The following is a 55996-nucleotide window of genomic DNA, read 5'->3' on the forward strand; positions in this document are numbered from 1 at the left end:
TGTCGGCGGCGAACCGTGCTTCCTTGCGGCGGCGTTTCCTCAGCAGCCGTTTCGCGGACTTGGTGGCCTTGGCCTGCGGGCAGCGGCGCAACTCGCGGTGGCGGTGACGGACCGCGTTCAGGGTCTTGCCGCTGTGACGGACGCCGTCGCTGGTGGTGGCGATGTTGGCGATCCCCAGATCCACCCCGGTGAATCCGTCCGGAGCGCGCACCGGAACGTCCGGCAGGTCGCAGGTGGCGATGAGAAACCACCTGCCATCGCGGCAGACCAGGTCTGATTCGCCCTTACGGTGAGCGGCCAGCAGGGTGAGCTGATCGGCCGAGGCGGTGAACGCCACGCCCTTCATCCGCCCGCCCACGGTCCAGAAGTCGCCCTCTCGACACTGGCGAACAGCCTCAAGAGCGTCCGCCCGGCCACGCAAGGAGTAGCCGGCCCATATCCGCAAGTGTCTGCCGGGGCGCCATTTTGGTCGCCGTCGTACTTCGCCGCCTCCCGCGGCGGCGCACCCCAATCGATCATCAAGGTACATCGACAGGCACAAACGCCCAGGCTGAGCCGTTCGACGGCTTACCTGTCATCGCACCGCCCGGGCCTTGGCGGCCCTCCCGCGCTGTCGGTTCCTCCCGGGCGTGAACGCCCGGGGTTCCACGCCAGATAACGCCGCGAACCCGTTGCGATGGGCCTGCGCGCCGCGCACGCTGAACTGGCGCCCGCGCCGCCCGGCGACCGGGCCGGGCGGCGACCGGGCCGGGCGGCGACCGGGCCGGGCGGCGTTTCACTTCTTCCTGATCGCTCTCAGGCGGTGCGGCGCCAGGGCCGAGAGGACCAGCGACACCCCGATGACGGCGTACAGGCCGGTCGCGCCCGCCAGGGTGCCCGGCGGCTCGCCGGTGGACGCCGTCAGCCGCGGCAGCGCGCCCGCCAGGCCCGTCGCGGCGTCGAGGTCGAGCGCGAACAGACCGCCCGCGACGGCCAGCGGCAGCCCGCAGGTCAGCGCCGCCAGGGGCGACAGCCACGGCCAGGCGGCGAGCACGGAGACGATGGCCGCCACCACCATGAGGTGGCCGAGCCCCTGCGGTCCCGGGCTGAAGGCGGCGTGGGCGGCGCGCAGCCCACGGGCGCCGGCCTCGGTCAGGTAGTAGACGAGGGGCAGCGCGGCCAGGCCTGTCACGACGCCGATCAGATGGCGGATCTCACGGGACACGGCAGCATCGTCCCCCCTGCCGGGCCCTCGCGTGTCGCGATCCGGAGACCTGATGCGGGTGCCACCAGGACATGCGGATGATATGTGTCGCTATATGGGGATCACACCGAACAGTGGTACAGGTTCCGGCGCCATCACCCGTGATGGCTCCGCGGTGGAGTTCTACAGACTGATGCGGCCCGATGGCGAGCCCGAGGTCGTCGCCGGGGTGGTGCCGGCGGGGGGTTCGATCCTGGAGTTCGGCTCGGGGGTGGGCCGGGTGACGCATCCGCTGGTCGAGCTCGGCTACCGGCTGGTGGCGGTGGACGAGTCGGCCGAGATGCTGGCGCACGTGCGCGGGGCCGAGACCGTTCGGGCCCGGGTCCAGGAGGTGCGGCTGGATCGCCGCTTCGACGCCGTCATGCTGGCCTCGCAGCTCGTGCAGACGGCCGACGAGCGGGACCGGCGGGGGTTGCTGGACGCCTGCGCCCGCCACGTCGCGCCGGACGGTTCGGTGCTGATCCAGTGGATACCGCCGGAGCGGCACGACGCCTGGCAGGCCGGTCAGTCCCGGACCGACGGTGACCTGACCATCGAGATGGCGGCGGTGGAGGAGGTCTCGCCCGGCCTGGTCAACGCGACCATGCGCTGCGTGTACGGCGACCGGGTGTGGACCCAGTCGTTCGCGTCGCGGCGGCTGTCGGACGAGGAGCTCGCCGACGCCCTGGCCCTGTCGGGGCTGCGGTTGGAGCGCTTCCTCACTGAGGACCGTACCTGGGTGCTGGCCGTGCCGGCCGGGTAGCGCCCTTTACGTTGTAGATTAACCCCAGTGTTTTTGCCGAATTACTGGTAAAAACTGGAACTCCTGTTACGCTCGCGGCCATGAGTGACCGGCTGGACGAGCTCGAGCGGCGGATCGACGGGCTCCGAGCCGGCGTGCGCAAGGCGATGCGGGTCAGGGACACCGTCACGGCCAGGGCGCTGCGGGCCGAGCTGCGGGGGGCCGAGCGGGCGTGGGACTCGCTGGTGGGCGGCGTGCCGGAGTCCGGGCCGGATGATCAGGGCGGCCCGACCGGCCGGGACGCGGGCTCTTCGCGGGGAGAAGAGTCCCGGCTCGTCACCGTGCGCGAGCAGGTGCACCAGGCGCTGACCCTGCTCGGCGCCCCCGCCCAGCCGAGGCTGATCGTCGCCGTGGGCGAGGCGTTCTTCGGCGGCGCGCTCCGGAGCAACCAGCTGACCAGCCTGCGCCGCGACGAGGAACGCTCGTTCCGGGCCTCCCCGTACGGCAGGCCCTACTACCTGTGCGCGGCGCTGACCGACCGCCTCTCCCCCGCCCGGGGGCTGCTCGCGGTCAGCACGTGGCCGCTGGCCCGCCGGATGGTGGGCCCGCTCAGCCCCCGCGTCGACTTCCTGACCTGCGCCATCGCGGTGGCGCGGCAGCTGAACGACGATCCGCGGGCGGCCCGGCTGCTGACCAGGATGGCCCGCAACATCCCCGGCGGCGGCCAGGGCGACCTCGGCCCGCCCGATCCCGGCCGGGTGATCGAGGCGGCGGCCGGCGAGCTGGCCGTGCACGCCGAACGCGACACGCGGGACCGCGACACGCTGGCGAAACGCGCGACCTCGCAGCTCGGTGACACGGCCCGGCTGTTCGGCGCCGCTACGCTGAGCACCGTCGCCAGGGACACGATCACGAAGGGTGGCCGATGAACCGGCTCGACGTGTTGCGGGGCACCACGCCGCAGAAGCCGCACGACGCGCGGGCGATCGCCGCGCTCGCGGCCAACCCGGGCTGCACGCGCCGGGCGCTGATGGACGGCGCCGGCATCGACAAGGACGCCGCCGCCCGGCACCTGGGCTTTCCCGCGCCGTTCGGCCAGTCGCCGTTCGCGATCACGCGCGGCAACGTGTTCGAGGCGCTGGTGAAGGCCGACGGGTGCGCCGAGCTGCTGAGGATGCTGCGCGAGGTGCTCGGCCTGCCGATCGCCGAGGTGGCCTACCACGACGTGGAGAACGTCGGCGCGCACCTGCGCCACGCCCACACGCGGGCGCTGTTCGACCGGGCGGCCCGCGACGGGCTCGACGCGGGCACGGTCTACGACCATCCGCTGCTCAGCCTGGAGATCGCCGGGCACACCGCCTACCTGGAGCCCGACGTGGTCGCGTTCCAGATGGGCGGGAGGTTCCACATCGTGGAGATCAAGTCGTTCGCGGTGATCGACGGGCAGGCCGACCCGGCGGCGGTGGCGGCCGCGGCCCGGCAGGCGGCCGTCTACGTGCTGGCGCTGCGACGGCTGCTCGAGGAGCTGGGCCACGACCCGCTGCGGGTGGCGCACGACGTGGTGCTGGTCTGCCCGGAGAACTTCGCCAACCGCCCCGTCGCGACGCTGGTCGACGTGCGCAGGCAGCTGGCCGTGCTGCGGCGGCAGCTGTCCCGGATGACCGGGCTCGACGGGCTGGTGGCCGAGCTGCCCGACGACCTGTCGTTCGACCTGCTGCCGGGCGAGGACGGGCTGCCCACGCGCCCGGCCGCCGAGCTGGCCGACGCGCTGCGCCGGGTCACCGCCCGCTACGCGCCCGACTGCCTGTCCACCTGCGACCTGTGCTTCTTCTGCCGTGACGAGGCCCGGCAGGAGGGAGCCTCCGACCTGCTGGGCCGCCAGGTCCGCGACGAGCTGGGCGGCGTCGCCTCGGTCGCCGAGGCTCTCGGGCTGGCCGACGGCACCCGCGACCCGGCCGAGGGTCAGGAGGAGATCGCCCGCCTGCTCCGCAACGCCGAGCGGCTGCGCCGGGAGTGCCTGGCATGACGGTCGCGAGCGTCCGGGGGCGGCGCCCGTGAGCCTGCTCACCTCCCTGGCCCGGCTGCGGGCCCTCGACGAGGGCGTGGCGCAGCCGATCGCGACCGTCCGGCACTGCCACCTGTCGGCGCGGCCGATGGTGTTCATCCCGCTGAAGCTGTCCGGGGAGGCCGCCGCGCCGCTGGCCGCGATGCTCGGCACCGACCGCGCCGCGCCCCACCTGCTCGTCGTGACCCAGCCGCGCAACCGCGACCTGCGCTTCGCCTGGGCCGCCGAGCTGGCCGGGCTGCTGCTGCCGTACATCGAGGGGTTCCTGAGCGGCACCGAGACGGTGGAGCGCCGGGGCGCCGACCCCTACGAGCGGGTGCTGGACGCGCCGCAGCTGGTCGTGCCGAACCCGGCGGGTGTGGCGTTCACCCGGCTGCTCGGCCGGTCCACGCGTTTCCGCCGCCCCGACGGGCCCTATCCGGTGCCCGAGGGAGTGCCGGTGCTCGGCCGCTGGCTCACCTACTTCGCCGAGCGCGCCGCCTACCCGGGTTCGTCGCTCACGCTGGCGGCGACCGAGGAGCTGGGGCGGCACTGGGCGAGCGGGCAGAGCGGGCTGGAGGACGCCAACCTGGCCGCGCTGACCGGCTGGATCACCGACGGGCCGAGCGACGAGGCGGAGGACCCGCTGATCTGGCCGCCGGCCGGTCCGGCGACGGATCCGGGGTTCGACGCCGAGGTGCTGGCGCCGGCCATCGAGAGCGGGTCGGCCGAGCGGGTCGCCGAGGCGCTGCGCGGCCAGCTCGAACCCACCTGGCGGCTCATGTGGCGGGCGATCGACCTGCTCGGGGCCCTGCCCGCGGGCGCGGGTGTGGCGTCGCGGTGGGAGCAGGACCGCGGTTCGTTCAGCGGCATGGCCGCGCAGCTCGCCGAGGGCGCGCCGCCGCAGGCCCGGCGCGACGGCGCGATCGCCGCCGCCTCCCGGCTGGCCCGCATGGAACGCGCCCAGGCCGCCTACGACGTGCAGCGCGCCTACGACGACCCGTTGGTGATGGCCGAGCACCGGCTGACCGGCGAGGCGTTCGCCGGCGAGGTGGTCGAGACCGACGCCGATCGGGTCGAGGGCGAGGGCCGCTCGCGCAAGCTCCGCCCGCTGGTGGTGATCAAGACCGACGATCCCGTACGGCTCGCGCCGGGCACCGCCCTCGGCACCCCGCAGCGGCGCGAGCAGGGCGCCGAGCTGATGTCGGCCCGCGACGGCCTGGTCACCGTGAAGATCACCAAGGGCATGGGCCGGTCCAAGACGCCGGCCCCCGGCTCGGTGCCCGAGGTGGGCGAGCGGGTCTGCTACACGTCGCTGACCGACGACTTCAAGGGCTCCCCCGGGCTGCCCGAGGCGGAGGCGACGCCGTGGACGCACGGCGGGCCGCCACCGGAGTACGTGCCCGCCGACGAGGACGCCGTGGAGGAGTGGTCGTGACCGCCGGACCCGCCGAGGAGGCGCCCCGGAGCCCCGAGCAGGTGATCCGGGACGTGCTCGCCGACCTGCCCCGGCACCGCGGCGTGGTCGTCGACTCGCCGCCGGGGGCGGGCAAGTCCACGCTGGTGGTGCGGGCGGCGGCGCATCTGGCGGCGACCGGCGAGCCGCTGATGATCGTGGCGCAGACCAACGAGCAGGTCGACGACCTCATCTCGCGGATCTCGGCCGGGCACCCCAGGCTCACCGTGGGGCGCCTGTCGGCGAGCGGCTACGTCCCGCCGCTCCGGATGCTGGAGCTGCCCGGCGTCGCGGTCGGCACCCGGGTCCAGGACCTGGGCGATCCCGACATCGTCATCGCGACAGCCGACAAGTGGGCGTGGATCTCGGGCCGGACCTGGCCGTGGGCCATCGTGGACGAGGCCTACCAGATGCGCTCCGACAAGCTGCTGCGCATCGCGGGGCTGTTCGAGCGGGCGCTGTTCGTGGGCGACCCGGGGCAGCTCGACCCGTTCTCGATCGTCGACGGCGACCGCTGGTCGGGGCTGTCGTGGGATCCGCTGCAGAGTGCGGTGTCGGTGCTGCTGCGGCACAATCCCGATCTGCCGGTGCACCGGCTGCCGGTGTCGTGGCGGCTGCCGGCCTCGGCGGCTCCGGTGGTGTCGCGGGCGTTCTACCCGTTCACCGGGTTCCGTTCCGGCACCGGGCCGGGCGATCGGCGGCTGGAGCTGACCACGGGCGGCATGGGCACCGTGCACGACCGGGCGCTGGAGGAGGCGGCGCGTTCCGGGTGGGCGCTGCTGGAGCTGCCCGACCGGCACACCGTGCGGACCGACGGCGAGGCCGTACAGGCTGTGGCACTGCTGGCCGCGCGGCTGCTGCAGCGCGGCGCGGTGGCGGGCTCGGAGCAGGGCGAGCGGCCGGTGACGGCCGACCGGATCGCGGTCGGCGCGGCGCACCGCGACCAGGTGGCCGCGATCAGGGCCGCCGGGCTGCCGCCGGAGATCACCGTCGACACCGCCAACCGGCTGCAGGGGCGCGAGTACGACGTGACGATCGTGCTGCACCCGCTGTCGGGGCGGCGCGACGCGACGGCGTTCCATCTGGAGTCGGGGCGGCTCTGCGTGCTGGCCTCGCGGCACCGGCACGCCTGTGTGGTGGTGGCGCGGGCGGGCATCGCCGAGCTGCTCGACGCCCACCCGTCGGCCGAGACGGTGCAGCTGGGTGTGCCGGTGAAGTTCCCCGACGGCTGGGAGGCCAACCAGTCGGTGCTCGACCACCTGTCCGCCCACCGGGTCTAGCGGATCTCTGCCGGTCATCCGTCCATCTCACGCAATGAAGGGATGACTCCCGAACCGAACCCCGGTCGCCTCTTGAAGAGGCCGGCTAGACGCGGCGGCGCCAGATGTCGATGACCATGACCAGGCGCATGCCCGCCGACAGGTAGAGGCCGAGGGCGGGTGTGGTGTTGTTGGAGTCGACGTGCAGGATCGTGCCCTTGCGGCCGCGCGCGGCGTCGGCGGCGAAGGCGTGCAGCAGCAGGAACCGGCCGAGGCTGCGGCCCCGGAAGGCGGGCAGCACGGCCAGCGTGTCGACGTAGCCGCAGCCCTCGTCGGGGACGAACTGGTTGTTGCCGATCACGAGTGCCGCCGGCCGGCCGTCGATCCTGGCGACGGTGAGCTGGCTCCAGTCGGTGGCGCTCTGCGCCTGCTTGCGCTCGTGCCACTGGTCGTAGCCGATCGGGACGAAGCCGAAGTGCTCGGCGAACCCCTCCTGGTGGATCCGGTGGGCCTCGCGGCGCACGTCGTCGGTCTCGCCGGTGTGCAGGGTGAGGCCGGGCGGCGGGGCGGGCGGGTCGAGCGGGCCGTCGTGGTCGATGCGCAGCCGATGGTAGCTGGTGCCGGGCTCGAATCCGTGCTCCCTGGCCACCGCCCGCCTGACCTCATCGGCCCGGTAGAGGCCGATGTCGACGGTGGCGCCGGCGTGGCCGCGTTCGCGCGCCAGCTCCCCCGCCCGGTCGAGCACGGTGCGCCACAGCTCGCCGGTCAGGTCGCCGGAAGGGTCGGCGCCCGGCCGGACGAGCACGTCGACGTCGACCAGGTCGCTGTCGCCGTTGCGGCACGCCCAGGCCCACGCGATGAGCCGGCCGTCGTCGTCGTGGCTCAGCCAGGCGTCCCGGTCGAGGTCCAGCGCCGGGTCGGCGAGCTGGTCGGCGATGTCCTCGATGGGAGTGTCGACCGTACCGAGGACATCGAGGTCAGTGGCGGCCACGAGGTCGTGGATGGCGGGGGCGTCCTCGGTCCGGGGCCGTCTGATTGATTCCATGGTGGGAATTTTGCACAACACTCGACCGGAACGCCGCTGGTTTTCCCGTCGGTCGTTAGGCTGGGGGGCGTGCCTGACGAACGGCCACTGCACATCGAGATCGCGACACCGGATCCGACGACCGTCCGGGCCGCGTTGCGCGGCGATCTCGCCTATGACACGGTGGCGCAACTGGCGGCGCTGGCGCCGGCCGCCGGCTACCGCCTGCTCGAGCTCGACCTGTCGGAGCTGTCGTTCGTCGACTCCTCCGGCCTGGCGGCGCTGATCCGGCTGCACCAGCAGGCCGAGCTCGCCGACGCGGCCCTGCGCGTGGTGGCGCTGACGCCCCACCTGCGCGGCATGCTGCGCATCACCGCGCTCGACCAGTTGCTGGCGCTGCCGCCGCCCTGACCGGGCCGCCGCTCAGCCGGCCGCGGGGGTGACCCGCTCCTCCTCGCCGGGCGGCGCGACCGGCGCGCCGCGCAGCGGGATCTCCTTGACGAACACCGCCAGCAGCGGCACCGCCACGGCGAACAGGATGGCCCAGCCGAAGACGCCCGAGATCGACGAGGCCAGCGATTCCAGGATGCCGGTGCGTACCTGTGGCCGCATCTGCGCCAGCGCGGCCGGGTCCATCCGGCCGCCGCCCTTGACGGTCTCCTCCGCCGCCTGGGCGCCGAACCTGGTGGTCAGCTCCCGCTGGAAGCCGTGGTTGAAGATCGCGCCGAACAGGGAGACGCCGAACGAGCCGCCGATCGACCTGAAGAACGTGCTCGCGCTGCTGGCGACGCCGAGGTCCTTCTGCTCGACGCTGTTCTGCGCGATCAGCATCGTGGTCTGCATGAGGAAGCCCATGCCGAGGCCGAGCACGGCGATGTGGACGCCGGTCAGCCAGCTCGGCGTGCCGGCGTCCATGGTGGACAGCAGCCACATGCCGAGCGTCATGACGACGCCGCCGATGATCGGGTAGATCTTGTACGTGCCGGTGGCGGTGATGGCCCGGCCCACGAAGAGTGAGACGACCATGGACGCCGCCATCATCGGCAGCAGCAGGAGGCCGGAGTTGGTGGCGGTGGCGCCCTGCACGGTCTGCTGGAACAGCGGCAGGAAGTTGATCACGCCGAACATGGCGAAGCCGAGCAGGAAGCCGATGGCCGAGATCAGCGTGAAGTTGCGGTCGCGGAACAGGTTGAGCGGCATGATCGGCTCGATCGTCCGGCGCTCCACCTGGACGAACAGCGCCATCGTGACCACGGAGACCGCGACCAGGGTGAGGATCTGCCAGGAGCCCCACGGGTACTCGTTGCCGCCCCAGGTCGTGACCAGCACGATCGCGGTGATGCCGATCGACAGCAGGATCGCGCCCAGCCAGTCGATGCGCACCCGGTCGCGACGCCGGGGCAGCTTGAGCCGGACGGCCAGCAGGGCGATCGCGATGGCGCCGATCGGCAGGTTGACGTAGAAGGCCCATCGCCAGTCGAGGTAGTCGGTGATGAAGCCGCCGACCAGGGGGCCGGCGATCATGGCCAGCGACATGACCGCCGCCATGATGCCCTGGTACTGGCCGCGCTCGCGGGGCGGGACCAGGTCACCGATGATGGCCATGACGTTGACGATCAGGCCGCCGGCGCCGAGGCCCTGCAGGGCACGGAAGGCGATCAGCTCGGCCATGCCGCCGTCGGGGCCGCCCAGCAGGGCCGAGCCCGCCATGCCGCAGAACGCGGAGCCCACCATGAAGATGACGATGGAGACCATGAAGATGGTCTTGCGGCCGTAGAGGTCGCCGATCTTGCCCCAGATCGGCGTGGAGACGGTGGTGCCCAGCACGTAGGCGGTGACGACCCAGGACAGGTGCGACAGCCCGCCGAGCTCGCCGACGATGCGCGGCATGGCCGTGCCCACGACCATGTTGTCGAGCATCGCGAGGACCATCGCGAGCATCAGCGCGGGTAAGACGACCATGACTTCGCGGCGGCGTCCGACTGCCTCGTCCACGACTTCCCCCCTGTGAGATGGCTGTGAGATGGCGCTTACTTGCCGACCGGCAAGCTCCCGATAAACTAGATACTTACTTGCCGGCCGTCAAGTCGAAATAGGTGCACAGTGCGGGAAGACACGCGGACCCGAATCCAGGAGATCGCGCTCAGGCTCTTCACCGAGCAGGGCTACGAGGCGACCTCCTTGCGGGAGATCGCCGAGGAGCTCGGCGTGACCAAGGCCGCGCTCTACTACCACTTCAAGACCAAGGACGACATCGTGGCCGGCCTGGCCGACCAGCGGGTGGCCGAGATCGAGGAGTTGCTGGCCTGGTTCAAGGAGCAGCCCCGCACTCCGGAGGCGCGCCGCGAGCTGCTCCGGCGCTATGCGGCCCAGCTGAAGCGGACCCGCTTCGTGGAGGTCAACCGCTTCCTGGAGCGCAACCAGACCGCGATGCGCGACCATCCGAAGCTCCTGCGGATGCGCGAGGCCATGCTGGAGCTGACCGGGCAGCTCAGTGTGCCCGGTGATCCGCTCGCCACCCGGATCAGCCGGTCGATGGCGCTGTTCACGTTGCACGCCGGCAAATGGCTGACGCACGACGAGACCGTGTCCGAGGACGAGATCATCGAGGCCTCCATGGAGGTGGCGCTCCGGCTGCTGGAACCGTGACCGTGATTCGAATAGCCGATCGTGGGCAGGCTGTTTCACGCATCCGAACGGGAGGAGAGGCAGTGGAGGCGACGATAGCGCTCCGGCTACCCAGGGATGCGGCGAGCGTCCCGCTGATCAGGCAGATCTTCGAAGGCGCACTGCGCACTCTGGGCGTCGATCCGGCGGTCCGCGACGACATCGAGCTCATGCTCACCGAGGCGTGCGCCAACGTGATCAGGCACGCCGCCCCCAGCGACGAATACACCGTGAGCGCCGGAGTCTATGACGATCTGTGCGTGATCAGGGTCATCGACACCGGGGGCGGCTTCGACCCCGGCAAGATCGGCGAGGCGCTGGCCGGCGCCGAGCACGGCAGGGGGCTGCAGATCATGCGCGCGCTGGCCGACGACGTCCGTTTCACCAGCAGGCCCGAGCACGGGGCGATGGTCTGCCTGGAGAAACGGCTGACCTTCGTGCCCGGTGCCGCGGGGCCGCACCTCATGACGAGCGACCACTCCGCATGACGCCCTGCCGGGTCGTCCCCGCCACCACGGCGAGCGCGACCAGCACGACGACCGCGACGACGAAAAGGGCCACGAACATCAGGGAGAAGGCGATCGCCAGCGAAGCGATCATGCCGAGGATGGCCAACATCAGCCCATCACTTCCCCACGACCAGGACTTATACCTCTTTTGAGGATATGTCAGGGTTACCGGGGGGCGAGGTCGAGACGGCTCGGCAACAGGTCCAGGCGGCGCAGGATGACGCCCTCGCGCAGGGCCCACGGACACACCTCGAGCCGGTCGACCTCGAACAGGTCCATGGCCGCGTCGGCGACCACGGCCCCGGCCGCGAGCTGCGCGGCCCGCCCCTCGGACACCCCTGGCAGCGCGGCGCGCTCGGCCGCGGCCATCGTGGTGAGCTTGGCGGCCCAGTGGGCCATGTCCTGACGTGACAGCGAGCGCGAGACGTAGAAACCGTCGCCGGACGGGGCGGCCCCGGCGATCCTGGCGAGCTGCTTGAAGGTCTTGGACGTGGCCACGGCCCGGGTGGGCCGGCCGAAGCGCACCACGTCACCGACCTCGCGGGCGATCTCCGCCCGCACATGTCTGCGCAGGCCGCGCACCTCGTCGGGCGTGGGCGGGTCGCCGGCCAGCCAGTCGCGGGTCAGCCGCCCGGCGCCCAGGGGCAGCGACACGGCGACGTCCGGCTCCTCGTCGTAGCCCGCCGCGATCTCCAGCGAACCGCCGCCGATGTCGAAGGCGAGCAGCCGTCCCGCGGACCAGCCGAACCAGCGGCGTACGGCCAGGAACGTCAGCCTGGCCTCGTCACGGCCCGACAGGACCTCGATGTTCACCCCGCTGCGCTCGTCGATCCGGGCCAGCACCTGCTCACCGTTGGCCGACTCGCGCACGGCGGAGGTGGCGAAGGCCAGGAAGTCCTCGACGCCCTTGTCCTCGGCGATGCGCACGGCCTCCTCGACGAACGCGCCGAGCAGGTCGATGCCCTCGGCGGACAGCGCGCCCGCCGCGTCGAGGTGCTCGGTCAGCCGCATCTCCTCCTTGTGGGAGTAGGCGGGGATGGGGCGGGCGCCGCGGTGGGCGTCGACGACGAGGAGGTGGACAGTGTTAGAGCCGATGTCCAGCACGCCGAGTCGCATGGGACGACGCTACCGGTCAGCGGACGGCACGGCGAAACCGGGCATGACCGGCATCGAGGGGGACGACGTCATGGCCGAGCGACTACCCTTCCAGGTGGTCACCAGACATAAGGGGGCATGGTGGGCGCGTGCTGCGGTCCGAGCAGGAGCACCGCCGCTCCGCCGTACCCGGGCGGGGAGCAGTCGGATCCGCCGGTGCCCGGCCCGGAGCGGCGGGAGCCACCGCGCGGGATGGCCCGGGTGCCCGGCGGGACGTTCCTGATGGGCGGCGACGACCCCGACGGCTGGCCCGAGGACGGCGAGGGACCGGTACGCGAGGTTCGGCTGACGGCGTTCCTGATCGACCCGGTCTGCGTCACCAACGCGCGGTTCGCCACCTTCGTCAAGGAGACCGGCTACGTCACCGAGGCCGAGCGGATCGGCTGGTCGTTCGTGTTCCGGCGGTTCGCGGGGCGCGGCGTCATGGACGCGAGGGTGCCGGGGGCGCCCTGGTGGGTCGGCGTGGAGGGGGCGACCTGGCGCTCTCCCGAGGGGCCGGGCTCCTCCGTGGGTGACCGGCAGAACCATCCGGTGGTGCACGTGTCGTGGCACGACGCCCACGCCTACGCCTCCTGGGCGGGCAAGCGGCTGCCGACCGAGGCCGAGTGGGAGATGGCGGCGCGCGGCGGGCTGGAGCGCCGGAGATACCCGTGGGGCGACGAGCTGACGCCGAAGGGGCGGCAGCGGTGCAACATCTGGCAGGGTTCGTTCCCGTCGGCGCCGAGCAGGGGCACGATGCCGGCCAAGTCGTTCCAGCCCAACGGCTACGGCCTCTACAACGTCGCGGGCAACGTCTGGGAGTGGACCGCCGACTGGTGGGGCACCACGTGGGAGGCGTTCGCCGAGAACCCGGCCGGGCCGCCCGAGGGCGCCGCCAAGGTGCTCCGCGGCGGTTCCTACCTGTGCCACGACTCCTACTGCAACCGCTACCGGGTCGCCGCGCGCACCGCCAACACCCCCGACTCGTCGACCGGGCACACGGGTTTCCGCTGCGCGGCCATACCCTGATCGCATGTCACGAACTCTGCGACTGTTGATCACCGGAGGCGGCACCGGCGGTCACACCTATCCGGCCCTGACCACCCTGTCGGCCATCCAGCGACGTCAGGTGGCGCACGACGTGCTCTGGGTGGGCACGGCCGGCGGCCTGGAGGCCAGGATCACCGCCGAGCACGGCATCCCGTTCAAGGCGATCACCACCGGCAAGCTGCGCCGCCGGCCCAACCTGCGCGAGCTCGGCACCAACCTGGCCGACGTGTTCCGCATCCCCGTGGGCGTGATCCAGGCGGTGGTCCACGCCGCCCGCTACCTGCCCGACGTGGTGCTGTCGACCGGCGGGTACGTGGCGGTGCCGATCGGGGTGGCGGCCAAGCTGATCCGGCGGCCGCTGGTCATGCACGAGCAGACCACGGTGGTGGGCCTGGCCAACCGGATGCTGGCCAGGCTGGCGACCCGCATCGCGCTGTCGCACGAGTCGTCGCTGGAGCACCTGCCGGCCTCGGCCAGAGGCAAGGCCGTCGTGACCGGCAACCCGATCAGGCCCGAGCTGCTGCACGGCAGCCAGGCGGCGGCCTACGACCTGTTCGGGCTGACGTTCGAGGTGCCGCTCATCTACGTGACGGGCGGCGCCCAGGGCAGCAAGCAGATCAACACGCTGATCGCGGAGATCCTGCCCGGACTGCTGCCGCACGCCCAGGTGGTGCACCAGTGCGGGCCCGCCTGGATCGACCAGATGCGCGCCATCCAGCTGCCGCCCGAGCTGGCCGACCGCTACCACCCGGTGCCCTACGTCGGCGCCGAGCTGGCCGATCTGTACGCCGCCGCGGACGTGGTGATCGCGCGCAGCGGCGCCGGCACGGTGTCGGAGCTGACCGCCATCGGCCGGCCGTCGGTGCTGGTCCCGCTGATCCCGACGGGCGGCGACGAGCAGCGCAAGAACGCCGCCTACCTGGTCTCGGCGGGCGCGGCGCGGGCGTTGCTGGAGCCGCGTCCCACCGCGGACCTGCTGCTGGCGGAGCTGATGCCGCTGCTGGCCGATCCCGGGCTGCGCGGATCGATGGCCGACGCGGCGCGCAAGCTGGGCCGGATCGACGCGGCCGACGTCCTGTGCGACGTGCTGCTCGACGCGGCCGACTGGCCGCGCTAGCCGGAGGCTCGGAGGCGCGACGGCTCGGACCGCCTCGGGGGCGTAGCTCAGGGGGCGAGGTGGCGGAAGGCCTCGTGGGCGGAGCTGACGCTGTCGCGCAGCGCCCGCTCCAGCAGGTCGGCCTCCTCGCCCAGCCTGCCCAGCTCGGGGACGGCCGCGTCCCCGGCCCCCGACTCGGCCAGCAGCTCCTCGTAGCGCGGCAGCCTGACGTTGAGCTGCTCGATCTGGTGACGCGCCCGATAGGCCCGCTCGGCGTCGGCGACGTGCCCGGCGTAACGTTCCAGCGCCTCGACGCGCGCCAGCACCGCGCCCTCGCTGCTGTCGAGGGCCCTGGCCAAGGGATCGGCCACGGCGGCGACCTCGGGCGTCACCCCCTCGGCGACGACCTCCTCGTGCTCGGCCCGCAACGCCGACAGCTTGGCGAGCAACCGGGCGATCTCCCACTCCTGCTCCGGCAGCATCACCGCGTTGCGCGCCTGGTCCAGCAGCCCTTCGGCGTTGACCCGGGAGACCAGCACCGACTCGATCGCGGTCTGCGCGCGGTTCATGAGCGCGCGGGCCGCGTCGTCGAGCTCCTCGCGCAGCACGAACCGTCCCGCCAGCCGCCGCGCGTTGTCGTAGACCTTGAGCTCGGCCAGGCGCCGCCGTTCCCGTTCCGCGTCGGGGCGTGGCCTGAGCAGCACGGTGACGACGAGCAACGCGGCGCACATCATGATCAGCACGAACGGGGTGTACAGTCCGCCGCGGAAGAAGTCGAGCGCGGTGGCGGCCGCCGCGAGCGCCACCGCGACGGCGGTCAGCGGCGCGGCGGGGCCGAGGACGGGCACGTGCCGCCGGTGCGGGGGCGCCCACCCCGCGCGCATCCTCAGCAGGACCTTGCGATGGTCACGTAAGAGCTCGGCGATCTCGTCGGGCACCGCCGGGTCAACTACCACCTTCGCATGACGGCCGGGCACATTACGGATCCTATGTAGCGGTCTGTCCCGGTGTCAGCCCTCCAAGTAACGGAACGCCTCGTGCGCGGAGCTCACGCTGCGCCGCAGCACGCGTTCCAGCGCGTCTGCGTCCTCGGCGAGCCGTTCGATCTCGGGCACGGCCAGCGCGTCGGCGCCGGACTCGGCCAGCAGCTCCTCGTAGCGCGGCAGCCGGGAGCGCAGCTCCTCGATCTGGCTCCGGGCGTGAAAGGCGCGCTCGGCGTCGCCGACGTGGCCGGCGTAACGTTCCAGCGCCTCGACCCGGGCCACGACGGCCGCCTCGCTGTTGGCCAGGGCCCTCTCCAGGGGCTCGACCACGGCGGCGACCTCGGGGGCGACGCCCCGCGCCAGCAGCTCGCGGTGCTCGGCGCGCAGCGCGGACAGCTTGGCGAGTAACCGGGCGATCTCCCACTCCTGCTCCGGCAGCATCACCGCGTTGCGGGCGCCGTCGAGCAGGCCCTCGGCGTTGACATGGGAGCGCAGCACCGAGCCGATGGCCTGCTGCGCCCGCGAGAGCACGGCCGCGGCCTCCGCGTCGAAGTCCTCCGGCAGCAGGTAGCGGCCGTCGTACCAGCGGGCCTGCTCGTAGACGCCGCGCTCGCGGGGCCGGGCGGTCACGGGCAGCTCGTTGAGGGAGGCCATCTTGACCAGGACGACCAGGACGAACATGCCCAGCAGCACGAACCCGACCGGGGCCGCCGGCGACTCCAGCAGCACCGCCATCACGGCGAGCACCAGGGGCGTGGCCGCCAGCAGCATCACGCTGGAGGTGCCGCGCCGCCGGCGCTCGGCGGGCGGCGCGGCGGGCGGCACCCAGCCGGCGCGGAACCTGGACAGCAACGGGGCGTTGGCGCGCAGCACTCCGGAGACCTCCCGGGGCACTCCGGGATCCACCACCACACCCACGCTCTGCCCTGGCACCCTGGCGCCCCCAACGCTCGCGATGTCCGGATCCTACGGAACATTTCGCTCGGGCGTCAGCCTCCTGGAGGACACTCCGGGAAACCACCAGTTGCGCTCGCGAACGTTCTCAGACCGGCACACGGTAATCCGCTCGCCTCCCTGGCGCGATACCGCCGGCGCGGTACCCGTGTACGGCGAGCGCGGCAGCGACGCAGGCGAACGGGATGGCGGGCAGCACGTAGCGGTGGTCGAAGTCGAGCGCCGCCACCGGCGCGACGAGCAGGAACATGGAGAACGTCCACGGCAGCAGCGCCGCGCGGCGCCGGCCGATCGAGCCCGCGCCGCCGGCCAGCAGCAGCACGCCGAAGAGGGTCCCGTGCAGGAACCACGGATAGGGGTAGGCGGCCAGGATCGTGCCCCACGGCTCGACCGAGCTCATGCCGCGGATGCCGGTGTCGTACTCCCGGCGGACCTTCCCGATGAGCCCGTGCTGCTCCGGCAGCGTCCACGAGCCGTGCGGGAAGGTGGACATGGGGGTGACCCGGTCCGGGTGCGGCACCGGCTCCCAGGTGAAGGCGAGCGAGGTGTTCACGGCCACCTCGCGCAGGTAGTCCAGCGGCTGGGCGGCGATGGCCCGCAGGGCGAAGCTCCTGGCCAGGTCGTTGTAGGCGAACCGGTCGCCGGGCAGCCGGTTGAGGGAGGCGCCGGGCGCCCAGACGTACTCGGAGGCGGCGTCCACCACGGTGCCGTTCGGGCAGAGCACGGCCTCCTTCGCGGGCGGGCGGATGATCGAGCAGTCGGCGAAGGTCATGGTCCGCGCCCACAGCGCGACGCCGTCGGAGCCGCTGAGCGCGAACCTGCCGTGGTGCTGGGCGTACCAGCCGGCGTAGGCGAGCAGCGGCAGCGCCCCCGCGACCGCCGCGGCCACGATCCTGCGCCATCCCGCCCTCCGGAGGAGCAGGTAGAGCACGAGCAGCCCGAGCAGCGGCACCGCGGCCGTGCGGGTGAGACCGGCCAGCGCGAGCAGCAGCCCGGCCAGCGCGGCGGCCCGGGTGGAGACCCGCTCACGCCACATCACGACGAGCAGCGCCGCCACGACCAGGAAGATGACCTGCAGGTCGGACAGGATGGCGTGCTCCAGCCGCACGAACGACGGGTCGAACAGCACCGGCACCGTGGCCAGGCTCGCGCCCCAGCCGGGCAGCGACCGGCGGCGCAGCAGCACGTAGATCATCACGCCGATGCCCAGCCCCATCGCGTGCTGCACCCCGGCGACCACCTCCACGCTGTGGAAGGGCCGCAGCAGCCACAGGAACCAGGAGTAGCCCGCCGGGTGCAGGGCCCCCTGCGGTCGCATATGGACGGCGGTGTCGAGGTAGGTGAAGGAGTCGTACCAGTAGAGCTGCGCGGTGTCGTACCCGAGCATGACGAGCACGCGTAGCGCGGCGGCCAGTGCGAGCACGATCGCGAACAGCCGGTGCCCCTGGCGCTTGCGCGCGGTCACGCCGCGCGTGCGTGAACGGGCGAACGCCGTGAGGGTGGTGGCCATGGTGGTCCCCCGGTGACGGGGCCGGGCGGATCCCGGCCGTAGGGGACGAAGTCCAGCGAGTTCGCGATAACGTCGGCGTCACCGATTGTGGTTATGCCCGCGTTATGTCGGTGTGGGCACACTGGCGGACTCATGATCTTTGGGGGCAGGTTGTGTGTTCTGTTGGGGGGGCCAGGTGCGCGTTCTGATCGCCGAGGATGAGCGCATGCTCGCCGACTCGATCGCCGAGGGGCTGAGAGGTGAGGCGCTGGCCGTCGACGTCGCCTACGACGGCGAGGCGGCGATCGAGCGGCTCGGCGTCCACGACTACGACGTGCTGATCCTCGACCGCGACCTCCCGCTGGTGCACGGCGACGACGTGTGCGGCACGGTCGTCGAGCGGGGGTGGCCGGTCAGGGTGCTGATGCTGACCGCCGCGGGCGACGTGCGTTCCAGGGTGGCCGGGCTGTCGCTGGGGGCCGACGACTACCTGCCCAAGCCGTTCGCGTTCGAGGAACTGGTCGCGCGGGTGCACGCCCTCGGCCGCCGGGCCAGGCGGGCCGACCCGCCGATGCTGGAGCGGGCGGGGGTCCGGCTGGACTGGGCGCACCGGCAGGTGTTCCGCGAGGGCCGGTACGTGCCACTGGCCCGCAAGGAGTTCGGCGTGCTGGCCGAGCTGCTGCGCGCCCAGGGCGCGGTCGTCTCGGCCGAGGAACTACTGGAGAAGGTATGGGACGAGCACATCGATCCGTTCACCAACACGGTCCGGACCACGATGACCAAGCTGCGCAAGAAGCTGGGCGAGCCCCAGGTCATCGAGACCGTGCCCGGATCCGGTTACCGGATCCCATGAGCCTGCGCCTGCGGTTCGCGCTCGCCTGCGCCGTGGTCTTCCTGTTCGTCGGGACACTGCTGCTCGCGACCCTCTATCTCGTGGTGCGGCAGAGTCTCGAACCGCGCCGGGGGCTCGGCCAGCCGGAGTACATCACGCTGGACATCGGACAGTACTGGCGGGGCGATCTCGGCTACGCGGTGGCCCAGCAGCGGGTCAGCCAGGTCCGCGGCATCTACCAGAACGACACCCTGCACACCGTGCGCACCCTCGGCTCGTTCGCGGTCCTGGCGGGCGCGGCGGGCGCCTTCGGGCTCGGCTGGCGGACGGCGGCCTGGGTGACGCGGCCGATCAAGGACGTCACCGAGACCGCGCGCCGCGTGGCGCAGAGCCACGACCTGACCGAGCGCATCGGCTACGACGGGCGGCGAGATGAGGTGAAGGAGCTGACCGACATCTTCGACACCATGCTCGACCGGCTGGCCCGCTCGTTCGACGGGCAGCGGCGGTTCGTCGCCAACGCCTCCCACGAGCTGCGCACGCCGCTGACCATCAACAGGACGCTGGTGGACGTGGCGGTGCGCCGCCCCGACGCGACCGACGACGTCAAACGGCTCGGCGAGTCGCTGCTGCTGGTCAACACCCGGCACGAACGGCTCATCGACGGGCTGCTGGCGCTGGCGGAGGGCGAGCAGGCGGTGCTGGACCGGCGGCCGTTCGACCTGACCGACGTGGCCGAGCACGTGCTGGACCAGGTGGCCGCAGAGGCGGCCGAGCGAGAGGTGACGATTCACCGGCTGCTCGACTCGGCGCCCACCACCGGGGAGGCGGTGCTGGTGGAGCGGCTGGTGCAGAACCTCGTGGAGAACGCGATCCGGCACAACCACCCCAAGGGCGAGGTGTGGGTGACGACCCGGCAACGGGCCGAGCGGGTGGAGCTGGTGGTGGCCAACACCGGGCTGCAGGTGCCACCGTACGAGATCGAGGCGATCTTCCAGCCGTTCCGGCGGCTGCACGGCGACCGGCTGCGGTCCGACCGGGGCAGCGGGCTCGGGCTGTCGATCGTACGGGTCATCACCGAGGCGCACGGCGGCACGGTCACCGCCCGGCCCCGTGACGAGGGCGGGCTGACGATCACCGTGGAGCTCCCGGCCGCCTAGCGATCTTCGGCCCAGGCGCGCGCCGCCGTCAGAGCGCGTCGGCGATCTCCGTCAGCGCCGCCGGGTCCTCGATCGTGGACGGGGCGCGGTAGTCGCGCCCGTCGGCGATGTCGCGCATGGTGCCGCGCAGGATCTTGCCGGACCGGGTCTTGGGCAGCCGGCCGACCACCACGGCCCGGCGGAAGGCGGCGACCGGGCCGATCCGCTCGCGGACCAGCGCGGTCAGCTCCCGCTCCACCTCGGCCGGGTCGCGGTCGGCGCCCGCCTTGAGCACCACGAAGCCGACCGGGAGCTGCCCCCTGAGCTCGTCGGCGACGCCGATCACCGCGCACTCGGCCACGTCCGGGTGGGCCGCGATGACCTCCTCCATCTGGCCGGTCGACAGCCGGTGACCGGCTACGTTGATGACGTCGTCGATGCGGCCCATCACGTAGAGGTAGCCGTCGTCGTCGAGGTAGCCGCCGTCGCCCGTCAGGTAGTGGCCGGGGAAGCGCGACAGGTAGGACTCGGTGAAGCGGGCCTCGTCGCGGAACAGGGTGGGCAGGTTGCCGGGGGGCAGCGGCAGCCTGATGGCGACCGCGCCCTCCGTGCCGGGCGGGCACTCCTGGCCGGAGGAGTCGAGGATGCGCACGTCGTAGCCGGGGACGGGCCTGGTGGGCGAGCCGGGTTTGATCGGCAGCGCCTCGATGCCCACGCAGTTGGCGGCGATCGGCCAGCCGGACTCGGTCTGCCACCAGTGGTCGATGACCGGGATGCCGAGCAGGTCGCTCGCCCAGTGGTAGGTGTCGGGGTCGAGCCGCTCGCCGGCCAGGAAGAGGTAGCGCAGCATCGACAGATCCCACTTGCGCGCGAAATTTCCGGACGGATCCTCTTTTTTGATCGCCCTGATCGCGGTCGGCGCGGTGAACAGGGTCCGCACCCCGTGCATGGCCACCACCCGCCAGAACGACCCCGGATCCGGCGTGCCGACCGGCTTGCCCTCATACAGCACGGTCGTGCAGCCGGCCAGCAGCGGCCCGTAGACGATGTAGGAGTGGCCCACGACCCAGCCGACGTCGGAGGCGGCCCAGAAGACCTCGCCCGGGGCGGCGCCGTACACGTGGGACATGCTCCAGTGCAGCGCCACCGCGTGACCGCCGTTGTCGCGGACCACGCCCTTGGGCGCGCCGGTGGTGCCGGAGGTGTAGAGGATGTAGAGCGGGTCGGTGGCGGCCACGGCCACGCAACCGGCGGGCTCGGCGTCGCGCACGGCCGACGCCCAGTCGAGGTCGCGCCCCTCCACCAGCGCCGCCGGCGCCTGGGGCCGCTGCAGGATCACGCAGCGCCCGGGCCGGTGCGCGGCCTCCTCCAGGGCGGCGTCCAGCAGCGGTTTGTACGCGACCACCCGGGACGGCTCGATGCCGCACGACGCCGACAGCACCACCACGGGCCTGGCGTGGTCGATCCGCACGGCCAGCTCGCTGGCGGCGAACCCGCCGAACACCACCGAGTGCACGGCGCCCAGCCGCGCGCAGGCCAGCATGGCGATCACCGCCTCGGGCACCATCGGCATGTAGATCACCACGGTGTCGCCGGTGCCGACGCCCAGGTCGCGCAGCAGGCCGGCGGTCCGCGCCACCTCGTCGAGCAGCTCGGCGTAGGTGTAGGCGCGGACGGTGCCGGTGACGGGGCTGTCGTAGATCAGCGCCGTCCGGTCGCCGTGGCCCGCCTCGACATGCCGGTCGAGGGCGTTGAAGCAGGTGTTGAGCCGCGCGTCGGGGAACCAGCGCCCGTCACGCAGGACCGTCGCGGGCGCAACCTCCCAGTCGATGCCCGTGGCCGCCTCCGCCCAGAAACGCTCGGGCTCGTCGATGCTGCGCCGGTAGACGGCGTCGAAACCGCTCACATGTCGATCAGACCAGCGCCGCCGCGGTCCGCGCAACCCCCCGCGCCTGCCAGGGTGGGAGGGTGAGCGATGATCTGATCTTGTCCGTGGTGACGGGCTCGCGGGCGTACGGCCTGGAGACCGGCGGCTCCGACACCGACCGGCGCGGGGTGTTCGTGGCGCCCACGCCGGACTTCTGGCGGATGACCAAGCCGCCGACGCACCGCGACGGCCCGCTGCCCGAGCAGTTCTCGTGGGAGGTGGAGCGCTTCTGCGTGCTCGCCCTCGACGCCAACCCGACGGTGCTGGAGTGCCTGTGGTCGCCGCTCGTGGAGATCGTCACCCCGTCCGGAGAGCGGCTGCGGGAGTTGCGGGGGGCGTTCCTGTCGCGGCGCGCGCACGAGACGTTCGCGAACTACGCCGACGCCCAGTTCCGCCGCCTCGACCCGGCGGCGCCCAGGTGGAAGCAGGCCATGCACATGATCAGGCTGCTGCTCAGCGGGCTGCACCTGGTCCGGCACGGCGACCTGGAGGTGCGGGTGGGCCCGCACCGCGACCGGCTGCTCGCCATCAGGCGCGGCGAGGTGCCGTGGGCCGAGGTCGACGCCTGGCGCCGCGCCCTGAACGCCGAACTGGCCGCCGCCGACAGCGTGCTGCCGGCCGCGCCCGATCGGGCGCGGGTGGAGGATTTCCTCGTCGACGTTCGCAGGGACCATCTGTGACCCGGCCTGCCGGGCTGCCCGCCCGGCCGCCCACCGGTTTGCCCGGCTCGTTGCCCGGCTGGTTGCCTGAGATCCCCGGCGAGCAGCCGCATCCCCTGGTGTTCGCGACGGTCAGCGGGGCGCACCTGTACGGCTTCCCGTCCGCCGACTCCGACGTCGACCTGCGGGGCGTCCACCTGCTGCCGGTCGAAGAGGTCGTCGGGCTGCGCACCGGCCCCGGCACGCTCGACCGCACGTGGACCCGCGACGGCGTCGAGGTCGACCTCGTCACGCACGACCTGGCCAAGTTCTGCCGGCTGCTGCTCAACCGCAACGGCTACGTGCTGGAACAGCTCCTGTCGCCGCTGGTCGTGGCCTCGTCGCCGCTGCACGAGGAGCTGATCGCCCTCGCGCCCGCCTGCCTGACCCGCCACCACGCCCACCACTACCTCGGGTTCGCCCGGACGCAGTGGCGGCTGTTCGGGAAGACGGGCGAGCTGAAGCCGTTGCTCTACACGTTCCGGGTGCTGGCGACGGGCATCCACCTCATGCGCACCGGCGAGCTGGTCGCCGACCTGACCCGGCTGTTCCGGTACGGGCCGCCGTACCTGCCGGAGCTGGTCGCCGCCAAGCGTGAGGCCGAGCACGGGCGGGCGCCGCGTGTGCCGGCGGCCGGTGACGACGTGGCGCGGCTGACCGCCGAACTGGAGGCGGCCAGGGACGCGTCCCGGCTCGCCGAGACGGGCACGGCCGCCGGGGCGCTGCACGATCTGGTGGTGCGCGCCCGGCTCGGCCGGTGGGCAATACGCTGCGATTCGGGGAAACGGCCACCGAATCGTCACACGGGAGAACGCCAACGCATGAATACGCCACCTGGAGCCGAGCGGACCGACGGGTCGTCCGTCCGGATCGGAGCTCTCGTTCCGTTGACTCGGCCCGGCTGGGTCGAGGCGGGCCGGCACGTGCTCGCTGGACTCGAACTGGCCGTTCGCGACGTCAATGACGCCGGCGGGATCGTCGGAAGACCACTCGAACTGGTGGTCCGAGACACCGCGGCCGATCCGCGGAAGGCCGCAGCGGCCGTGGACGAATTGGCTCGCCTGGGCGTGGCCGCCTTGGCGGGGGAATACCACAGTGTCGTCGCCCGCGCCGCCGCCGCCAGGGCCGACGCTCTCGGTCTGCCGTTCCTCTGCTCGTCAGCGGTGCTCGACGCGCTCACCGAACAGCCCACGGAATGGGTCGCGCGCCTTGCCCCGGCGCAGTCCCACGGCTGGCAGATCTACGCGGACTTCCTCCTCCGCGCGGGCCACAACCGGATCGCCGTAGCGGCCGAACCGAGTGTCTACTGGGCGTCCGGGGCCCGCGTTCTGCGGGACTATCTCGCCCCACGCGGCGGCACCGTCATCGAGCTCGACATGCGCGTGCTCACCCCCACGGCCGTGTGCGACGAGCTCGTCGGCGAGCGCGCGACAGCCCTCCTGCTTCTGGTCGGCCTCCCGGAGCCGGCAGTGTCGATCGTCAAGTCCGTCCGCCGCGACCGGCGTCTCACCGAGATCATGATCGGTGCTCCGGCCGGGCAACCTGAGTTCGCCGAATGGGCGAGGTCGCTGGGCGACGACGGCGCCGCGATCCCGTTCCTGCGCTACCTGCCCGAGCGCCTCAGCCCACTCGGCGCACGAGTCGAGACCGCCCTCCGCGAGCGGCTGGGCGAAGCGCCCTCCTTCGTCGCCTTCGAGGGCTACGACACGGTCGCCGTCCTCGCCGACGTCCTGCGTTCGCACGGCGCGGACCATGCGCGGATCGCCGAATCCTGGCCGCGCGTCGCGGTCGAAGGCACCCGTGGGCGGATCCGGTTCTCCCGGACGCCGGGCATCAGCGTCTGGCAATGGGCTTGGACGCCGGTCCAAGTCGTTGATCGGGATCCGGCGGAACCCGGTCGCTTTCGGATCCTCCACTCCGGCTGAGAGAGCGTGGAGGTCTGACCGCCCGGCTCTGTCCGAACGTGATACCAGGGTCGTGGCGCCCGTGCCGGTCTCGGCCACTCGTTGATGGCTGCGACCGGCACGGGCGGGTGATGGCGAACGGCGAGCTTGGCGGGCCGTGTGGCGGCCGTCGCCGGTGGCGCCTGAGCCGGGTGATCCCGCACTCGTGATCACCTACGGCCCTGATCCGCTTTCGCGGCAGGCTCTCCGGTCCGCTCCTAGTGGGCGTGATGGTCCGTGATCACGGCTGTGGACCTTCACGGCTGTGCGGACAGGACCAGTCTGATGGCGAAGATGTCGTAGCCGGCTCGGTCGAAGGCCCGCGCCATCGGGACGTTGGTGACGTCGGTGTCGGCGACGATCCGGGCGGCGCCGCGCTCGGCGTGGAAGCGGGTGATCTCGGCCAGCAGGTCGTCCGCGTAGCCGTGGCCGCGATGTTCCGGCACCACGCCGAGGTAGCCGACGACCGGGCCCTGGTTGTTCGCGGACGGCAGCGCGACGCCCACCAGGTCGCCGTCGAGGGTGCAGGCGAGCCGCCACCACGCGCGGTCGCCCGGCATGCTCCGGTAGTCGGCCACGTCCGCACGCGCCTGCGCGTCGCCGTCCATCGTGGTCAGCGCCTGCCGGGTGTGCGCGTCGAGCGAGCCGACGGCCACCCGGCGGAACGCCGCCACGAACGCCTCGTCGTCGGGGTCCGGACGGAGGACGAGCCGGTCCGCCGGCCCGGGCAGCGGCGCGCCGGTCGTCCACTGGTAGCGGAGCCGTTCCAGCTCCTCGGTCAGCCCGGCCCGCTGCCCGGCCTCCTGACGCCAGGCGATGGCGTCCGACGACCTCGGGTCGTCCCGCCAGCCCGTCCGCAGGAACACGTGGTACGCGGGCGCCTCGCCGTACGCCTCGTGGGCGTGTCGCAGCAGGTCGGTGGCGAGGCCGACGCGGTCCTCGACCGACGGGTGGACGTAGAGGCAGTCGAGCGCGAGCGGCCGGTCACCGTCGGGGAAGCCCCACCAGACGGCGCGGGCCCTGATCTCGCCGTTCTCCTCGGCGATCCAGACCCGCTCGTGCCGGTACTGGCGGTCTTTCAGGAAGGTGAGCAGGCGGTCGGGGTGGGCCCAGCTGATGGACTCGTCGACGACGCAGCCGAGCAGGCGGTCGAGATCAGACTCGACCGTGGGACGGAAAAGCACGGTTCCTCCGAAGAGTGGAAACGGACGCGGTGAGCGTCCGGTCGTTGCGGGACATCTCAGCGCCTCCTTTCTTCCGACTTTTCGGGTACGGCGGACTTTAGCCTAAACCCGGCAGGGGTGCGACAGGATGAGTGCCGTGGGCACCTATGACGACGACACCCTTCCCCTCCAGCCACCCATTCGCCTGCCGGCCACGCCGGAACTGGCCGCGGCCGTTCGCGCCACTCCCCTGGCCGAGGCTCTGCTCCGCTCTGCCGATCCCGCCGCCTCGGCCTCTGGGCCCGGACTGCCTGACACCGTGGAGGTCGACGAGCTGGGTGGGGCCGAGATGATCGAGGTCCTGCGGCACGGGGACGACGAGGAGGTGCTGCGGGTCTGGGAGGACGTTCGCCGACGGGTGCTCGGCGAGGCGCACCTGGTGCGGGTCGTCCGGCTGTTCCTCGGCCGCGAGGCGGCGAGTGAGACGGGGAGTGAGGCGGCCGGCGAGACGCCGGGCACCTCGGCGGGCGGGGTGCCCGGCGAGCTCGTCTCGCTCGGCCTGGCACGGCCCGCGGAGCCGCCCACGCTGACGCCGCTCGGGCTGTGGGCCGGGAGGCAGGTGATCGCCGAGGTGACCGGGCAGGAGATTCCCGTGATGGGGTCGCTCGCCGCCGAGGACGCCGCCGCCCTGCTGCACGGCCTGCGCTGCTACCCCGAGCGCGAACGCCTCGAAGAGCTCACCGGCTGGCTGGCCACCCGTGAGAGGGGCAAGGCGGCGGAGGAGATCGGCGCCGCGCTCGTCGAGGCGAGCCCGCTGGGCCGGGCGATCGGCGTGGAACTGCTCGCCACCGACCTCGGCGACGAGGGCCGCGAGGTGCTCGACCGGCTGCTCGGCACGCCCCGGGTGGGAGCCGTGATCGGCGCCCGGCTGGGCCGCGACGATCGCCACCCGGCGCCCGACGAGATCGCCTGGGTGCTGGTGGACATGGCGGCGACGCTGCTGGAGTTCGGCGGGGAGTCGGACGAGGTCGTCGAGTCGGTCGGCATGGGCATGGCGCCCGAGGACCAGGCCGGCACCATCGCGCTGCTGGCACTCGGCGATCATCCGTGGACCGGGCAGGTGCTGCGCGTGTTCATCGACCGGCATCCGGACGCGCAGGTGTCGGCCGCGGCCCGCAAGGCGCTGCGCCGGCTGCACGGACTCGCCCAGGCTCGCGGGTAGGGTCGGCGAGATGACAAAGCACACGATCACCTCGCAACCCGGCGTCATCCTCGGCGACACGTACACCTGTGACTGCGGCCTCCACCTGGCCGACCGCATGACGGCCGAGGTGCACGCCGCCGAGCACCAGCAGTGCACGGTCTGTCTCGGGTCGGCCGAGGAGCTGCTGGCGCCGGATCTTTCGCGTGGCTGTACCGCCTGTGCCGGGACCGGTGGCCGGCGTGAGCAGATCACCTGGCAGCTGGCCTACACCGAGGCCGAGCAGCTGATCACCATGAGTGTCGTGCGAGGGGTGGTGGGTGAGCTCGACGGGCCCTTCCATCTGTCGCAGGTCGCCGATCTGGTGCGGGCCGGGCTCGGGCTGCCCGCCGGGCGGTTGCCCGTCGGGCCGCGGGTGCGGGATCTGTTGCTGGAGTTGCAGGCTGCCGGTGAGATCGCCATGTTGTCCGCGCCTGATGAGCTCATCGACGGCACCGATGTTGTGCTTTATCGGGATCCGCAGTGGCAGCGGGTGCGGTCCTTGGGGGTTTGACGGGCTTGTGCGGGCTTGTGCGGGCTTGTGCGGGTGCCGCGGAGGCGGGTGGGCGTTCCTCTTGGGCGCCGTAGCGCGTGCTCGGGTTCGGTGTCCTGGCTTCTCGCCGATGCTGAAGCGCCTGTTTCCGGCCTTTGGCGCTGCTCGCCGTAGCTGAAGCCGTCACTTGCCGGCACAGTGCGGGCCGGGCGCCGTACCTCAGTGTTTCTTTCCTCGCAGCGCAGGTCGATCCAGCGAACAGGTCAGGCCGTGCAGAGGATCTCGCCGTGGAGGATGGAGAGCCAGCCGTCGGGAGTCTCGGACCACTGGAGCCAGGCGTCGGAGATGCGGCGCAGGGTGGCGGGGGTGGCCGCGCCGGAGGCGAGGGCCTGATCGGCCAGGGCGGAGCGCAGGATCCGGTCGGCCCACATGCCGCCCCACCATGCCCGGTCTTCCGGAGTGGCGAAGCACCAGGTCGATGAGGTGGCGGTGAGGTCGGTGAAGCCGGCGGCACGGGCCCAGGAGAGCAGTCGCCGACCGGCGTCCGGCTCGCCGCCGTTGGCCCGGGCGAGCCGCTGGTAGAGCGTCATCCACTCGTCCAGCGCCGGGAGGCGGGGATACCAGGCGAACGCGGAGTAGTCGCTGTCCCTGGCCGCGACCAGGCCGCCCGGCCGCGTCACGCGGCGCATCTCGCGCAGGGCCAGGACCGGGTCGCCCAGGTGCTGCAGGACCTGGTGGGCGTGGACCACGTCGAAGGTGTCGTCGGCGAACTCCAGCGCGTGCACGTCCGCGACGGCGAAGCCGGCGTTGGCCGTGCCCGCGAGCCCGGCCCTGGTGAGCGCCAGCGCCTCCTCGGTCACCTCGCACGCCGTCACGTGGCTCACCCTGGTCGCCAGATCGGCCGTGATCGTGCCGGGGCCGCTGCCCACGTCGAGCAGTCTCGTCTCCGGGGTCAGATGGGGCAGCAGGTAGGCGGCCGAGTTGGCGGCGGTGCGCCACCGGTGCGAGCGCAGCACGGACTCGTGGTGGCCATGCGTGTAGACAGCGTCCATCAGAACTCCCTGTCGCGGTACGGTGCCAGGACTCTACTCCTTGTCTCAAAATAAGAGAATATTTGTATCAATATGCGAGAATCTAGCGGCACGCCGGTACGCCGTAGACTTGCGGCGACACAGCCCCAACCGGAAAGGCGTTGGTCGTGGGAGAGGTCCGGCCGATCGTTCACGTGGGCGACCCGGTGCTGCACGCGCCGTGCGAGCCGGTGACCACGTTCGACGACGCTTTGACGGCGCTGGTGGACGACATGTTCGCGAGCATGTACGCGGCCGAGGGCGTGGGCCTGGCGGCCAACCAGATCGGCGTGGCGCTGCGGGTGTTCGTCTACGACTGCCCCGACGCCGACGACGAGCGCCACAGGGGCGTGGTGGTCAACCCGTCGCTGGAGCTGCCTGCGCTGGGCCGGCGCCGGCTGGACACGGGCGAGGAGGGCTGCCTGTCGGTGCCCGGCCAGTACGCCCCGCTCCCCCGTCCCGACCACGCCGTCGTCCACGGTTTCGACGCCCAGGGCGCCCCGGTCACCGTCGAGGGCACCGGCATGCTGGCCCGCTGCCTCCAGCATGAGACCGACCACCTCGACGGCCACCTCTACATCGACCGCCTGCCGGCCAAGCGCCGCAAGCAGGTGCTGGCGGCGTACGCGGAGTCACGCGCCCAGAGCGTCTGACTGACCCTCAGCGAACCGGGTAGAAGGGTCCGATCGATGACAAATCGACCGGACCCGCACTCAGGAGGACTCTCATGGCGGACACCGTGGCAGACGTGATGACGGCCCACCCCGCGACGGTCGAGGCCGACCAGTCCGTCGCCGTGGCGGCGGCGCTGATGCGCGACAACGACACGGGCGCCGTGATCGTCAACGACAACGGCCGGATCAGCGGCATCGTCACCGACCGCGACATCACCGTGCGGCTGGTCGCCGACGACAAGGGCCCCGACACGCCGGTGCGCGAGGCCTGCACGCCGGCGATCGAGGTGGTCGGGCCCGACACCACCATCGACCAGGCCGTCCAGCTCATGCGGAGCCACGCCGTGCGCCGGCTGCCGGTCGTGGAGGACGGACGCGCCGTCGGCATCGTCAGCCTGGGCGACCTCGCGATGGAATGCGACCCGAAGTCCGCCCTCGCCGACATCTCGGCCGCCGAGGGCAACACGTAGATTGTCCGCGTGGTCACAGTCGAGGACGTACGACGGCTCACGTCGACCTTCCCCCGCTCCTCGGAGCACCTCATCAGAGACCGGATCAAGTTCCGGGTGGGCTCGATCGTCTATGTGGCGTTCTCACGCGACGAGTCGGTGATGGGGTTCGCGTTCCCCAAGGAGGAGCGCGCCGCGCTGGTCGCCGCCGAGCCGGACAGGTTCCTGCTGCCGCCGGAGTCCGAGCTGCGCTACAACTGGCTGCTCGTACGGCTGGCCGCCATCGACGAGCAGGAGATGCGCGAGCTCGTCCTGGAGGCGTGGCGCATGGTGGTGCCGAAGAAGGTCTACGCCGCCTACATCGGCTGAGCCGCGGTCAGCCGCGCACATCCGGACCGATGAGGCAGATCTTCGAGCCGGCCGCATCAGCGGCAGGGCAGAGCGGCGATTCAGCGGCCCGGCCGATGTGCGCCACCCGGCGGCGAACGGATAGTGGGGACGCACGTTCCCCGCAAGATCCTCCAGAAGGAGAGGTCCATGCCCAAGCCGTTACGCATGATCGCCCTCGCCGTGATGGCGACGGTCCTGGCCGCGACCCCGGCCGCGGCCACCGCCGACCCTGCTCCCGAGCCCGTGCCATGGGACGAATCCGCACTTCAGGCCGCCGGATGGTACGTGATCAAGAACGACAACAGCGGCCTGTGCCTCGACGTCGAGGGCGCCAAGACCGGCAACGGCGCCCAGGTGATCCAGTACCAGTGCAACGGCAACTACAACCAGCTCTGGTACATCGCCGGTGACGGAGCGATCAAGCCCAGGCACGTCTCCTCGCTCACGAGGTGCCTGGCCATCGGCAACAGCAGCCAGGCCAACGGTGCTCCCGCCATCATCTGGGACTGCCTCGGCAGCCCGGGCCAGAAGTGGGGCTTCTACCACCTCGGCGGCAACGTCAACAAGATCGTCAACGTGAACACCCAGCAGAAGTGCCTGGCCATCGGCAGGAGCGTGGTCACGAAGGCCGACGCCGTTCTCTGGGAATGCATCGCCACGAGCCCGGGCCAGAAGTGGCGGTTCTACCGCATCAAGAACTGACCCCGCGCCGAGGCTCTCCGGCGGACCTCCCGGGCCTGCGCCCCGCGCAGGCCCGGGCATGCCGTTCCTGACGTCTTGTCCTGCCGGTCATCGGAGGGCCGCCGCACTCAGCCGGGCTTGATCAGCCCGTTCTCGTAGGCGAAGATCACGGCCTGCACGCGGTCGCGCAACCCCAGCTTGGCCAGGATGTGGCTGATGTGCGTGCGGACGGTGCCTTCCGAGAGGAACATCCGGGCCGCGATCTCGGCGTTGGACAGGCCGATGGCGATCTCGGCGAGAACTTCGCGCTCGCGGCGGCTCAACAGCCCGGCACGCCTGTCGGGGGCCTGCGCCGGGCGCGATGGCTGATGGGCGACGAAGTGGGAGACCAGCAGGCGGGTGGCCGACGGCGCCAGCACAGACTCGCCGCGGTGCACGATCTTGATCGCTTCGGTGAAGGCCTGCGGCCCGGTGTCCTTGAGCAGGAATCCGCTCGCGCCGGCCTTGAGCGCGCCGAAGACGTAGTCGTCGAGGTCGAAGGTGGTCAAGATCAAGACCTTCGGCCCTTCCATGGCGCAGATCCGTTTGGTGGCCTCCAGCCCGTCCATGCCGGGCATGCGGATGTCCATGACGACGACGTCGGTTTCGACCTCGGCCAGGAGTTCCAGCGCCTGCTTGCCGTCCGCGGCCTCGCCGACCACGGTGATCTCGGGCTTCCTGCGCAGCACCAGCCGGATGCCGGTGCGGACCAGTTCCTGATCGTCGACGAGCAGCACCCGAATGGTGGTCATGGCGTCCTACGCCCACGGCAGTGTCGCATCGACCTGAAAACCCGCCCCTTCTAGCGGCACGGCGCGGCTGGTCCCGCCGAACATGGCCGCCCGCTCCCGGATGTTGACCAGCCCGTGCCCAGGCCCGCCCGGTTGAGCCGGCCCGCCGGAGCGGCCGCCGTCGTCGCGTATGCGCAGGTGCAGCCCGTCGTCGGCATAGCGGAGCATCACCTCGGCCGTGGCCTCCTTCCCGGCGTGCTTGAGGGCGTTGGTCAAAGCCTCCTGCACGATCCGATAGGCCGCCAGCCCCAATCCCGGCGACACCGGGCGGACGGGCCCGTCGATCCGTAACCGTACTTTCAGCGGCAGCCGTTCTACCAGGGTGTTGATCGCCTCGATGCCCGGCTGCGGCGCCATCGGCGCCTCGCGCAACATGCCGACGACCAGCCGCAGCTCCGCCAGCGCGGCCCGGCCCAACCGCCCGATCGCCCCGATGGCCCCGTTCACCTCCGCCAGGTCCGCGTCCAGCAGCGCGGCCTCGGCGCCGTCGGCCTGGATCACCATGGCGCTGACGTTGTGGGCCACGGCGTCATGGACCTCGCGGGCGATTCGCACCCGTTCCTCCGCCACCGCCCGGGCGGCGGACGCCTCCTGCTCGCGCCGCAGTTGCTCGGTCAGGTCCACCAGTTGCTGGTTCCGTACGGCCAGCAGACGCATGCCGGTGGCGAAGACCAAGACCCAGCCCACCACGAACGTCGCGTTGCCCAGGGCCGACCAGAACGCGCCGGGCAGCCACGTGTTGGCATGCGTCCACTCGATCAGCACCAGGGCGCTGCCGAGCGCCACCGCCCACGGCGGACGGTGCACGGTCACCGAGTACAGCGCCAGCAGCGGGCCCATGTTGTTCTGCCCGTAGTGGTAGCCCAGCTCGTGGTAGGTCATCGCGGCAGCGCAGGAGACCAGCAGCACCGTCACCGGCCAGCGGCGGCGCCAGATCAGCGGCAGGTTGACCAGTGCGCTGACCGCCAGGCCGAGCGCGTCGGGCGGCCGGTCCGGCGGCTGGGGTTCGATGAGGGGGAAAACCCACGACCCGGCGGTCAGCATGACCGCCACCACCCCGTCCACCAGCAGCGGGTGGCGCCGGGCCAGGGACACGGCCTTAGCATGCACTCGCGCATGCTAGGCGCCCACCGCCATGATCACATCAGCCGCGCGGCAGATCCTCGGGTACGCGTCCTGACGGATGAGCCGGTGTTGGAGCCTGCGAGTGAGACCACGGAGGTCCACGATCGCCTTCGGGCGGGACGGTCAGGGGTTCGGCTCCGTTGCGTCACCAGGTGACCGGCAGGGCGGCCACGCCGTAGATGGTGGCCCGTGGCCGCAGCGGCACCTCCTCGGCGGGTACGGCCAGCCGCAGCGTGGGGAAGCGGCGCAGCAGCGCCGGATAGGCCAGCCGCATCTCCAGGCGGGCCAGTTGCTGGCCGAGGCACTGATGGATGCCGTGGCTGAAGCCCAGCTGCTGCCCGGCCTGGCGGGTGACGTCGAAGCGGTCGGGGTCCGGGAAGCGGGCCGGGTCCCGGTTGACGGCCGGGAGGGAGATCGTCACGGTCTCGCCGGCTCTGATCGTCTGCCCGGCGAGCGGCACGTCGGCCCTGGCGACCCGGATCGGGCCGATGTGCGTGATGCTGAGGTAGCGCATCAGCTCCTCGACCGCGCTCTGCGCGACGCCGGGATCGGCGCGTACGAGGTCCGCCTGGTCGGGGCGGCACAGCAGCAGGAACGTGCCCAGGCTCAGCATGTTCGCGGTCGTCTCGTGCCCGGCGGTCAGCAGCAGCGTGGCCGCCCCGGTGAGCTCCTCGTGGTCGAGTTCGCCACCGGCGGCCAGCTCGCTGAGCAGGTCCTCGCCGGGATCGGCCCGCTTGCGCCCGACCAGCTCGGAGAGGTACGCCATCAGCTCGGCGCCCGCGGCGCCCCGCTCTTCGATGGAGTTGTCGAGGTTCACCGCCCGCGCGGTGGTGTCCTGGAAGCGCGAACGCTCGGCGTACGGCACGCCGAGCAGCTCGCAGATCACCAGCGACGGGATCGGCAGCGCGAACGCGCGGACCAGGTCGGCGGGAGCTCCGGCGTGGGCCATCTCGTCGAGCCGGCCGTCGATGATCTCCTGGATCCTGGGCTCCAGTCGCCGCATCTTCCGCATGCTGAAGTGCCCGGTCAGCAGCCGGCGGTAGCGGGAGTGCTCGGGGTCGTCCATCGCGATGAAGAAGCCCGGCGGGATCACCAGATCCGCCAGCCCCTCGGGGGGCGCCAGTTCCTTGATCGGCGGCGCGGCGCCCTGCGAGGTGTTGCTGAAACGCGGGTCGTCGAGCACCGCGCGTGCCTCGGCGTGGCCGGTGACCAGCCAGCCGGGCCGCCCGTCGGCGTAGGTCATCGGGTGCAGCGGTCCGTGGAGCTCTTTCAGTACGGCCGGAGGCTGGAACGGGTCATCGCGTTCCAGCGGCAGCGTCTTGAGGGTTTCCATACCTGCCAGAAAAGCGCACAGACTGCGAAATAGCAATGCCTGCATAAAAGCAGAGGGTGCGGTAGGGTGGCGTCGTGGAAGGTCATCGCGAACGCAAGAAGGTCCGCACCCGGCGCGCGCTGCTGGAGGCAGCGGTGCGACTGTTCAGCGAGCGCGGCTACGAGCAGACCACGATCGCCGAGATCGCCGCGGCGGCCGGCGTGGCGCCCCGTACCTTCTTCGCGTACTTCACCAGTAAGGAGGATGTGCTCTTCCTGCACGCCGAGGAGCGCGAGCGGACCATGCTCGACGTGGTCGCCGGACGGCGACCGGGCGAGCCTCTGGGGGCTCTGCTGAGCCGGATGTTCGAGGCCCTGGTGCAGAGCCTGGCCGAGGACGACGAGTTGGACTTCGCGCTGTCACCACTGCGGGCGCGGCTGATGTTCACCGAGCCCGCGCTGCGGGCGCGCGGGCTGGCGCTCATGATGGAGGCGCAGCCCCGGGTGGCCGAGGCCCTGTGCGAGGTCTATCCCGAGCTGGATCCCGTGTCGGCCGGGGCGGCGGTCGGGAGCTTCATGGGTGCGCTGGCCGTGGCGGGGCTGGTCGCCCAGCAGCAGGGCGGCTCGAACGAGGACACTCTGGCCGCCGGGCGGCGGGGGATCGAGATCGCGCTCAACGGGCTGTCGAGCCTCGACGGGTCGTGACATGCGGCCGGGCTCCGGCGCATCACCCACGTCGGTCGCGCGGATTGATTCGGCCGCCGGCTTCCACCACTATCGTGATCATGACTGATCGCGACTGGCTGGACTGGCACGACGACTACGACCGGCCCGGTTCTCCCCTGCGTGAGCGGCTGCTCGTCGTGCGGCGGTGGATCCGGCAGGCCCTCGACGAGGGGGCCGAGAGCGTGGTCAGCCTGTGCGCCGGGCAGGGGCGCGACCTGCTGCCGGTGCTCGCCGAGCATCCCGGTCGCGGCCGGGTGCGGGCGCGGCTGGTGGAACTGGACGAGCGCAACGTCCGGCTGGCACGCGCCAACGCGCCCGAGGGCGTCGAGGTGGTGTGCGTCGACGCCGCGCTGACCAGCGCCTACCTCGGCGCCGTGCCCGCCGACCTGGTCATCGCGTGCGGCATCTTCGGCAACCTCGGCGACGACGACGTCGAACGCACCGTGACCGTGCTGCCCCAGCTGTGCGCCCCCGGCGCGACCGTGATCTGGACCCGGCACCGGCGCGAACCCGACCTGGTGCCCTCGATCCGCGCGTGGTTCGAACGCGAAGGGTTCGAGCACGTCCACCTGGAGAGCGGCGACGGCTTCTGCGTCGGCGTGCACCGCTACACCGGGCCGCCGAGAGGGCTGGAGCCGGGCGGGCGGATGTTCACCTTCCTCTAGGAGGCGTTCCGGTAGAGGGCGGCGGTCAGTTGGGTGATCCGCCGGACCGAGGCGTTCCACGTGCCTCCGGCGGGGTGGGCGGTCAGGACGGCGATGACGAACCGGTCGTCCCCGCCGGCCAGGCCGGTCGTGTGCAGCACCGGACGGCCGTAGTCGGGGACGCCCGTGCCGGCGGCCCGCCGCGCGACCAAGGAGATCGACCCACCCGAGATCGGAGCGCCCACGACGGCCGAACCGTCCGGGATCGGAGCACCGGGGATGGCCGAGCCCTCCACCGCCGGCCCTGCCGGGACGGCCGGTCCTGCCTGGCCGGCAGGGCGGCAGCGGATCGTGGGGACCGCGCCGAAGCCCGACCAGCCCTGCTTGACCGCCCACGGCCGGGGGACGGCGCGCGGGATGCCGAAGGTCTGGTCGAAGCCGTCGGTGCCGCACGGCGTGGCCTTGCGCAGGTGGCCGAGGATGGTGTCCCGGACCCGGGGCGCGGCCCGGTCGAGCAGGTAGCGGTAGGTGCGCACGATGTCGTACGCGCTCAGTGAGGTGTAGCCCCAGAAGCCGGGGTGGGTGGCGGGCGGCGGGGCGGTGTCGGACAGGCCGAGCCTGCGGGCCGTCCGCACGATGATGGCGCCCTTGCCGTTGCGCGACCACAGGCTCGTGGCCGCGTCGTCGTCGCTGGACCGCAGCATGATCCTGAGCAGCCGGGCGTCGGCGGCGGGGACGGTCCTGTGCGACTCCAGGTGGTCGATCGCGATCAGGATCTTGACCACCGAGGCCGAGCGGTATCTCCGGTGCGCGTTGCGGTGCGCCACGATCGCGCGCTGCCGCCGGTCGAAGACGACCCAGGCCGCGGTGGTGCCGGCCGGGACGCGCGGCGGCCGGGCCGACGGGGTGGCCGCCGCGCCGGGCGCCGGGACGCTCACCTTCTCGCTCGACGCGGGGGTGCCGCCGGCGGCCGGGGCGGGAGCGGCGGCCTGAGGGGCGGCGACGCAGCCCGCCGCGAGGGGCACGGCCGCCGCCATGGCGGCCCACGGCTTGATTCGCATCCGACATACCTACCAGACCCTTGACCTAGCCACAGAAACGGGTATAAACACAGGGGAAACCAACTGAAACGGCGGTGAATCAACATCATGTACGCCGAGGAGCGGCAGCAGGAGATCCTCCGCAGGGCGCGGGCCGCGGGCCGGGTCGATGTGGTGTCCCTGGCCGACGAGCTCGACGTGACGACCGAGACGATCCGCCGCGACCTCACCGTGCTGGAGCGGGCCGGCGTGCTGCGCCGGGTGCACGGCGGCGCCATCCCCGTGGAGCGGCTGGGGTTCGAGCCCGCGCTGGCCACCCGCGACGAGGTGATGACCGCGGAGAAGGAGCGCATCGCCAAGGCCGCGCTGGCCGAGCTGCCCGAGGACGGCTCGGTGATCATCGACGCGGGGAGCACCACGGGCCGCCTGGCGCAGGTGCTGCCCGCCGACCGGGAGCTCACGGTCGTGGTCAACTCGCCGCCGCTGGCGACCGCGCTGGCCACCCGCGGCAACCTGAACGTCATCATGCTGGGCGGGCGGGTGCGCGGGCGGACCCTGGCCACGGTCGACGACTGGGCGCTGCAGCCCCTGGCGCACCTGCACGTGGACGTGGCGTTCATGGCCACCAACGGCTGCTCGGCGGCCAAGGGCCTGACCACGCCCGACCCGGCCGAGGCGGCGATCAAGCGGGCGATGGTCCGGGCCGCGCAGCGCTGCGTGCTGCTGGCCGACCACACGAAGTTCACCAACACCTACCTGGCCAGGTTCGCCGCGCTGGGCGAGATCGACGTGGTGATCAGCGACACGGGGCTGGACATAGCCCTGGCCGCCGACCTGTCGGCGGCCGGCCCCGAGGTGGTCCGCGCATGATCCTCACGCTGACGCTCAACCCGAGCCTCGACCGCACGATCGAGATCGCGGCGCTGGCCCGGGGCGCCGTGATCCGCGCCGCCGCCGCCCGCCTCGACCCCGGCGGCAAGGGCGTCAACGTCTCCCGCGCCCTGCTGGCCAACGCGGTCGCCTCGCGGGCCGTGGTGCCGTTCGGCGGCGACGAGGGCAGGCAACTGGTCCGGCTGCTCGCGCTGGAGGGGCTCGACATGGTGACCGTGCCGGTGGCGGGCACCACCCGGTCCAACGTCACGCTGGCCGAGCCGGACGGCACGGTCACCAAGATCAACGAGCCGGGCACGGCCCTCACGCCCGCCGAGCTCGACACGGTCGCCGACGCCGTGCTGGCCGCCGCGCACGAGGCCGACTGGGTGGTGGCCTCGGGCAGCCTGCCGCCCGAGGTGCCCGCCGACGTCTACGCGCGGCTGTGCCGCAGGTTCGCCGGGGCGGGCATCCACGTCGCCGTCGACACCAGCGGCCCCGCCCTCGTCGCCGCCCTCGGCGCCGGCCCGGCCCTCATCAAGCCGAACCTCGACGAGCTCGCCGCCGCCACCGGCCTGCCGATCCTCCGCGTCGGCGACGTGGTCGAGGCGGCGGACCTGCTGCGGGCGGCGGGCGCGCGCACCGTGCTGGCCAGCCTCGGGGCCGACGGCGCCGTCCTCGTCCAGGACCGGGACGTCTGGTACGGCGAGGCCGCGGTGAGCGAGCCGCGCAGCTCGGTCGGCGCCGGTGACGCCATGCTGGCCGGGTTCCTGGCCGGCGGCGGCCGGGGCGAGGCCGCCCTGGTGGAGGCGCTGGCCTGGGGCGCGGCCGCGGTCCGCCTGCCCGGCAGCCGGATGCCCGGCCCATCCGACATCGACCGCGCGCGCGTGCGCACCGGCCCGCCCGACCTGACCCGCCCGCTGACCACCTGCCACCCCGCCCCCGGACGGGAGCCGCTGCCACCCGTGCCGGCTCCCTGACCTCCTCGACTCCCCTCCCGGAGAGCCTGCTCACCCCCCTGAAGGAGCACGTGCAATGGCCGACACCTACACTCCCCCGGTCTACGGATCCGGAGTCAAGGCCACCGTCCAGCGAATCGGCGGCCATCTGGCCGGCATGATCATGCCGAACATCGGCGCGTTCATCGCCTGGGGCCTGATCACCGCGCTGTTCATCCCGACCGGATGGCTGCCGAACCCGGCCATGGAGGCCATGGTCGGCCCGATCGTCAAGATCCTGCTGCCCGTCCTGATCGCCTACACCGGCGGCCGGATGGTCCACGGGCAGCGCGGCGCGGTGGTGGGCGCGGTCGCCGTGATGGGCGTCGTGGTGGGGTCGGACGTCCCCATGCTCCTCGGGGCCATGATCGTCGGCCCCCTGGCCGCGTACATCTTGAAATATGTCGACAAGTTCACCGAGCAGCGGACCAGGGCCGGGTTCGAGATGCTGGTCGACAACTTCACCGCGGGCATCGTCGGCGGCGCCATGGCCGTGGCCGGCGTCTGGGGCATCGGTCCCATCGTCCGCACGATCACCACGGGAGCGGGCAACGCGGTCGGCTGGCTGGTCAACAACGACCTGCTGCCCATCGCCTCCGTCCTCATCGAACCGGCCAAGGTCCTGTTCCTCAACAACGCCATCAACCACGGCGTGCTCGGCCCGCTCGGCATCGCCGAGGCCGCGCAGACCGGCAAGTCGATCCTGTTCATGCTGGAGTCCAACCCCGGTCCCGGTCTCGGCCTGCTCCTCGCCTTCCTGCTGTTCGGCCCGCGTTCGCTGCGCCCGAGCACGCCCGCCGCGATGATCATCCACTTCTTCGGCGGCATCCACGAGATCTACTTCCCGTACGTGCTGATGAAGCCGCGCCTCATCCTCGCCGTCATCGCCGGCGGAGCGGCCGGGGTGTTCACCTTCCTCATCACCGGCGCGGGGCTCGTCTCGACGCCGTCGCCGGGCAGCATCTTCGCCTACGTGGCGGTGACACCGAGGGGCGGCTGGCTCGGCATGCTGGCCGGGATCGTGATCGCGACCGCGGTGACGTTCGTGGTGGCGGCGGTCCTGCTCGGCTTCGGCCGGGGCGAGAAGGAGCCGCCCGCCGAGGCCGGCCCCGAGCCCGCCGAGTCCGCGCCGGTCACCCCGGCCCCGCAGCCCGAGCGGAGCGCGCTCACCAGCGAGAACGGCGAGGCCGCCGAAGAGTCGCCGGCCCGTCCCGTAGTCAAGGAGGCATGACATGGCCGGTATCGACAGCAAGGACATTCGCAAGATCATCGTGGCCTGCGACGCCGGCATGGGCAGCAGCGTGATGCTGGCCAGCCAGCTGCGCAAGCAGCTCAAGGCGAGCGGCGTCGTGGTGGAGCACACGCCGGTCAACTCCATCCCGGCCGACGCCGACGTGGTGCTGTGCCACACCGGGCTCGCCGACCGGGCCCGGGCCTCCGCCCCCGGGAAGGTGCTGGTGCCGTTCCAGATCTTCCTCGGCGACCCGGCCGTGTCGAAGCTGATCGCCACGATCAGGAACGGCGGCGTCGTCGATGCGTGACGACCTGCTCGACCTGCGCGCCGTGCTGCTGCACGAGCGGGCGGCCGACCGCGACGAGGCGATCCGCCGCTGCGGACGCGCCCTGGTCGACGTCGGCGCGGTCACCGAGCCGTACGTCGAGGCCATGCTCGAACGCGAGCGGACCCTGTCCACGTACGTCGGCGAGGGCGTCGCCATCCCGCACGGCACGGCGGCCGCCAAGGAGGTCGTCCGGCACGACGCGATCTGCGTCGTGCGCTTCCCCGGAGGCGTCGACTGGGACGGCGAACGCGTGACACTGTGCGTGGGGATCGCGGCCAAGGGCGACGGGCACGTGCCGCTGCTGGCCGCGCTCGCCGACATCCTGCTCGACCCCGAACGCGCCAGAGCCCTCCGCGAGGCGACGGAGGTCCACCAGGTAGTGAAGGAGCTCATGTGAAGGTCGCCAGATTCCACGCTCCCGGCGACATCCGCGTGGAGGACGCGCCGGAGCCCGTCGCCGGGCCGGGCGAGCTGAAGATCCGGGTGCGCAACTGCTCGACGTGCGGCACCGACGCCAAGATCTTCACGTTCGGCCACCACCACATCCGCCCGCCGAGGGTGATGGGCCACGAGATCGCCGGCGAGGTGGCCGGCACCGGCGAGCGGGTGCAGGTGATCGCCGCGATCCCGTGCGGCGCCTGCGCGGAGTGCCGCCGCGGCCGTCTCACCGTCTGCCCGAACCAGGAGTCGATGGGCTACCACTACGACGGCGGCTTCGCCGAGTACCTGATCGTGCCCGCCAAGGTGCTGGCCGTGAACGGCGTCAACGCCATCCCCGACGGGGTCGGCTTCGCCGAGGCGTCGGTCGCCGAGCCGCTCGCCTGCGTGCTCAACGGCCAGTCGCTGGCGGGCGTGGGCGAGGGCGACGACGTGGTCGTCATGGGCGCCGGGCCGATCGGCTGCCTGCACGTACGGCTGGCGCGGGCGCGTGGCGCGGCCCGGGTCTTCCTGGTCGACGTCAACGCCGAACGGCTGGCGATGGCCGCCGCCCTGGTGTCGCCGGACGCGGTGATCGACTCCGACCCGGTGGAGCAGGTGCTCAAGCTGACCGGCGGCCGGGGAGCCGACGTGGTCATCACCGCGGCGGCCTCGGGCGCGGCCCAGGAGCAGGCCGTGCGGATGGCGGCCCGGCAGGGGCGCGTCAGCTTCTTCGGCGGCCTGCCCAAGGACGACCCGTACATCAGGCTGGACTCCAACCTGGTCCACTACCGTGAGCTGACCGTCGTCGGCGCGAACGGCTCCAGTCCCGCGCACAACGCCGAGGCCCTGCGACTGATCGCCGGCGGCCTGGTGCCGGTGGCCGACCTGATCACCCACCGGCTGCCGCTCTCCCAGGTGCTCGACGGGATCGACCTCGTCAGCCGGGGCGCGGCCATCAAGGTCACGATCGAGCCCTGAGGAGGGTTGGCGATGGCACAACGAACGGTCACCGTGGCCTCGGCCAGCGGCCTGCACGCCCGTCCGGCCAAGCTGTTCGTGCAGGAGGCGGTGCGGCTGGGGGTGCCGGTGCGGATCCGGGCCGGTGAGCGGACGGTCCCGGCCACCAGCATGCTGGGCGTGCTGTCGCTGGGCGCGGTCCAGGGCACCGAGGTGACGCTGGAGTCCGACGCGCCGGGCGCCGGCGAGGCCCTCGACACGCTGGCCGCCCTGCTCTCCCGCGACCTGGACGCCGGGGAGGCGCTCGATGCCTGACCCCGACCGGCCGGACCGGGGCACGTCGGTGGCCGGTCCCGGCCCGCGGAGCCTGATGGGGCTGGGGGTCAGCCCCGGCCGGTCGGCCGGGCCGCTGATCCGCATGGCCGGGCCGCCGGCGCTGCCGGCACCGCGCGCCGTCGCCGACCCGGCGGCCGAGGTGGCGACGATCGCCAAGGCGCTGGAGGCGGTGGTGACCGATCTGCGGCGGCGCGCCGGGGAGACCACCGACGCCACGGCGGCCGAGATCCTCGACGCGCTGGCCATGATGGCCGACGACCCGATGCTCCGGGAGGAGGCCGAGCAGCACGTCCACGACGGGCACGACGCCCCGCACGCCCTCGACACGGCGTTCACCCGCCACCGGGAGACCCTCGCCGCGCTCGGCGGCTACCTGGCCGAGCGGGCCGCCGACCTCGACGACCTCCGGCACCGGGCGGTGGCCGCCGCGCTCGGCCTGCCGATGCCCGGCGTCCCCTCCCCCGGCCACCCGTACGTGCTGGTGGCCGAGGACCTGTCGCCCGCCGACACGGCCGGGCTGGGCGGCGAGGTGCGCGCCCTGGTCACCTCGCTCGGCGGGCCCACCAGCCACACCGCCATCCTGGCGCGGGGCCGCGGCCTGCCCGCGGTCGTCGCCTGCGTCGGCATCCTGGACGTGCCGGACGGCACGGTCGTCTCGGTCGACGGCGGCACCGGCGAGATCGGCCTCGGCCTCACCCCGGAGGCGGCGGCCGAGGTCGTCGACGGCGACCGGCTCGAACGCGAACGCCTGGCGGCGAGCGGCGGCCCCGGCCGGACGGCCGACGACCATCCGGTGAAGCTCCTGCTCAACATCGGCTCGGCCGCCGACCTGCGGCCCAACTGCGAGGGGGTGGGGCTGTTCCGCACGGAGTTCCTGTTCCTCGATCGCCGGCAGGCTCCGGGGTTCGAGGAGCAGGTGGCCGCCTACGCCGAGGTGTTCGCCGCGACCGGGCACGTGGTGGTGCGGACGCTGGACGCGGGCACCGACAAACCGCTGCCGTTCCTCGGCCTGCCGGCCGAGCCCAATCCCGCCCTGGGCGTCCGGGGCCTGCGCGTGGACCGCGTGCTGCCGGCCGTGCTGGACACCCAGCTCGACGCGATCGCCGAAGCGGCCCGCGTCACCGGCACCGCCCCGTGGGTGATGGCCCCCATGGTGACCACGGTGGCCGAGGCGGCCGGCTTCGCCGGTCGCGCCCGCTCCCGGGGCATCACCCGGGTCGGCGTCATGGTCGAGGTCCCGGCCGCCGCCCTGCAGGCGCGCGAGCTGCTGGCCGAGGTCGACTTCCTCAGCATCGGCACCAACGACCTCAGCCAGTACACGTTCGCGGCCGACCGCCAGCACTCCGGCCTCGCCGACCTCCTCGACCCTCGCCAGCCGGCCCTCCTCAGGCTCATCGCGATGTGCGCGGAGGCCGGCCGGGCGGCGGGCAAGCCGGTCGGGGTGTGCGGCGAGGCGGCCGGTGATCCGCTCCTGGCGCCGATCCTGGTCGGGCTGGGGGTGACGAGCCTGTCGATGGCGGCGGTCCGCGTGCCCGCCGTACGCGACGAACTGGCCCGCCACACCCTGGACGAGTGCCGCCGCCTGGCGGGCGGTTAGCCGAGCGCGTCGCCGCGCGCGGGGCTCGGCTCGGGGGTGTCCACCTCGGCGAGCAGGGCGAGGGCGCGGCTTCTCGTGGCATCGGCGGTCACCGGGTCTCCGTGCGCGGCCTGCGCGTCGCCGAGCGCGTTGAGCGCCCGCGCCTGCCACAGCGGGCTGGGGATCGCGGCGAAGATCCGGACCGCCTCCGTGAGGTGACCGATCGCCTGGTCGGGCTCACCGCGCCGGTGGTGCGTGATCCCCAGGCCGGTGCGGATGCGGCCGTCGGTCAGGGGTTCGCTGAGCGGCCGGTTGAGGGCGAGCGCCTGACGGAACAGGCCGGCGGCGGCTCCGTAGGCGCCGGTCTCCAGCCGCACCAGGCCGAGCGCGTAGCGGGCCTCGGCCTCCTCGCGCGGATCGCCGAGCTCCTCGGCGATGCCCAGCATCTCCTTGAACATGGCCTCGGCCCGGTCCACCTGGCCTGAGCCGAGCTCCAGCTGGCCCAGCCAGTAGAGCACCTCCGCCCGGACCCGCCGGTCGCCGTCGCGGCCGACCGTGAGCGCCCGTTCGAGGTGCGGCCGGGCCTGGTCGAACCTGCCCATCTCCACCAGCAACTGGCCCAGCGAGCGCAGCAGGAGCGTCTCGGCGCCGCGGTCGCCCGAGGCGCGGTGCACCTCCAGCGCCTCCTCGTGCCGGGCGACGGCCTGGTCGTAGCGGCCGATCATGCCTTCGATGTGCGCGGCGATGCCCAGGGCGTAGACGCGCCCGCGCGGCTCGCCGACCTCCCGGAAGGTGGTCACCGCCTCGTCGAGCGCGACCGCCGCCTCCGAGTAGTCGTGCCGGTAGGCGCCCAGCATGCCCATGCCCATGAGCATGGTCGCCGTGCCGCGCCGGTTTCCGGCGCGACGGGTGCAGGCGATGGCCCAGCGCAGGGTGTCCTCCCAGTCGTCGTTGTGGCCACGGGTCAGGAACAGCGCGTACGTGCTCGCGACCAGGTCCCAGCACAGCTCGTCCAGCCGGTACTCGGCGGCCTGGCGCACCCCCATGACGATGTTCAGGTGCTCGGTCTCGTACCAGGCGAGAGGGTCGTCGTCGATCCGCCCGGCCAGCGCCTCGACGGCGGGCGTCCAGCGCGGCGCGGCGCCGTGCAGGGTGGCGAAGTCGCCGCCGGACAGCGCGATGTGCGCGCGTTCGGCGAGGGCCAGCCAGCCGCCCAGGGCGCGGGCGACGGCCGGTCGGGGGTCCTCGGCGGTCATCTCGCGGGCGAACAGCCGGATGAGGTCGTGCAGGTGGTAGTGCCCGGACACGGTGCCGGACGATTCCAGCAGCCGCACGTCCACCAGCTCGCCGATCAGCTTCCCGGCCTCGGCGAGGGCGACGTCGAGCAGCGCCGCGCACACCCAGCCGGCGAAGTCGGGCGCGTACAGGTGGCTCAGCAGATGCAGCAGGCGGCGGGCCGGCGGGCTGAGCCGCTGGTAGCTGAAGGAGAGACTGACCCGCATCTCGAGGTCGCTGTGCGCGAGCTCGTCGAGCCGCCTGTTCTCGTCCGCGAGCCGGCCGGCCAGCTCCGTCACCGTCCAGCCCGCGTGGGTGATGAGCCTGGCTCCGGTGATGCGCAGGGCCAGCGGCAGGTAGCCGCAGAGCCGGGCCAGCTCGCGGGCGGCGGCGGCCTCGGCGGCGATCCGCGCGGCTCCCACCATCCGGCCCAGCAGCTCGACGGCCTGACCGGCCTCCAGGACGTCGAGGTCGACCAGCCGCGCGCCCGGCAGGCCGGCCAGGCGGGAGCGGCTGGTCAGCAGCACGGCGCAGCCGGCCGTGCCCGGGATCAGCGGGCGCACCTGCGCCTCGTCGGCGGCGTCGTCGAGCACCACGAGCACCCTGCGGTCCGCCAGCCGCGACCGGTACTCCTCGGCGCGCTCCTCCAGGCCGCGCGGGATCTCCGGCCCGGCGACGCCGAGCGCGCGGAGGAAGCGGGCGAGCACCTCGCCGGGTTCGGCCCGCTGGCCCTGCCGGCCGCCGCGCAGGTTGACGTAGAGCTGGCCGTCGGGGTAGGAGCCGGACAGCCGGTGCGCCACGTGCACGGCCAGCGCGGTCTTGCCCACGCCGGCCTGGCCGGCGATGCCCAGCACCGTCACGGCGGCGGTGTCGCGGCGCGCGCGCAGGACCTCCGAGACCTGTCCCGCGATCCGGTCCCTGCCGGTGAGGTCGGCGATGTCGGGAGGCAGCTGGCGGGGGCGGGCCTCCCTCGCCCGCGCCTGGGCGGGCGCGGTGTGGTCCAGCGAGCTGTCGTGAGTCAGAATCGCCCGTTCCAGCTCGCGCAGCTCGGCGCCCGGTTCGAGGCCGAGTTCCGCGACGAGCGCGGCGCGGGTGGCGCGGTAGACCTCCAGCGCCTCCGCCGTCCGGCCGTCGCGGTGGAGCGCCAGCATGAGCAGCGCGGACAGCCGCTCGCGCAGCGGATGCTCGCGCACCAGGGCGGCCAGTTCGCCGGAGATCTCGTGGTGGAGGCCCAGACGCAGCTCGACCTCCAGGCACTCCTCCAGGACGACCAGGCGCTGCTCCTGCAGGCGGCGGGCCTCGGCCACCACGAGGTGGTTGTCGATGTCGGCGAGCGGCTGGCCGCGCCAGAGCGCCAACGCGGCGCGCAGCCGGGCCGCCGCCTCATGCTCGGTGGGCGCCCGGCGTCCCTCGGCGACCTGTTGCCCGAAGGCGAGCAGGTCGAGTTCGTCGGCCGTGGCGCTCAGCAGGTAGCCGTGGGGCCGGGTCGCGATCGTCTGGCCGGGGACGCCGCCGGTGGTCAGGGTCCTGCGGAGCCGCCCCACCCCGTTCTGGATCTGCCGGCGGGCGGTGGCGGGCGGCTGTCCGGCCCAGACGGATTCGATCAGCGAGTCGACGGAGACCAGCCGGTTGGCGCGGAGGAGCAGCACCGCCAGCAGCTCCCGCTGGTTGTGGCCGAGAACGGGGACCGGACGACCTGACGCCGTGACCTCCAGCGGGCCCAGGATTCCGAACCACGCGACACCGTGCACATCCTCGCCTCCGATCAGGATTCGAGTCGTGTGATGCGGAAGATCAAGTGTAGTAAGGAGATATTGTCATTGCTTGTTTTGATTTGACAGATATTCAGACAGCATTCCTCTTCTGTGGTTATGGCGAAAGCGGCGGGCTTCCCGGCGTTCGAGCGTCGCGCCGCGTGAGGCCGGCGGCGCTCCGCGTCAGGCGCCGACCGGTTCCGGGTTGTGCGCGCGCAGGGTGAGCTGGTCGTTCTCGACGTCCACCGTCACCCGGCCGCCCTCCCTGACCTCGCCGGTCAGCAGCATCGTGGACAGCCGGTTGTCCAGCTCCCGCTGCACCGTGCGGCGCAGCGGCCGGGCGCCGAACTCCGGCTGGTAGCCGCGTCCGGCCAGCCAGTCCTTGGCCGCGTCGGTGACCTCCAGCGCCACGTCCTGGCCGCGCAGCCGCTGCCGGGTGCGCTCCAGCATGAGCTCGACGATCTGCCGCAACTGCTCGCGCTCCAGCCGCTTGAAGATGATCGTCTCGTCGATGCGGTTGAGCAGCTCGGGCCGGAGCGAGTGCCGCAGCAGCTCCATGAGCTGGTCCTCCATCGGCGTCTCCGCCTCCAGGATCATCTGGGCGCCGATGTTGCTGGTCATGATGATGATCGCGTGCGTGAAGTCGACCGTCCGGCCCTGGCCGTCGGTCAGGCGGCCGTCGTCGAGCATCTGCAGCAGGATGTTCATCACGTCGGGGTGGGCCTTCTCGATCTCGTCGAGCAGCACCACGCAGTGCGGGCGGCGGCGGACCGCCTCGGTGAGCTGGCCGGCCTCCTCGTACCCGACGTAGCCGGGAGGGGCGCCGACCAGCCGCGAGACGGTGTGCCGCTCCTGGAACTCGCTCATGTCGAGGCGGACCATGTGGTCCTCGCCGCCGAACAGGGCCGCGGCCAGGGAGCGGGCCAGCTCGGTCTTGCCCACCCCGGTCGGGCCGAGGAACAGGAAGCTGCCGATGGGGCGGCGCGGGTCCGACAGGCCCGCGCGGCTGCGGCGCACCGCCTCGGCGATCGCCACGACCGCCTCGTCCTGGCCGATGACCCGCCGGTGCAGGTGCTCCTCCAGGCGCGTCAGGCGCTCGCGCTCCTCCTCGGTCAGCTGCGTGACCGGGATGCCGGTGCGCCGCGAGACGACCTCGGCGACGTCCTCCACCGTCACCACCGGCACCTCGTCGCGGATCTGCTGGGCGCGCCGCAGTTCGGGGCGGAGCTTGTCCACCTGCACGGTGAGCTCCTTGGCCCGGTCGAAGTCCTCGGCGGCGACCGCCTGGTCCCTGTCGCGGCGCAGCGCGTCGAGCCGCTCCTCCAGGTCGCGCACGTCGTTCGCGGGGGTGCGGGAGCGCAGCCGTACGCGGGCCGCGGACTGGTCCATCAGGTCGATGGCCTTGTCGGGCAGGAAGCGGTCGGCGATGTAGCGGTCGGACAGGACGGCGGCGGCGCGCAGCGCCTCGTCGGAGAGCCGCACCTGGTGGTGGGCCTCGTAGGCGTCGCGCAGGCCGCGCAGGATCTCGACCGTCTCCTCGACGGTGGGCTCGGGGACGAGGATCGGCTGGAGGCGGCGTTCGAGCGCGGCGTCCTTCTCGATGTTCTTGCGGTACTCGTCGATCGTGGTGGCGGCGATGGCGTGCAGCTCGCCGCGGGCCAGGGCGGGCTTGAGGATGTTCGCGGCGTCCATGCCGCCCTCGGCCGACCCGGCGCCGATCAGCGTGTGCGCCTCGTCGATGAACACGATCGTCTCGTCCGCGTGGGCGCGCACCTCGTCGATGACCTTCTTGATGCGCTCCTCGAACTCGCCCCGGTACTTCGTCCCGGCCACCATGCCGGTCAGGTCGAGCCCGATGACGCGGCGGTCCTTCAGCGTGTCGGGAACGCTGCCGTTGACGATGCGCTGCGCGATGCCCTCGACGATCGCGGTCTTGCCCACGCCCGGCTCGCCGATGAGCACGGGATTGTTCTTGGTACGCCTCGACAGCACCTCGATGGCCTGCTCGATCTCGTCCTCGCGGCCGACGACCGGGTCTAGCCGGCCCTGCCTGGCCTCCTCGGTCAGGTCGCGGCCGTACTCGTCGAGCGCGGGCGTGTCTCCCGCGCCGGAGCCTCGGCCCTCCTGGCCGCCGGCCATCGCCTGCTGCAGGGTGTCCAGCGTGACGTTCTGCTCCTGAAGGAGTTCGGCCGAGGTGGAGCCGGGGTTGGCGGCCAGGGCGAGCAGCAGGTGTTCGGGGCCGATGTAGGAGGAGCCGAGGGCGCGGGAGATCCGCTGGGCGTCCAGGATGGTCCGCTTGGCGGCCGGGGAGAGCGTGGACGGCGGCGAGAGGGGGCCCGCGCCGTCGCCCGTGAGGGCGCGGACGCGGTCCTGGAGCCTGCCGACGTCCACGCCCGCGGCCTGCAGCAGCGCACGTGTCTGCTCGGTCTCGGTGAGTGCCTGGAGGAGGTCGAGGGCGTCCAGGTCGGTAGCGCCGCGCTCGCCCGCGCGTTCCATGGCGCCCGTCAGGACCTGGCGCGCGGAGTCGCTCAGCAGCTTGCCGATGTCCACCCGTTGCACGCTCGGCCGTGCCGGCGGCCAGGAGTCACCGAAGATCCGCCCCGTCAGCTCCTCGAACCGGCTGAACGGATCCCCACCGAAAAATGACCTATCCGACATCGGGTGTTCCCCTTTCAGGCACTAGGGGACCCCTTGCCGCGTACGTCACAGAACATAGCCAACGGCCAGACGGCGAACCGCAAAGAGTCGGCGACTCCCCTCAGAGCCAGCCCGCCTCGGTGGCGATCCGGACCGCGTCCTGCCGGGTGCGAGCGTTCAGCTTGGTCACGGCCGAGGCGAGGTAGTTGCGCACGGTGCCGTAGCTGAGGTGCAGATCCCTGGCGATGTCCCGGGGGGCGGCGCCGGCGCCGGTCAGCCGCAGGACGTCGGCCTCGCGGCCGGTCAGCGGGCTGGCCGGCAGGTCGAGCGCCGCGTAGGCGAGCTGCTGGTCGACGATCCGGCCACCGGCCGCGACGGTGCGGATGGCGTTCACCAGGTCCTGCGGCCGGGAGTCCTTGAGCATGAAGCCGACGACCCGCGCCTCGACCCCCCGCCGCAGGTTGCCGGGCCTGCCCAGCGCGGTGAGGATCAGCACGCGGCATTCCGGCAGCCGTACGCGCAGGTCGGCGGCGGCGGCCAGCCCGTCGAGCACGGGCAGGTCGATGTCCAGCACGGCCACGTCCGGCCGGTGGGCCAGCGCGGCGGGCACGATCGCGTCGCCCGTCGCCACCTCGGCGACGATCTCGATGCCCTCCTCGTAGCCGAGCAGGGCGACCAGTGCCTCACGCAGTATCCGTACATCCTCCGCTATGAGCACACGAATCACGTGTCGCATACTAAGCGTGATAAACAACCCAGGTGACGGGAGACGAAGGGAGCGGACGGCCACGGCTCAGGCCCTCGACCGGCTGGGCGCTCGTGCTCGGCTACATCGCCCTCCTCGTCCCGGCCCGCTTCACGATCGTCGTCGCCCTGGCGAACGCGGGGGGACAGTCCTCGCCGTTCACCCTCGGGATCTGCCTCGGCCTGGTTCTGGCCGTCGCCGCCCTCTTCGCGCTGGTCGCCCGAGGCCGGCGGCGCGCCGTTCCCGTTCTCGCGGTGGTGACCTTCGGGCCGTACCTGGCCTTTCCCATGTTGTGGGGGCCCATAGCGGGGCCGCTGGCCGCCGCCATGCCGCTGAGCGTGGCCGGTCCGGCGGGATGGCTGTTGTTCGGCGGGGTGCTGCTGGCCGACAGCGCGGTGGCGGCCGTGCTGCACGGCCCCGACCTCGCCACGGTGGCCAGCTTCACGATCATCGACATGAACATGGGGCTCACCCTGTTCGCCCTGGTCCGGCTGGCCGTGCTGCTCACCGAGACCCAGCAGGCCAACCGGCGGCTCGCTGAGCTGGAGGCGGCCAAAGAGCGCCTGCGCGCGGCCGGCGACCTGCGCAGGGCCATCGGCGCCCGGCTCGTCCACATCCTGCGTGTGTCCCGCCGGCGGCCGCTCAGCCCCGCCGTCCTCACCGACCTCGCGGAGATCTCCCGCGAGGCGGCCACGGAGGCTCGCCGGGTGGCCGCCGCCCGCCGCGAGCCGCTGCCCGAGGGCCGGACCGACCTGCCGGACGAGTCGACCAGGCTCTCGCGCTGGGCCCTCACGGCGATGACCGTCAACATCGCCGTCATCGTGCTCAACAACGTCGCCGACGACGTCACCACGACCCCGCTCCACTGGGCCGTCGCCGTCGTGGTCGCGCTGCTGGCCGTCGTGTTCCAGCTCTATCACGGTGTCCCCAGGGCCTCGGTCCCTTCGGCCTGGCGCTGGACGCTCCCGCTGCACGTTCTCCTCGTCGGCGCCGCCACCCTCTACCTGGGCGACGGCACCATGTCGGCGCTGCTCGGCCTGGCCGTGGCCAACACCCTGCTGTGGCTGCCCGCGCGCTGGTCGGTGCCCGCGGTCGCGGCCGGCGCCGCGGCCTCGGGGTTCCTGATGAGGCTCTACCCGGACGTGGGCGGCTACGAGCTCTACCAGGTCGCCTCGACGATCGGCATCGCCGTCGGCGTGTTCGGCTTCAACCGGTTCCCCGAGGCGGCCGCGCACCTGCGCGACCTGCGCAGGCAGAGCGCTGTGAGCGCCGTGGTCGCCGAGCGGCTCCGGGTGGCCAGGGACGTGCACGACCTGCTCGGCATCACCCTGTCGGCCATCACCCTCAAGGCCGAGCTGGCCCTGCGGACGATCGGCGACGACCCCGACAAGGCGGCGCTCCTGGTGGAGGACGTACGCCCGCTGGCGGTGCGCGGCCTCGCCGACGTGCGCTCGATCACCTCCGGCGGCGCCGAGCTGAGCCTGCGGGAGGAGATCGAGTCCGCCCGCTCGCTGCTCGACTCCGCCGGCGTCGAGGTGCGGGTGGACACCGCCGGCGCGGAGCCCCACCCGGTGCTGGCGACGGTCCTGCGCGAGGCCGTCACCAACGTCGTCAGGCACGCGGCGGCGCGGTGGTGCGCCATCGCGGTCGAGCCGGACGGCGACGAGGTACGGCTGCGCGTCGCCAACGACGGTGTGCCGCCGGCCGTGCCGGGGACCGGCGGCAGCGGGCTGCCGAGCCTGACGGCCCGGGTCGAGGCCGCGGGCGGCACGTTCACGGCGGGCGACCAGGGCGACGGCACGTTCGCCCTGGTCGCGTCGGTGCCCCGCTGATCGTGACCGCGCTGATCGTGACCGCGTTCAATCCTGGCCGCGCTGGCCCTGGAGGAGACCGGAGAAGAAGGCCCGGACATCACCCGCGTAGACGTCGGGTGCCAGGTGGGCCGCGTAGTGCCCCCCGGTCTCGTACGTGTGCCACTGCGCGATGTTCTGGTGGTCACGTTCGGCGAAGCGCCTGATGGACTGGAAGTCGCCCTTGGCCGAGGCCAGCCCGATCGGCGTCGTGGTGGGCTCGGCCGGCGGCGGCGCGGCCTTGGCGTTCTCGTAGTAGAAGCGGATCGCGGAGCCCGCGGTGCGGGTGAGCCAGTAGAGCGCGACGTTGGTGAGCACGAAGTCGTCGTCGAGCTCCTGGTCGAACAGCTGGGCCTGCCAGCCCAGCAGCCCGACCGGAGAGTCGGCGAGCGCGTGGGCCAGGGTCTGCGGCTGCTGCGAGTGCAGGACGTTGAAGGCGCCCGCCTCCTCCCAGAACCACCGCAGCACCTCCATCGCGGCCTGCTCCTCCTCGGTCAGGTCCGCGAGCTCGGCCGGGTCACCGGAGGGGAAGGAGAAGATCTGCGTGACGTGCACGCCCACCACGTGGGACGTGGCGAGGCGGCCGATCTCCGGCGACACCATCGAGCCGCCGTCGTTGCCGACCGCGCCGTAGCGCTCGTATCCGAGGCGCGCCATCAGCTCCGCCCAGGCCCGCGCGGTCCGTACGGTGCCCCAGCCGCTCTCCGTGGTCGGCCCGGAGAAGCAGAAGCCGGGAAGCGACGGGATGACCAGGTGGAAGTCCTTCGACAGCGGCTCGATGACGTCGAGGAACTCCACGAACGAACCGGGCCAGCCGTGGGTGAGGATCAGCGGCAGCGCGTCAGGCTTGGCGGAGCGCACGTGCAGAAAGTGGATCCGCTGCCCGTCGATGTCGGTGGTGAACTGCGGACAGGCGTTGAGCCTGGCCTCCCAGGCGCGCCAGTCGTAGCCGTTGCGCCAGTACTCGGTCAGTCGCCGGACCCGCTGGACGCTCACGCCGTAGGCGTCGGGGAACTCGTCGGTGAAGCGGGCGAGGTCGAGCCGGGTCTGCAGGTCGTCCAGGTCCGCCTGGGGGATCTCGATCCGGAACGGAGTGATGTCGGAACTCATGCCTCAATCCTGAAGAAGGGCCGTCATCGCCGGTAGTTCGCCGCGCACCGGTCCGGTATGCACGATGCACGACTCTCCAGCCCAGCGCGGCCCCGCGTCCGCCCGCGATGATGATCCGGATCCGGGCGTGGTGTCATGGGGGCATGGACTTCCCGCACGCTCCGGCACCGGCGTTTCTCTTCGATCTCGACGGCACCCTGATCGACAGCGTCTACCAGCACGTGATCGCCTGGCGGCAGGCGCTGTCCGGGATGGGGATCGATCTGTCGGTCTGGCGGATCCACCGGCGCATCGGGATGAGCGGCGGCCTGTTCGTCAGCGCGCTGCTGCGGGAGACCGGGCTGAAGCTGACCCAGGAGCAGATCGACGAGCTGCAGAACACGCACGCCGACGCCTACACCGAGCAGGCCGGCTCGGTCAGGCCGCTGCCCGGCGCCCCGGAGCTGCTGGCCGAGCTGACCTCGCGCGGCGTGCCGTGGGCCATCGCGACCAGCGGCTACGCCCGGACGGCCCGGCTCGCCCTGGGCCTGCTGGGCCTGCCGGAGGACACCCCGCTGGTCACCCGCGACCTGGTACGCCGGGCGAAGCCGGACCCCGATCTGTTCCTGGCCGGTGCGGCATTGCTCGACGTTGACCCGCGCCATGCCATGGTGGTGGGCGACAGCGTCTGGGACCTGCTCGCGGCCCGCCGGGCGGGCTCGCTGGGGATCGGGCTGCTGTCCGGCGGTTACGGCAGGGACGAGCTCGAGCGGGCCGGCGCCTTCCGCGTGTACGCCGACCCGGCCGACATGCTGGACCGGCTTGACGAGCTGGGCGTGCGCCAGAGCGACTGACGGCGCGGACCAGACGCGGACAGGCGTGGACAGGCGCAGACAGGCGCAGACAGGCGTGGGACATGACCGGGGCAGGCGCCGGACATCCGGGCGAACCTCCGGGGCCTGATCGTGCGTATCCACGACAGAGGAGCTGAGATGGACTTGGCGGACATCGGCGTCACCGGTCTGGCGACCATGGGGCGCAATCTGGCACGCAACCTGGCGAGGCACGGCTACGCCGTGGCCGTGCACAACCGGTCGGCGAGCCGTACCCACGACCTGATGAAGGAGTTCGGCGGCGAGGGCACGTTCGTGCCGTCGGAGGAGATGGCGGGCTTCGTGGCGTCGCTGAAGCGGCCCCGGCGCGCGATCATCATGGTCAAGGCGGGCGCCGGCACGGACGCGGTGATCGACCAGCTCGCGGAGCTCATGGAGCCGGGCGACATGATCGTCGACGGCGGCAACGCGCACTTCGCGGACACCCGGCGGCGCGAGGCGGCGCTGCGGGAGCTCGGCATCCACTTCGTCGGCACCGGCATCTCCGGCGGCGAGGAGGGCGCGCTCAACGGACCGAGCATCATGCCGGGCGGCTCCAAGGAATCGTGGGAGGCACTGGGCCCGATCCTGCAGGACATCTCGGCCAAGGTGGACGGCGTGCCGTGCGCCGTCCACGTCGGTCCCGACGGCGCCGGGCACTTCGTGAAGATGGTTCACAACGGCATCGAGTACTCCGACATGCAGCTCATCGCCGAGTCCTACGACCTGCTGCGCCAGGCGCTCGGCGCCACCCCGGCCGAGCTGGCCACGATCTTCCGCGAGTGGAACCAGGGCGAGCTCGACTCCTACCTGATCGAGATCACCGCCGAGGTGCTCGACCAGGTCGACGAGGCCACCGGCAGGCCGTTCGTGGACGTCGTGGTCGACCAGGCCGAGCAGAAGGGCACCGGCCGCTGGACCGTGCAGAGCGCGCTGGACCTGGGCGTGCCGGTGACGGGCATCGCCGAGGCGGTCTTCGCCCGCGCCCTGTCGGGCCACCCGGAGCAGCGCCGGGCCGCCGCCGGGCTGGAGGGGCCGAAGCTGTCCGGGGTGGGCGGGCGCGAGCTGGTCGAGGACGTCAGGCAGGCCCTGTACGCGTCCAAGATCGTCGCCTACGCGCAGGGCTTCGACCAGATGGCCGCCGCCTCCCGGGAGTACGGCTGGGACCTCCAACTGGGCGCGATGGCCACGATCTGGCGAGGCGGCTGCATCATCAGGGCCAAGTTCCTCGACCGGATCCGCACCGCCTACGACGCCGACCCCGGGCTGCCGACGCTGCTGGCCGACCCGACGTTCGCGGCGGCGCTCAACCTCGCCCAGGACTCCTGGCGGCGCGTCGTGACGACGGCCGTCCAGATCGGCGTGCCCACGCCGGGCTTCTCCTCGGCCCTGGCCTACTACGACGGGTTGCGGCGCGACCGGCTGCCCGCCTCGCTGGTGCAGGGACTGCGCGACTACTTCGGCGCGCACACCTACCACCGCGTCGACCGGGAGGGCGCCTTCCACACCGACTGGTCGGGCGACCGCGCCGAACGCCCCGCCTAGCCACCCGGCGCCACGGCGCACGCGCGATGATGCTACGGCGTCACGGCGCTACGCCGCACGGCGCTACGGCGTCATGAGGTCGAGGCCGGGGTGCCGGGCGCCATGGCGTTGGCGACGGCGGTGACCAGGCAGAACCCGATCGGCCCGGCGGCGTCGTGGAACGTGCACTGCCCGGTGGCGATGCCGTCGGCGCTGAGATGGCCGGTCGACTCGACGCCGATCAACTCGCCCTCGGGCAGCCGGCCCAGGGTGAGCGTGTAGTCGGCGTTGATGAACGGGAGGCCGCCGGCGCCGCCGTTGCTGAGCGGGCTGGCGAAGTCGGCCGCCAGCGCCACCCGGGTGAACGGCGTGATCTCCTCGTCGTCCACCAGCGGGTGGCGCTCACGCAGCCAGACCCGATGCGGCCCCGGCTGGGCCCACTCGGTCCGCCACCACAGGTCGAACGGCGGCGTCCACTCGCCGGCCTCCAACGGCGGGGCCTCGGGCGGAGGCTCGTCCCACATGGGAGTGATGAGCCGCTCGCCTTCGGGCTGCTCGCCCTTCCTGAGCAGTACGGCGCCGGCCCGGCCGATCACCCCCTGGTCGGTGCGGATCACGGCGTCGGCCACCCGGATCCTGCGGCCGTCCCTGACCAGCTCCGTCTCGACGGTCACCGGCAGCAGCGGGCTGTTGCGGAACAGGTCGACGGTGAGCCTGGCGAAGCTCAGACCAGGCGCGCCGTACTCCTGCTCGATGGCGCGGGCGGCGAGCCCGCCGAGCAGGCGGCCGTGGAGCATGTCGGGGGACCAGGGGCTGCGGGCGTGCGGCTCGGGCACGAACTCGCCCTGCTTACGCGTGAAGAACGCTGACGTCACAGAATCGGATTCTAGTTCTTGCGGTGACTCTCCGCCCAGTCCCCGGGCGGCGGGCGCCCGCATCAGGCCACCTCGCGGATCGCGGTCAGATCAGCCCGCCGAGACGCAGAACGGATGGCCTTCCGGGTCGGTGAGCGCGGCGCGGTCGGCGGGGGCCGTCTCCGGATCCGGTCCGGCGTCCGCGTAAGATCCCCTGCGTGCGCGATTCAGGTGAAGATCCCAGGCCCGCCAGGGGCGCGGTGCGCGAGATCCACTCGCTCGACGGGGCCGCCCGGCTGTCCTACTCCCCCGACCTCGACGGCCTCGCCGACCCCGGTGAGATCGTCTGGGCCTGGGTGCCCTACGAGGAGGACCCAGGGCGCGGCAAGGACCGCCCGCTGCTGGTCGTCGGCCGCACGGGCCACCGGCTGATCGCCCTGATGCTGTCCAGCCGCGGCGACGACGGCGCCGACTGGCTGGAGGTCGGCGCCTGGGGCCGCGACGGCAAGGTGTCCCACCTGCGGCTCGACCGGGTCTTCGTGCTCGACGAGGACGACATCCGGCGCGAGGGCGCCGTCCTCGACGGCGACCGGTTCGCCCGCGTGGCGGCCCGGCTGATGACGATGTACGGCTGGGCCGCCGGCCGCTAGCCCCCGCTCCACTCGGGGATCTC

Annotated in this window: 54 protein-coding genes and 1 pseudogene; 34 read left to right on the forward strand and 21 right to left on the reverse strand. The window is 72.5% G+C overall.

From position 1 onward, the window contains the following. Nucleotides 1-346, reverse strand: a pseudogene (locus tag IEY82_RS05695) (RNA-guided endonuclease TnpB family protein); the annotation flags it as partial. Between the two features lie 429 nt (nt 347-775). Then, entirely contained in the window at nt 776-1204 is a 429-nt protein-coding gene (locus IEY82_RS05700) for a hypothetical protein (protein WP_189122906.1), read from the reverse strand. A 154-nt stretch (nt 1205-1358) separates the two neighbouring features. On the opposite strand from IEY82_RS05700, the gene IEY82_RS05705 reads away from it, so the two are divergent. The 5 genes from IEY82_RS05705 (at nt 1359) to IEY82_RS05725 (ending at nt 6744) form a co-directional block, all read left to right on the forward strand. Continuing rightward, nucleotides 1359-1985, forward strand: coding sequence for a class I SAM-dependent methyltransferase (locus IEY82_RS05705; protein WP_225262245.1), 627 nt, complete (start codon nt 1359-1361; stop codon nt 1983-1985). 80 nt (nt 1986-2065) lie between these two features. After that, the gene (locus tag IEY82_RS05710; protein WP_189122908.1) at nt 2066-2893 is read left to right on the forward strand and encodes a hypothetical protein; all 828 of its coding nucleotides are present in this window, start codon (nt 2066-2068) and stop codon (nt 2891-2893) included. After that, entirely contained in the window at nt 2890-3990 is a 1101-nt protein-coding gene (locus IEY82_RS05715) for a hypothetical protein (protein ID WP_189122909.1), read from the forward strand. The genes IEY82_RS05710 and IEY82_RS05715 overlap by 4 nt, the downstream gene beginning before the upstream one ends. A 28-nt stretch (nt 3991-4018) precedes the next feature. Next, nucleotides 4019-5446: a hypothetical protein gene (locus tag IEY82_RS05720; RefSeq protein ID WP_189122910.1), complete on the forward strand. Its 1428-nt coding sequence runs from the start codon at nt 4019-4021 to the stop codon at nt 5444-5446. Then, entirely contained in the window at nt 5443-6744 is a 1302-nt protein-coding gene (locus IEY82_RS05725) for an AAA family ATPase (protein ID WP_225262242.1), read from the forward strand. The genes IEY82_RS05720 and IEY82_RS05725 overlap by 4 nt, the downstream gene beginning before the upstream one ends. A gap of 85 nt (nt 6745-6829) precedes the next feature. On the opposite strand, the gene IEY82_RS05730 is transcribed toward IEY82_RS05725, so the two are convergent. Then, entirely contained in the window at nt 6830-7768 is a 939-nt protein-coding gene (locus IEY82_RS05730; RefSeq protein ID WP_189122912.1) for a GNAT family N-acetyltransferase, read from the reverse strand. A 69-nt stretch (nt 7769-7837) separates the two neighbouring features. Here IEY82_RS05730 and IEY82_RS05735 point away from each other — a divergent pair, with 69 nt between their 5' ends. After that, entirely contained in the window at nt 7838-8158 is a 321-nt protein-coding gene (locus IEY82_RS05735; RefSeq protein ID WP_189122913.1) for an STAS domain-containing protein, read from the forward strand. A gap of 12 nt (nt 8159-8170) precedes the next feature. Here IEY82_RS05735 and IEY82_RS05740 read toward each other — a convergent pair whose 3' ends face one another. Further along, on the reverse strand, nt 8171-9742 hold the full coding sequence (locus tag IEY82_RS05740; protein WP_225262240.1) for an MDR family MFS transporter: 1572 nt from the start codon (nt 9740-9742) through the stop codon (nt 8171-8173). A gap of 108 nt (nt 9743-9850) precedes the next feature. Between IEY82_RS05740 and IEY82_RS40095 the strand changes: the two genes are divergently transcribed. Further along, nucleotides 9851-10396, forward strand: a complete 546-nt coding sequence (locus IEY82_RS40095; protein WP_189122914.1) for a TetR/AcrR family transcriptional regulator — start codon at nt 9851-9853, stop codon at nt 10394-10396. Between the two features lie 62 nt (nt 10397-10458). Beyond that, complete coding sequence (locus IEY82_RS05750; RefSeq protein WP_189122915.1) at nt 10459-10902, forward strand: ATP-binding protein; 444 nt, start codon at nt 10459-10461, stop codon at nt 10900-10902. On the opposite strand, the gene IEY82_RS05755 is transcribed toward IEY82_RS05750, so the two are convergent. Beyond that, complete coding sequence (locus IEY82_RS05755) at nt 10877-11032, reverse strand: hypothetical protein (RefSeq protein WP_189122916.1); 156 nt, start codon at nt 11030-11032, stop codon at nt 10877-10879. The genes IEY82_RS05750 and IEY82_RS05755 overlap by 26 nt on opposite strands. Nucleotides 11033-11088: 56 nt before the next feature. Continuing rightward, nucleotides 11089-12039, reverse strand: coding sequence for a Ppx/GppA family phosphatase (locus tag IEY82_RS05760; protein ID WP_189122917.1), 951 nt, complete (start codon nt 12037-12039; stop codon nt 11089-11091). A 117-nt stretch (nt 12040-12156) separates the two neighbouring features. Between IEY82_RS05760 and IEY82_RS05765 the strand changes: the two genes are divergently transcribed. Then, on the forward strand, nt 12157-13086 hold the full coding sequence (locus IEY82_RS05765; RefSeq protein ID WP_189122918.1) for a formylglycine-generating enzyme family protein: 930 nt from the start codon (nt 12157-12159) through the stop codon (nt 13084-13086). A 4-nt stretch (nt 13087-13090) separates the two neighbouring features. Beyond that, a complete protein-coding gene (locus IEY82_RS05770; RefSeq protein ID WP_189122919.1) occupies nt 13091-14224 on the forward strand; it encodes a UDP-N-acetylglucosamine--N-acetylmuramyl-(pentapeptide) pyrophosphoryl-undecaprenol N-acetylglucosamine transferase in 1134 nt (377 codons plus the stop codon). 47 nt (nt 14225-14271) lie between these two features. Here IEY82_RS05770 and IEY82_RS05775 read toward each other — a convergent pair whose 3' ends face one another. The 3 genes from IEY82_RS05775 to IEY82_RS05785 all read right to left on the reverse strand — a co-directional run bounded on the left by IEY82_RS05775 (nt 14272) and on the right by IEY82_RS05785 (nt 17650). Continuing rightward, complete coding sequence (locus IEY82_RS05775; RefSeq protein WP_189122920.1) at nt 14272-15159, reverse strand: hypothetical protein; 888 nt, start codon at nt 15157-15159, stop codon at nt 14272-14274. Between the two features lie 54 nt (nt 15160-15213). Further along, on the reverse strand, nt 15214-16104 hold the full coding sequence (locus IEY82_RS05780) for a hypothetical protein (protein WP_225262238.1): 891 nt from the start codon (nt 16102-16104) through the stop codon (nt 15214-15216). 124 nt (nt 16105-16228) lie between these two features. Further along, on the reverse strand, nt 16229-17650 hold the full coding sequence (locus tag IEY82_RS05785) for a hypothetical protein (RefSeq protein ID WP_225262235.1): 1422 nt from the start codon (nt 17648-17650) through the stop codon (nt 16229-16231). A gap of 175 nt (nt 17651-17825) precedes the next feature. On the opposite strand from IEY82_RS05785, the gene IEY82_RS05790 reads away from it, so the two are divergent. Together IEY82_RS05790 and IEY82_RS05795 are read left to right on the forward strand one after the other, a co-directional pair. Next, on the forward strand, nt 17826-18482 hold the full coding sequence (locus tag IEY82_RS05790) for a response regulator transcription factor (protein WP_189122921.1): 657 nt from the start codon (nt 17826-17828) through the stop codon (nt 18480-18482). Beyond that, nucleotides 18479-19621 (forward strand): sensor histidine kinase, encoded by a 1143-nt coding sequence (locus IEY82_RS05795; protein WP_189122922.1) that lies wholly within the window; start codon nt 18479-18481, stop codon nt 19619-19621. Before IEY82_RS05790 ends, IEY82_RS05795 begins: the two co-directional genes overlap by 4 nt. Nucleotides 19622-19649: 28 nt before the next feature. On the opposite strand, the gene IEY82_RS05800 is transcribed toward IEY82_RS05795, so the two are convergent. Beyond that, a complete protein-coding gene (locus IEY82_RS05800) occupies nt 19650-21506 on the reverse strand; it encodes a propionyl-CoA synthetase (protein WP_189122923.1) in 1857 nt (618 codons plus the stop codon). 62 nt (nt 21507-21568) lie between these two features. On the opposite strand from IEY82_RS05800, the gene IEY82_RS05805 reads away from it, so the two are divergent. After that, nucleotides 21569-22207, forward strand: coding sequence for a nucleotidyltransferase domain-containing protein (locus IEY82_RS05805; protein WP_189122924.1), 639 nt, complete (start codon nt 21569-21571; stop codon nt 22205-22207). After that, nucleotides 22204-24150 carry a DNA polymerase beta superfamily protein gene (locus IEY82_RS38895; protein WP_225262232.1) on the forward strand — a complete coding sequence of 649 codons (1947 nt, stop codon included), beginning with the start codon at nt 22204-22206 and terminating at the stop codon, nt 24148-24150. The genes IEY82_RS05805 and IEY82_RS38895 overlap by 4 nt, the downstream gene beginning before the upstream one ends. A 275-nt stretch (nt 24151-24425) precedes the next feature. On the opposite strand, the gene IEY82_RS05820 is transcribed toward IEY82_RS38895, so the two are convergent. Further along, on the reverse strand, nt 24426-25352 hold the full coding sequence (locus IEY82_RS05820; protein WP_189122925.1) for a GNAT family N-acetyltransferase: 927 nt from the start codon (nt 25350-25352) through the stop codon (nt 24426-24428). Between the two features lie 136 nt (nt 25353-25488). On the opposite strand from IEY82_RS05820, the gene IEY82_RS05825 reads away from it, so the two are divergent. Next, on the forward strand, nt 25489-26553 hold the full coding sequence (locus tag IEY82_RS05825; RefSeq protein ID WP_189122926.1) for a hypothetical protein: 1065 nt from the start codon (nt 25489-25491) through the stop codon (nt 26551-26553). 10 nt (nt 26554-26563) lie between these two features. Further along, a complete protein-coding gene (locus IEY82_RS05830) occupies nt 26564-27085 on the forward strand; it encodes a hypothetical protein (protein ID WP_189122927.1) in 522 nt (173 codons plus the stop codon). 242 nt (nt 27086-27327) lie between these two features. Here the strand turns inward: IEY82_RS05830 and IEY82_RS05835 are convergent, their stop codons facing one another. Next, nucleotides 27328-28116, reverse strand: coding sequence for a class I SAM-dependent methyltransferase (locus tag IEY82_RS05835; RefSeq protein WP_189122928.1), 789 nt, complete (start codon nt 28114-28116; stop codon nt 27328-27330). 146 nt (nt 28117-28262) lie between these two features. Here IEY82_RS05835 and def point away from each other — a divergent pair, with 146 nt between their 5' ends. The 4 genes from def to IEY82_RS05855 all read left to right on the forward strand — a co-directional run bounded on the left by def (nt 28263) and on the right by IEY82_RS05855 (nt 30349). Continuing rightward, nucleotides 28263-28787: a peptide deformylase gene (gene def / locus IEY82_RS05840; RefSeq protein WP_189122929.1), complete on the forward strand. Its 525-nt coding sequence runs from the start codon at nt 28263-28265 to the stop codon at nt 28785-28787. Between the two features lie 74 nt (nt 28788-28861). Next, the gene (locus IEY82_RS05845) at nt 28862-29278 is read left to right on the forward strand and encodes a CBS domain-containing protein (protein ID WP_189122930.1); all 417 of its coding nucleotides are present in this window, start codon (nt 28862-28864) and stop codon (nt 29276-29278) included. Between the two features lie 9 nt (nt 29279-29287). Continuing rightward, nucleotides 29288-29626 carry an MmcQ/YjbR family DNA-binding protein gene (locus tag IEY82_RS05850; protein ID WP_189122931.1) on the forward strand — a complete coding sequence of 113 codons (339 nt, stop codon included), beginning with the start codon at nt 29288-29290 and terminating at the stop codon, nt 29624-29626. Between the two features lie 168 nt (nt 29627-29794). Next, complete coding sequence (locus tag IEY82_RS05855) at nt 29795-30349, forward strand: RICIN domain-containing protein (protein WP_189122932.1); 555 nt, start codon at nt 29795-29797, stop codon at nt 30347-30349. Between the two features lie 107 nt (nt 30350-30456). Here IEY82_RS05855 and IEY82_RS05860 read toward each other — a convergent pair whose 3' ends face one another. From IEY82_RS05860 to IEY82_RS05870, 3 genes are all read right to left on the reverse strand, one after another. Next, nucleotides 30457-31119 carry a response regulator gene (locus IEY82_RS05860; RefSeq protein WP_189122933.1) on the reverse strand — a complete coding sequence of 221 codons (663 nt, stop codon included), beginning with the start codon at nt 31117-31119 and terminating at the stop codon, nt 30457-30459. 6 nt (nt 31120-31125) lie between these two features. Continuing rightward, complete coding sequence (locus tag IEY82_RS05865; RefSeq protein WP_189122934.1) at nt 31126-32268, reverse strand: sensor histidine kinase; 1143 nt, start codon at nt 32266-32268, stop codon at nt 31126-31128. Between the two features lie 160 nt (nt 32269-32428). After that, entirely contained in the window at nt 32429-33616 is a 1188-nt protein-coding gene (locus IEY82_RS05870; protein ID WP_189122935.1) for a cytochrome P450, read from the reverse strand. Between the two features lie 74 nt (nt 33617-33690). Here IEY82_RS05870 and IEY82_RS05875 point away from each other — a divergent pair, with 74 nt between their 5' ends. Together IEY82_RS05875 and IEY82_RS05880 are read left to right on the forward strand one after the other, a co-directional pair. Beyond that, a complete protein-coding gene (locus IEY82_RS05875; RefSeq protein WP_189122936.1) occupies nt 33691-34299 on the forward strand; it encodes a TetR/AcrR family transcriptional regulator in 609 nt (202 codons plus the stop codon). Between the two features lie 80 nt (nt 34300-34379). After that, entirely contained in the window at nt 34380-34985 is a 606-nt protein-coding gene (locus IEY82_RS05880; protein WP_189122937.1) for a class I SAM-dependent methyltransferase, read from the forward strand. On the opposite strand, the gene IEY82_RS05885 is transcribed toward IEY82_RS05880, so the two are convergent. After that, on the reverse strand, nt 34982-36025 hold the full coding sequence (locus IEY82_RS05885) for a D-alanyl-D-alanine carboxypeptidase family protein (protein ID WP_225262229.1): 1044 nt from the start codon (nt 36023-36025) through the stop codon (nt 34982-34984). The genes IEY82_RS05880 and IEY82_RS05885 overlap by 4 nt on opposite strands. A gap of 87 nt (nt 36026-36112) precedes the next feature. Between IEY82_RS05885 and IEY82_RS05890 the strand changes: the two genes are divergently transcribed. From IEY82_RS05890 to ptsP, 8 genes are read left to right on the forward strand one after another with little or no spacing between them, the layout of a single operon-like run. After that, nucleotides 36113-36874, forward strand: a complete 762-nt coding sequence (locus IEY82_RS05890) for a DeoR/GlpR family DNA-binding transcription regulator (protein ID WP_189122938.1) — start codon at nt 36113-36115, stop codon at nt 36872-36874. Next, nucleotides 36871-37854 (forward strand): 1-phosphofructokinase, encoded by a 984-nt coding sequence (gene pfkB, locus IEY82_RS05895; RefSeq protein WP_189122939.1) that lies wholly within the window; start codon nt 36871-36873, stop codon nt 37852-37854. Before IEY82_RS05890 ends, pfkB begins: the two co-directional genes overlap by 4 nt. 55 nt (nt 37855-37909) lie before the next feature. Then, complete coding sequence (gene mtlA / locus IEY82_RS05900) at nt 37910-39103, forward strand: mannitol-specific PTS transporter subunit IIC (protein WP_189122940.1); 1194 nt, start codon at nt 37910-37912, stop codon at nt 39101-39103. Between the two features lies 1 nt (nt 39104). Next, entirely contained in the window at nt 39105-39413 is a 309-nt protein-coding gene (locus IEY82_RS05905) for a PTS sugar transporter subunit IIBC family protein (RefSeq protein ID WP_189122941.1), read from the forward strand. Further along, nucleotides 39406-39831, forward strand: coding sequence for a PTS mannitol transporter subunit IIA (locus IEY82_RS05910; RefSeq protein ID WP_189122942.1), 426 nt, complete (start codon nt 39406-39408; stop codon nt 39829-39831). Before IEY82_RS05905 ends, IEY82_RS05910 begins: the two co-directional genes overlap by 8 nt. Beyond that, on the forward strand, nt 39828-40832 hold the full coding sequence (locus tag IEY82_RS05915) for a zinc-dependent dehydrogenase (RefSeq protein ID WP_189122943.1): 1005 nt from the start codon (nt 39828-39830) through the stop codon (nt 40830-40832). Before IEY82_RS05910 ends, IEY82_RS05915 begins: the two co-directional genes overlap by 4 nt. Before the next feature lie 12 nt (nt 40833-40844). Next, entirely contained in the window at nt 40845-41126 is a 282-nt protein-coding gene (locus IEY82_RS05920) for an HPr family phosphocarrier protein (RefSeq protein ID WP_189122944.1), read from the forward strand. Next, nucleotides 41119-42744: a phosphoenolpyruvate--protein phosphotransferase gene (ptsP, locus tag IEY82_RS05925; protein WP_189122945.1), complete on the forward strand. Its 1626-nt coding sequence runs from the start codon at nt 41119-41121 to the stop codon at nt 42742-42744. The genes IEY82_RS05920 and ptsP overlap by 8 nt, the downstream gene beginning before the upstream one ends. Here ptsP and IEY82_RS05930 read toward each other — a convergent pair. From IEY82_RS05930 to IEY82_RS05940, 3 genes are all read right to left on the reverse strand, one after another. After that, nucleotides 42741-45749 (reverse strand): AfsR/SARP family transcriptional regulator, encoded by a 3009-nt coding sequence (locus tag IEY82_RS05930; protein WP_189122946.1) that lies wholly within the window; start codon nt 45747-45749, stop codon nt 42741-42743. The two genes, ptsP and IEY82_RS05930, sit on opposite strands and share 4 nt — an antisense overlap. A 186-nt stretch (nt 45750-45935) precedes the next feature. Continuing rightward, nucleotides 45936-48410, reverse strand: coding sequence for an ATP-dependent Clp protease ATP-binding subunit (locus IEY82_RS05935; RefSeq protein WP_189122947.1), 2475 nt, complete (start codon nt 48408-48410; stop codon nt 45936-45938). 100 nt (nt 48411-48510) lie between these two features. Then, nucleotides 48511-49116, reverse strand: a complete 606-nt coding sequence (locus tag IEY82_RS05940; protein ID WP_189122948.1) for a response regulator transcription factor — start codon at nt 49114-49116, stop codon at nt 48511-48513. Between the two features lie 32 nt (nt 49117-49148). Here IEY82_RS05940 and IEY82_RS05945 point away from each other — a divergent pair, with 32 nt between their 5' ends. Then, nucleotides 49149-50966, forward strand: a complete 1818-nt coding sequence (locus IEY82_RS05945; protein ID WP_189122949.1) for a sensor histidine kinase — start codon at nt 49149-49151, stop codon at nt 50964-50966. Nucleotides 50967-50993: 27 nt separating this feature from the next. On the opposite strand, the gene IEY82_RS05950 is transcribed toward IEY82_RS05945, so the two are convergent. Beyond that, the gene (locus IEY82_RS05950) at nt 50994-52094 is read right to left on the reverse strand and encodes an epoxide hydrolase family protein (protein ID WP_189122950.1); all 1101 of its coding nucleotides are present in this window, start codon (nt 52092-52094) and stop codon (nt 50994-50996) included. 143 nt (nt 52095-52237) lie between these two features. On the opposite strand from IEY82_RS05950, the gene IEY82_RS05955 reads away from it, so the two are divergent. Both IEY82_RS05955 and gnd read left to right on the forward strand, forming a co-directional pair. Next, nucleotides 52238-52927, forward strand: a complete 690-nt coding sequence (locus IEY82_RS05955; protein WP_189122951.1) for an HAD family hydrolase — start codon at nt 52238-52240, stop codon at nt 52925-52927. A gap of 138 nt (nt 52928-53065) precedes the next feature. Further along, nucleotides 53066-54490, forward strand: coding sequence for an NADP-dependent phosphogluconate dehydrogenase (gene gnd, locus IEY82_RS05960; RefSeq protein WP_189122952.1), 1425 nt, complete (start codon nt 53066-53068; stop codon nt 54488-54490). A gap of 71 nt (nt 54491-54561) precedes the next feature. On the opposite strand, the gene IEY82_RS05965 is transcribed toward gnd, so the two are convergent. Beyond that, complete coding sequence (locus IEY82_RS05965) at nt 54562-55344, reverse strand: acyl-CoA thioesterase domain-containing protein (protein WP_225262227.1); 783 nt, start codon at nt 55342-55344, stop codon at nt 54562-54564. A gap of 197 nt (nt 55345-55541) precedes the next feature. On the opposite strand from IEY82_RS05965, the gene IEY82_RS05970 reads away from it, so the two are divergent. Beyond that, complete coding sequence (locus IEY82_RS05970; protein ID WP_189122954.1) at nt 55542-55973, forward strand: type II toxin-antitoxin system PemK/MazF family toxin; 432 nt, start codon at nt 55542-55544, stop codon at nt 55971-55973. The last annotated feature ends 23 nt before the right edge of the window (nt 55974-55996 follow it).

The sequence above is a fragment of the Nonomuraea cavernae genome (assembly GCF_014646355.1).
Taxonomy (GTDB): Bacteria; Actinomycetota; Actinomycetes; order Streptosporangiales; family Streptosporangiaceae; genus Nonomuraea; species Nonomuraea cavernae.

Bases quoted from the DNA above. Each gene is read 5' to 3' on its own strand.
- IEY82_RS05710 (WP_189122908.1), top strand. From the start codon at position 2,066: ATGAGTGACCGGCTGGACGAGCTCGAGCGGCGGATCGACGGGCTCCGA.
- IEY82_RS05715 (WP_189122909.1), top strand. From the start codon at position 2,890: ATGAACCGGCTCGACGTGTTGCGGGGCACCACGCCGCAGAAGCCGCAC.
- IEY82_RS05730 (WP_189122912.1), bottom strand. From the start codon at position 7,768: ATGGAATCAATCAGACGGCCCCGGACCGAGGACGCCCCCGCCATCCAC.
- IEY82_RS05755 (WP_189122916.1), bottom strand. From the start codon at position 11,032: ATGTTGGCCATCCTCGGCATGATCGCTTCGCTGGCGATCGCCTTCTCC.
- IEY82_RS05760 (WP_189122917.1), bottom strand. From the start codon at position 12,039: ATGCGACTCGGCGTGCTGGACATCGGCTCTAACACTGTCCACCTCCTC.
- IEY82_RS05765 (WP_189122918.1), top strand. From the start codon at position 12,157: ATGGTGGGCGCGTGCTGCGGTCCGAGCAGGAGCACCGCCGCTCCGCCG.
- IEY82_RS05770 (WP_189122919.1), top strand. From the start codon at position 13,091: ATGTCACGAACTCTGCGACTGTTGATCACCGGAGGCGGCACCGGCGGT.
- IEY82_RS05785 (WP_225262235.1), bottom strand. From the start codon at position 17,650: ATGGCCACCACCCTCACGGCGTTCGCCCGTTCACGCACGCGCGGCGTG.
- IEY82_RS05795 (WP_189122922.1), top strand. From the start codon at position 18,479: ATGAGCCTGCGCCTGCGGTTCGCGCTCGCCTGCGCCGTGGTCTTCCTG.
- IEY82_RS05830 (WP_189122927.1), top strand. From the start codon at position 26,564: ATGACAAAGCACACGATCACCTCGCAACCCGGCGTCATCCTCGGCGAC.
- IEY82_RS05835 (WP_189122928.1), bottom strand. From the start codon at position 28,116: ATGGACGCTGTCTACACGCATGGCCACCACGAGTCCGTGCTGCGCTCG.
- IEY82_RS05845 (WP_189122930.1), top strand. From the start codon at position 28,862: ATGGCGGACACCGTGGCAGACGTGATGACGGCCCACCCCGCGACGGTC.
- IEY82_RS05855 (WP_189122932.1), top strand. From the start codon at position 29,795: ATGCCCAAGCCGTTACGCATGATCGCCCTCGCCGTGATGGCGACGGTC.
- IEY82_RS05860 (WP_189122933.1), bottom strand. From the start codon at position 31,119: ATGACCACCATTCGGGTGCTGCTCGTCGACGATCAGGAACTGGTCCGC.
- IEY82_RS05870 (WP_189122935.1), bottom strand. From the start codon at position 33,616: ATGGAAACCCTCAAGACGCTGCCGCTGGAACGCGATGACCCGTTCCAG.
- IEY82_RS05880 (WP_189122937.1), top strand. From the start codon at position 34,380: ATGACTGATCGCGACTGGCTGGACTGGCACGACGACTACGACCGGCCC.
- IEY82_RS05885 (WP_225262229.1), bottom strand. From the start codon at position 36,025: ATGCGAATCAAGCCGTGGGCCGCCATGGCGGCGGCCGTGCCCCTCGCG.
- IEY82_RS05890 (WP_189122938.1), top strand. From the start codon at position 36,113: ATGTACGCCGAGGAGCGGCAGCAGGAGATCCTCCGCAGGGCGCGGGCC.
- pfkB (WP_189122939.1), top strand. From the start codon at position 36,871: ATGATCCTCACGCTGACGCTCAACCCGAGCCTCGACCGCACGATCGAG.
- mtlA (WP_189122940.1), top strand. From the start codon at position 37,910: ATGGCCGACACCTACACTCCCCCGGTCTACGGATCCGGAGTCAAGGCC.
- IEY82_RS05905 (WP_189122941.1), top strand. From the start codon at position 39,105: ATGGCCGGTATCGACAGCAAGGACATTCGCAAGATCATCGTGGCCTGC.
- IEY82_RS05910 (WP_189122942.1), top strand. From the start codon at position 39,406: ATGCGTGACGACCTGCTCGACCTGCGCGCCGTGCTGCTGCACGAGCGG.
- IEY82_RS05920 (WP_189122944.1), top strand. From the start codon at position 40,845: ATGGCACAACGAACGGTCACCGTGGCCTCGGCCAGCGGCCTGCACGCC.
- ptsP (WP_189122945.1), top strand. From the start codon at position 41,119: ATGCCTGACCCCGACCGGCCGGACCGGGGCACGTCGGTGGCCGGTCCC.
- IEY82_RS05935 (WP_189122947.1), bottom strand. From the start codon at position 48,410: ATGTCGGATAGGTCATTTTTCGGTGGGGATCCGTTCAGCCGGTTCGAG.
- IEY82_RS05950 (WP_189122950.1), bottom strand. From the start codon at position 52,094: ATGAGTTCCGACATCACTCCGTTCCGGATCGAGATCCCCCAGGCGGAC.
- IEY82_RS05955 (WP_189122951.1), top strand. From the start codon at position 52,238: ATGGACTTCCCGCACGCTCCGGCACCGGCGTTTCTCTTCGATCTCGAC.
- gnd (WP_189122952.1), top strand. From the start codon at position 53,066: ATGGACTTGGCGGACATCGGCGTCACCGGTCTGGCGACCATGGGGCGC.